Below are 57,671 nucleotides of genomic sequence, written 5' to 3'. Positions count from 1 at the left end.
TTCTTCTCGCTAAGACTATTTCGATCTGCAATCATTCGTCACCATGGGCCTTGTTCGTATCGGTCGTTCTGGTGGTCCTTGCACCTCTGACCTTTTCCATATTCCCTCTCATAAAGTATACGTACCCGTTTTTCTGCCTGGGGTTCTCATTTGCAATGTCGAGAGAACGGTGGACGAGCATGATGCGCTCTCACAGGCCGTTCTTGGCTATGTCCGTCACAATTGCGGCTATGATGTGCTTTGCGATCTGGAGCAAGGACACTTATGTCTACAACAATCTCGCTTTGGTCCAGGATTTGCGGTCGGCAAAAAATGTGCTTCTGATGTTTCTTGGCTCCGCAGCTGTCTCAGCGGTGATGATTAAGGTCCTGCTTCGATCCTGGAATATTGGTCGTTCAAATCGGGTGGTCCGCTTTATCGCCGCGAAACTGGGACCCAGCACGCTGGTGCTGTACTTGGTCCAGGGTACGGTATTCCGTCTCATGGATTCGATGCAGTATGGAGAATCTTGGGACGCCACGATGAGGTCGGCCGCTGCTGCATTTCTCGGGACAATGATTGTTGCTGTCGCGCTAACGGTTCGGTGGGCCGTGCGCGACATTCCTTATCTCTCCCAGCTCGTGCTCGGAGTGCCACCCCGCTCCTTGTCGGGCAGCCAAATCAATCAAGAGGCTCTCGCAAACCATCGTAGCTTGCGGGACTTGTGAACCTGCTGTCCATTCATGGCGCCCCAATCTGGGTGCCTCGCCGAAAAATGTTCCAGAAGATTGCGTCTTTGCTCCACGTAATTTGCTTCCCCCGAAAGGGACGGAGTAGGGACAGCGATGAGGCGGCTTTGGATGTCGACGCACGAGATGCTGACAAAGAGTTGTTGGCGAGCCTTACAGATCGTCAGACCTCGCGGAGAATATGCGAATTCTGGAAGGCTTCGCCACCGTCACGGGGCTTCCATCGCAAGTACGCCATGAAGTCTTTTGTCGATCGGCTTCCAACCATTGCACGCGTAATGACAGCCGTAATGGTGACTTCGCGCGGCAGTAGTGTGCAGGTCAATAATGCCGGCTCCGCAAGCGACCGTCCAAAGCTATCATTATCATCGACACGATCAGCTCGAAGCTCTCATCTCGCCGACTTCATCGCCTACAACTATGCACGGAGGCTAAAGACCCTGAAGGCCCTCACGCCTTACGAGCACATCTGCAAATGCTGGACTTCCGAGCAGAACGATTCAAATCCAATCCGCTCCAGCAAATGCCGGGACCAAACACCTAACAAGGCAGTTATAATCATTCAGATTCCTCGTCAGCTTCTCGAAAGCTAAGCCTTGTAGCAAGAACGTGTTTATCTAGGTTCGACGTTAGCTGCTCAGATTTGTCAGGAGAATCGGATGGATGCGTTCAACCACCTCCACCCCGTCCCAGATGTCGAGCGGGCGTACGACGACGAGCTGGGACAGCAGCAGGATTACCCAGCGGGGTTTCAGCAGCACCTGAACCAGTTGCATCCGCACGAGCGCCCGCCCCAGAATTCAAATAACCTCAGCGACCGCGACGTTGTGTCGAACAGAGATGTGGATTTTTTGAGAATGCCGCACGGGGATCGCGTCGGACAAGGCACCTCGCGGTTGCCCTCGGATTCGCCCGCCTTCTCTGGACAAGGCGTCAATCAAGATCTGCTTTTTCCAGGCGCGGATCGGAGTGGCCAGTTGCCAGCCGGCAGTTTCAGTCTGACGGATAGTTGGCACGGTGTGGATGCAGCCGATTGGCCGACGCAAAGTTTCGATCAGGAGGAGCATTGGTGGGCGGAGCCCGGTGATGTGGTGCCTGAGTGGCCAACGACCGCGGCAATTCCTTGGCAGCAAGATCTCGGAGTATCAATCCTCGGCCGACAGCCCCGGCCGGGCGATGGCAGTACGACGGACCTTGAAGACCCCGTCCTCAGGCAATCGCGGCTCGACCACATCTTGGACACCTGGGCCGGCGAGGAGGGGCAGACGCAAGACGAAGACCGCCAAGAGGCCGTAAGACGAATAAGAGCCTGGGCAGAGGCCGGCGACGTCTATGCAGGGCTGGAGCTGTATGATCTGGGCCTGACGACACTGCCTGCCGCCCTCCCGCCCGGGCTCCAGTCGCTCAACGTCAGCGACAACGAGCTGGTGCGCCTGCCTGACACCCTTCCGTCCGGCCTCCGGACGCTTGGCGCCAGCAACAACCGGTTAACCGACCTGCCCGACACTCTCCCGACCGGACTCCAGTCTCTGGTGGTCGGCAGCAACCAGCTGACCGGGCTGCCTGAAACGCTTCCGGAGAGCCTTTCGACACTCGCCGTCTGCAGCAATCGGTTGACCAGCCTGCCAGACAATCTGCCGGCCGGGCTCCAGGACCTCGATGTCCGCGGCAACCTGTTGACCCGCCTACCCGACACCTTACCGACCGGACTTCAGTCGCTTGCCCTCGGTAGCAATCGGTTGGCTAGTCTACCCGACACTCTCCCGCCCGAACTCAAAGAGCTCGAAGCCGACGGCAACCGACTGACCAGCCTGCCTGACACTCTCCCGGCCGAGCTCCTGTTGCTCTTCGCTCGCGATAACCGGCTGAACAGCCTGCCCGAGACCCTCCCGACTGAGCTCCAGAGACTCCACGTCAGCGGCAACAGCCTGTCGAGCTTGCCCGAGAACCTCCCGACCGAGCTCCAGGTGCTCGAGGCACGCAACAATCGGCTCACCAGCCTGCCAGAGACCCTGCTGACCCGGCTAGGGTCTGGGTGCATGGTTTATGTGGAGGATAATGCGCTGCCCGAGCAGGAGCGGACGAATTTGGCGGCAGCCCTGAATGCGCCGAGCTATGCCGGCCCGCGGGTCTTCTTTTCAATGGGTGGAGGAACGATGGTGGACCAGGAACGGCCGCTGTCCAATGCGGTCGCGGACTGGTTGAAGGGCGAGCCGGAGGCGATCGCCGTCTGGCAGAACTTCGCCCACGAGGAGGGGGCCGCGGAATACGCGCTCTTCCTCGACAAGCTGCAGAAGACAGTGAATTATGACAATCCCGAATTCCGAGAGGCGGTGGCCGAGGATCTACGGCAGGCGGCGATCAGGCCGGAATTGCGGCGGCAGTTTTTTGAGCTGGCCTACGGGGCGAGCGAGACCTGCCAGGATCGCGTCACCTTGACCTGGAACGGCATGCAGACCGCACGTCTGAACGCTGATGTCGATGACGGAGCCTATGACGATCGGCTCGGCGAACTCATCCAGCAGGCGCGGGTCCTGTTCCGCCTGAACGCGCTCGAGCCGATCGCTCGTCAGAAGGTCGACTCGCTCGGGTTCGTCGACGAGGTCGAGGTCTATCTCGCCTATCAGGTCAAGCTACGTGAGCGGCTGGACCTACAGCTCATCGCTCCGGATATGCGATTCTTTGATGTTGCCCACGTCACTGAAGACGACCTCGCCGCAGCCGAGATCCAGGTGCGCAACGAGGAGGCGACGGGGTTCGCCGACTATCTGGCAACTCGCTGGCAACCCTGGGAGATGGTGGTGAGTCGGATTGCCCCACAAGCTCATGCACAGATGGAGGGCCGGCTCAGGGAGGCGATGGACGAGGAGTTTCCGAGCCGCCTTGAGCAACGGCTCGCCGACCATCAGCTAACCGGAGATAGCGATGCCGAGTTGCAATTCGGAGCCCAGATTAGCGAGGAGATCGCCCGCGAGATCAAGGGCCCTTTGATGCGCCAGGTGCTTGGGGACCGCGGGCTTGAGCTGTGAAATGGCCATCCTTGCGAGGAGCGTCAATTTTACAGGAACCCATATCTCAGTGACACAGCGTAACTGGCGGCTCAGTCTTGCAAATATCGATTCGTGCCGAGCCTCTGCTAGAGCAGATGGGGTTAGTTTGAATCGATTTGGGATTGAACGAAGCCGCTGTCGCGGCATGTAGGCAGGCATAGCAAGGATTGCCTTTTGTCTGAGAGGATTGCGGGTTTTCGAAGCCCAACCCTTCAGACAGGAGGTTTTCCGATGGCTGAGATCAGCCCACTTCGCCGCCGCATGATCGAGGACTTGACGGTCCGCAATCTGTCACCGGCGACACAGCAATCCTACCTCAACGCCGCAGCGAAGTTGAGCCGGTATTTCGGTCGCTCTCCCGACCGCCTTGTCCAGGAGGATATCCGCGCCTTCCAGGTTCATCTGGTGGCGACGGGATGTCCTGGCCGGCGCTGAACTAGATCGTAAGCGCTTAGCCGGGACCCTTATTGGGGCTGGCTTGACGATTCGCGGAATCGCCGCGGCATGAGGATCTTCGATCCTGCTATGAGGATGGCCGTCGATGATCGCCTCGAATGTTTCGGCGATGTAGGCAGCCGGGTTGACGTCGTTGAGCTTGCAGGTGGCGACGATCGACGCGAGCAAGGCCTAGTTTTCTGCCCCCATTTCACGACCGGCGAAGAGCGCATTTTTCCTGGTCAGGCAAACTGGCCGGATGGCGTTTTCGACCGGGTTGGTGTCGAGCTCGAGGCGCCCGTCTTCGAGGAAGCGGGTCAGCCCCTGCCAGTGATTCAGCGCATAGCGGATGTCTTCGGCAAGTGTCGAGCCGCTGGAGATCATCGACAGCTGGTTCTCGAACCACATTTTCAAAGCGGCGACGAGAGCCAACGAATGCTCCTTTCGCGCGGCGAGCCGGATGTCCGGCGATACACCGCGCACCATGGCTTCGATGGCATAAAGCTGCGCGATGTGCCGAACGGCGGCTTCGGCAATCGGCGACTTGCTGTTGCGTACCAATTTGACGAAGCGCCGGCGCAAATGCTCCAGCAATGCACGAGCGTCCATGGCCCTTGCGGTCGAACGACTTCGTTCAACCGATCATACCCGTCATAGGCGTCGCATTGCAGGTAGCGTCCGCCAAAGCCGTTCAGGAACTGCTCAGCAAAGGCACCGCTGCGACCGGGGGCATATCGGAACAGCACGATCGGCGGACTTGGACCGCTGTGGCCGCGGTCGTCTGAGGCGATCGCCCGGAAGTAGCCTTTCTTCGTTTGGCCGCGCCCGGATCGAGTACCGGCGCCTTGGTCTCGTCCATGAACAGCCGATCCGCCATGGCCAGGTGATGGCGCATGTGTTCCGCAATGGGCTGAAGATGGAAGCAGGCGCGGCCCGACCAGTTGCCCAGTGTCGCCCGATCAAGCCGGATGCCCTGGCGCGCATAGATCTGGGCCTGACGGTAAAAAGGCGTATGGTTGGAGACGATCACGTGCGCGACGGCCGCTTCGGTCGGCAGCCCGCCGGGCACGACTTGCTCCGGTGCGTGCGCCTGCACGACGGGGCCCGCGCAGCGGCGACAGATGTATTTCGGGCGGCGCGTGACCAACTCCCGCCATTGCGCCGGGATCACGTCGAGGCGTTTGCTGACGTCTTCGCCGATCTTCGTCATGGCGCCGCAACCGCACGGGCAGAGCGTGCTCGCAGGCTCGATGACCCGCTCCACCCGCGGCAAATGGGCAGGCAAGCAGCCGCAATTGCGATGAGAGCTTTGATCCGTCGCGTTCCGTGACCGGCCCTGGATCACCACCTCGGCTCTCTCCTGCGCGGCATCCAGGATGCCTTGCGCGATCTCCACGTCTTCGAGCGGCAAATGATACTGATCTGGTCGCAGCTTCTCGGATTTCGCGCCGAACCTGTCGCGTCGTAATTCGCCGAGAATGACCTCCAGCCGGCGTCGGGCTTCTTCCGGCGCCGCCAGTGCCCCCTGATGCTCGCTCAAGGCCACCTGCGTTTGCGCCAATAGCGCCTTAAGGTGTTCGTTTTCGTCGCGCAGCGCCGCGATGCTCATGCGCTATTTCGAGCACATCGCCGCCGCGTGTGCCACGTTCAAAATAGCTGCCGAGTCATTCTGCCGCAGTTATCCCGCCGTCTGCGGGCGCCGTGCTTCTTCCGGGCGGACCAATCTCCAATCCAGCCCTTCGAACAAGGCCGCAAACATCGCCGGCGACATGCGCATCACACCGTCCGCGATCGTTGGCCAAACAAACTTGCAACCTTCGAGGCGCTTGTGCACCAACACCAGGCTCGTTCGATCCCAGACCAAAATCTTGATCAGGTCCGCTCGCTTCGAGCGGAACACGAAGGCTGCGCCGCTGAACGGGTCGAGATCAAGCATCTCCTGCACCTTCGTCGCAAGCCCATCGTGTCCACAGCGGAAGTCAATCGGCCGCGTGGCAACGTAAATCTTCAGATCAGAACCGGCCGCGATCATCGTGACGCTCGCACTGCACGGATCACCCGGGATAGCCGGTCAGCATCTATGGCCGTATCCGTCCGCAGCACGACATCACCGATCGCGATCTCAAGCTTGATCGCCGGAGCCTGACGCTCCTCCAACGCATGGTCTACGACCAGCGGCGCAAATGTCGGCGGGGACGCCTCCCACGGCGGCAACATACCTCGCCGTCAAATCCGCCGTCGCCAATCGTAGATCTGCCGGCGCGTCGCTCCGTGCTTGCGCGCCACCTCGAACACCTGAGCACCGGGTAACAGACTCTCGGCAGCGATCCGAGCTCTCTCAGCTTCCGAACGCACACGACGTCCTGACGGCCCTTCAAGGATCTCCAGCCGGCTCACCGACCCCGCCGATGAGCCGTCTAAATGGACGTCAAACCTCCGTCCAACCCGGAGGCTTCTTCGCACGGCTATCCAGATCCCGAAGCAAGGGTTCTGGCTTAGCGCTTACTCCTGAGCGGACAGCGGCACAACATCAGGCCTTGTTACATCTTGTCGGTCAAGGCGACTGGTCGGATCAGCAAGCGTTGGGCAAGATCCGTGAGTTAGCGCTACCGGGCATCGAATGTCACGGAGAGATCGAAGCTTGGATCATCGATGATACGGGCTTTGGTAAGAAGGGGCGGCATTCGGTCGGCGTTGCACGGCAATTGCGGTCAGTTGGGCAAGCAAGACAATTGACAGGTTGCCGTGACGCTTCGCTCGCGAACCATCATGCGGCTTGCCGGTGGCCTATCGACTCTATCTACCAAGGGAATGGGCGACGGACCGTACGTCGGCGCAAAACCGGAGTTCCCAAGGACATCACCTTCAAGACGAAGCCGGCAATTGCACTCGATCATGTGCGCTGGGCCTGTGCGTGGGCTTGCCGCGCGGCGTGGTCCTGATGGACGCCGGCTACGGCCCGATACCGCTCTGCGTGGGAGTATACCGAACTGGGCCTGAGCTATGTGGCCGGCATCTTGCCAGAAACCCCGGTATGGGCGCTCAGAACCGGACCGCGGCCGCCGAAGAAGTGGTCGGGGAACGGACGATCTCCAAAACTGCTACGGCGTGATAGCAAACACCGACCGATTTCGGTCACGAAGCTTGCGATCGGTCCGCCAGCGCATGCTTGGCACAAGATCACGTGCCGTGAGGGCACGGCAGAACAGCTGTCTTCGCGTTTTGCTCGTGTGCGCGTCCATCCGGCGCCCGTGCTGGTAAACTCGGGCGGGCCCTCTCTCGTATTGAGGAAACAGCCGTCAGGTTCGATGCGTCGAGGTTGTTTGCCGATGAAGCGGTCCCTTCGCGCGATTAATCAAGCCCGCATCCAAGAACTGAAAGGTTACGTGTGCCTTTCTGGTCGGCAAAGTCGCGAACTCACCTCCGATAGAACAACACGCGACCCAGGGGTATCAGTTGCAGCAGGTAATCGAAATCCGCGACATTGGCGGTGAGAACAGTGAATCCGGCTTTTTGGGCTTGCAGGAATAGAACGCTGTCCTGAAGCGCACGCAACTTGTCGTCCTTCTGATAGCCCTGCAGCCGGCAAAGCATGCCCGAGAGGAGCGCGGCGCGGCCAACAATCTCCACATCCGGAGCAAAGATTCGGTGAGACGGCATGCTCGAGATTGAGGCGCCGATCTGCTCGATAGCCGCGCGCGTCCCAGGATGTTTGGGATCTAGCACCCCGACTGTGTGCATCAACTCCTGGATGGCGACAGTCGAGTGGTTGGCGTGCCGAAGGTCCAATAGGTCCGCGACGATGCTTGGTGCGCGCCCCTGAAGTCCATCGATGTAGACGCAGGTGTCGAGCAGAAGCTCCTGACCCGCCTCGGGCCTATCACCAAGGAACGGAAGTTCGTGATCGGCCCGCCTCGCCAGTGTCGCGCCAGGATCAAACCGCGCCCAACGAAGCGCCGCTGCGAAATCAAATTCCGCCACGTCAGAAGCCGAGCTTGAGGTTGGGGTCGACCGAACCCATCGTCTTCCGGAACGTCTCGCTGAAATTGTCGTCGAGCGCGAGGCTCGCGAGCGCAAATTCGATGAGATCCGTGTCCGCGGCGATACCGGTCTGCTGTTTCGCTCGCTGGATCAGCTTCCGGCTGGTCCGCCCAGCGATCCGCGCCCTCTTCTCTCCGAGCAGCCCCGAATGCTCTGCCGCGCTCATGACGGCGGTAACGCGCGAGGCCGCACCAACCCCGAGCTTACCGATCTTGGTCTTGTGGCCGAGTGTGGAACGCTTGCCGCGGGATGCGGGCTTCTTTGTGCTGATTTTCGGCATTGGTCGACCTTGTATAACAAATCTCGATTTTGTTTAACATAGCGCCTTCCCTCCTCGCCTTCAAGTCGCAAGGGCGGTATCGTCGTAGACGATTCCCATCAGGAGGCAGCTACCGCCCTTCCAGTAGATTTTGGCGCTGCGCGTGGCTTCACGGGCAGGCACCAAGCCCCCGCTGGACAGTAGCCAGCGAGATATCTTGAACGCGCTCGGATCGGCAGGGCTCCGGAAAGCTGTCGACGCCGTCTGAAGCGCACTCCCATGGAGGTGTAGCGAGACCGAACTTTGGACCACCCAAAACTAGAGTTTTGCACTTTGCTGCAGCGAGACCGAAGTTTGGACCAGCCAGAACTAGAGTTTTGCGCCTTGGTCACGTTGGCGGGCTGGTTGCGCCGACGTGGTTCTGCAGCAAAATCGGCGCTCTGTTGCCGACCCGACCAGGCTGGTGAGCCACCTGGGCTAAACCCGAGCGTACGGCAGTCTGGCGAGGCTCCGCCTACCTTGGCAGGATCACCAAGCAGGGCCGCGGCCAAGCTCACGGAATGCTTGTCGAAGCAGCATGGGCTGCAGCCCGTTCGCCGGGACCGCTGCGTGCATTCTCCAGCGTGTGGCTTCACGACGCGGCAAGCACATCGCGGCAGTCGCGACGGCGCGGAAGCTGGCGATCATATGGCATATGCTGACCAAGAGCACCGACTAGCTCTGGACGAGGCCGGCCCTGCTGGCGCGCAAGTTCCGGAGCATCGAACTGCGCGCTGGACTACCTACCAGGCATGCCAAGCGTGGATCGGCCTATGACTACAATATCCCCGCGAAGAGGGCTGAGAAACGCGCACGCGTGGAATCCGCCGAGAAGGAGTATACCAGGTTCACGTCCCGGTGGCGGGCAAAGCCGCGATCCCGACAAAGCAAGGCTTCTGCGACATAGGGCTTGTCTACAACATCCGTGTCGGTTGGCTTAGCGCGCCGCAAGAAGTCCAGGGTGACACCGCGCTGGGACCGCTGTGGACGAATGATGGGTTTCGCGCGCACATGGCCGACCGCACGTGCTTCAGCAACCCGAAGGTCCCCTCAATATCTCGGCGACATCGTCCTCGCCCCGCATGCTTGACAGCGGCCAAACCAGTTACAATCGGCAGAAGGACGGCTGGACGTTTTGCGTCGAGCTAGACACTGGCTCTGCCAAGCTGCCTAGTCTCCAACATCGTGGAGCGCCGAGCTGCAGGACAAGGCCGCCCCGTCTTGGCCGGTAAAGTGGGTCGTGGAGTCAAATCTAATCGACGAGATCCCTTAGCGAGCGTTCATTCTGCAGCGTTACGGTTTTCGACCGCGCAAACGAGCAGGTCGAAGAAGGCCGATCCTGAGAGGATGTCAGTTAGATGGCGGACCGGGTCTAAAACAGTAAACCAACATATGGCTTGAACCTCACGTAGCGTCAGATCGTAAGCTCCGAAGAGCACGCGCCATGCTCGCCGCAGCGGGTCATGACATCGGCAAGGCAGAATGTGAGCGCCATGGCGTAAACTGTGATGAGCATCGACTAAGGTGCGCGTGCCAAGAGATCTGTGGACGATGTAAACGTGAGAATGCGTGAAGCCGCACCCGCGACTCAATTGTCTTATTGGCCTCGCAATCGCAAACAGCTCGAGCCGTAAATAGAAGCAGCTCGTCCCGAATAGGATTGTACATGCACTGTTGCTGAACGTGAAAACCGGAACTCCCTCTCATAGACGCTAGGCGCCTCCGGCGGAACCCAGGAATGACAGATGTTGGCACTTGACGCGGCAATAACTGAGATTGACCGTTCTCATCAAATACGTGAATTCTCAATCACCGTGCTCAAGCACGCAAAGCAGCTTCGGCCGGCGGATCAAACAGCGTTCCTGCAAAAGGCAGCTTTGCAGTTCCAGCTTAGATTTGTCGAATGCTTCGAGGAAAACATCCTCGCTGGGAAATCCTGGGACTATGCGACCACCTGCAATGCGATAAGCCGGGTGGGCGGGGGTGAGGCTGGGGTAACAGCCTGCGAGCGTATTGCTGCTCGCGTGTCACGGCTTGATAATGCGTTGATAAAGAAGATCGGATTCAGAGCCATTTCACTTCTCGCATCATCCTTCAGTCGGCACTTCAGAGTGACCGAATGCTGTAATGGAGCGATCCGATTGGCCGAATTTTGTGGCGATCACGAGAGCGGATTCCAGGAATTGAACAGTCAAAGTCTGGCGTCGTTGGTGAATGGCTTCAGCAAGTGGCCGAAACAAGCAGCCTGCCAGCGAGCTACGGTCGTAATCGCGAAGGAAGTCATTCGCCGAGCGGGTCGTCCTGGCCGGCTCTCGGATTTTGCTCCGCAGGGACTCGCGAACTTGGTGAACGGTTTCAGCAAGTGGGCGGAGGATGCGGTCGTGCGCGAAGCCACAGGGGTGATCGCAGCTGAGATTGTCGACGGTTCCATCGAGATATCCGAATTCACCCGGCAGCATTTGGCGAACCTGGTGAATGGTTTCAGCAAGTGGTCGGAAGACAAAGGCTCTCGGCAAGCCACAATCGTAATCGCGGACGAGATCCATCGTCGAGCCGCCGGGCTCGGCGATTTCAATCAGCAGGACCTCGCGAGCTTGGTGAACAGTTTTAGCAAGTGGCCAGAAGAGGCGGCCTGTCGGAAAGCCGGGGTCGCACTCGCCTGTCAAGTCCTTCACGCTGGGGCCGCCAGACGCTCTCAATATACTCCGCAGGGACTGACCAATCTGGTGAACGGTTTCAGCAAGTGGTGGAACGAGGCAGCTTGTCGCCAAGCCGCAGTCGCACTTGCCCATGAAATCATGGCGGCTCGGCTATCCCATTATACTGAGCAGGCATTGGCGAACCTGGTGAATGGTTTTAGCAAATGGCCGCAAGAAGTGGCCGTTCGCGATGCCACAATTGCGATCGCGAGCGAAATCATTCGCCGTCCGCGACTCTCTCAATTTACTCAACAGGGACTGACAGACCTGGTGAACGGCTTCAGCAAGTGGCCCGAGGAGGTCGAGCTTCGGAAAGCTACGGTCGCGATCGCGAGCGATCTCGTTCACCACGACGCATGGCCTTCCAATTTTAATCAGAAGGAGCTCGCCAAGTTGGTCAACGGCTTCAGCAAGTGGCCGGAAGAGGCAGTCTTTCGTGAAGCGGTAGTTGCAATTGCGAGCAAGGTGCTCTGCCGCATCGGCTGGCTGTCCAATTTAGGGCCGCAGGACCTCTCGAACCTGGTCAACGGTTTGAGCAAATGGCCCAACGAGGTGGCTTCTCGCCGAGGGACGATTGCGATCGCTGAGGAGGTCCTTCGCCGCTCCGCCAAATTATCCGATTGTACCCAGCAAGGATTGGTAAATCTGGTAAACGGCTTCAGCAAGTGGCCGGAAGATCAAGCCTGTCGCAAAGCGACGGTCGAACTGGCGCACGTCGTCCTTCGCTCTGATGTCGCTCAGTTCTCCGACTACACTCAGCAGGCGCTGGCTAATCTGGTAAACGGGTTCAGCAAGTGGCCTGAAGTAGCCACCTTATGCCAAGTGGCAGTCGAACTCGCTCGCGAGGTCCTTCGTCGCGCCGATCGTCTCGCTGATTTCACCCCGCAGGATATTGCCAATCTGGTGAACGGTTTCAGCAACTGGCCTGAGGAGGCGACCATTGACCAAGCCGCGCTCGCACTTGCCGGTGAGGTCTATCATCGTGCCGCTCGTCTCTCGGGTTTTACTGAGCAGGGATTGGAGAATTTGATAACCGGCTTCTGCAAGTGGTCGAGAGAGCCGGCATGTCGCCAAGCTACAGTCGCGATTGCGACAGAAGTCGTTCGCCGCGCCCATCGCAAATAGAGGCTCTGCGACTTTGCTTCTCCGGGTCTGATGACATGGTGGCTGGTCTTCTGAGCGTGTACGAGAAGCTAGCTCTGCGATGCGATAACGCGATCGTTCGAATCTACGCGCTGGGGCTCGTTGGACACGCAGGTCTCGCTCATTAGTGAACCTTGCAAGATTGTTCCTGTCTATCGTCATCGCGGCTCGTCCGCCCGAAAATAGCGCGTCCTCCCCATCGCCACTAAGCCAGTTTCGCTACGCCTTATCCGTGCGACGACTATCGCGACGCTGCCCAAGGCTTCCAAGAAATGCGAACCTGGCGATGACGCCCGGACACCGCAGTGCTCTTGGCTGACCGATGCCGAAACCATGGCCAATGTTGCAAAACGCGAATTGCGCGACGCCATCGTCTGGATTCGGTCAGTGTCGAAATCGTCGTCGCTAGACGCGCCCGTTCCCTACGATCGCCGTGGATCAAATTTGTTGCGAGCTGCCCTCGGTTCGCCGTGCTGTCCGAGATCGCTAGGCTGAAGCGCGTCAGTATTTGCTGGGTTCGAGGCCGAGGCTCGTTGACAATCGCGTGCCGTTAGCTGGCAATCGAAGTTGATCGGGGTTGCCGGAGCGTGCCTTCTCTCCTGCTTTTGGCGCTTACGTCACCCTCAAGACCAGTTCGGGCTGCAGAGATGTCGTTCGCTCGGGCAAACTGGAAGACGGCCACTGATATCGTTGAAATAGCCTTGAATCGAATGCTACGTCAGGATGTAGGCTTGGGCGCGACACCAGCCTTCTTCATGTCAGGCAGGTGAAGAAAGGATAAGTTGATGAAGGTGACGATTCTCGCTGCTCTGCTGGTTTCCGCCGGAATTGGGCAGGCGAATGCTCAGATAGCGACGCGCGGACAATCGCAGTTCAATACCTGCAAGCCTTGCCACCAGGTGGGTGACAACGCCAGGAACGCCATCGGCCCAACCCTCAACGGGCTGATTGGACGTAAGGCGGGATCGGTTGAGGGCTATCCCTATTCAGAGGCCATGAAGAACTCTGGGATCACCTGGACCGACCACAACCTCTCCGACTACATCCACGATCCAAAGGCGACGGTTCCCGGCAATAAGATGGCTTTTGGTGGAATGAAGGACGATCAGACGATCTCAGACATCATCGACTACTTGCACACCTTCGATAAGGCGCCTGTTAAGCTTCGTCAGTGAATGGACGGGTCGGTCATGAGAACGTGAGAAAAGCTTCGAGCCGGCGGTAAGTCGTGAAGTTCGCGCTTCTCGGAGCGAGGCAGCCATGATCAAGCTTGCACTGGTGCCAATATTTCCATCGGCATGGTCATCCGTAAGCCGTCGAATACGCGGCGGCTTAGCGGGTGATCGCCCGTATGTCGTGTTCTAGCGATCGAGCACAATGGCGCCGATCGCGACAAGATAGCCCCTAATATCACCGGGCGATTAGGTGATGCTCTCTAGAAGGAAGTAAGCGTTGTACTGAATCAAGGCTGCGGCGACTGTAAGCTAACCATGATAGGTGGCTTGAAGGGGCTGAAGCTCACGCAGCTTCAGATCGTACATCCTCAAGCTTAGCGTTCTAGCAAGTGAATAGAAGGGGCAGAGAAGTGCGTTAGTGCAGGTATTGGACAAAAGAGATCCGTTGATCGTCCTCCATGTTGTGAACCTCGAGTTCCAGACTTTTGCAGCGACCGCCCCATTCATGGTCATGACTGTCTTGGCATGGATCGCATCCCTCGTGGCTAAGGGTCACGTGCCGAGCATAGCCACTGTACAACGTCAGCCCGCACTCGTAATCGTAAAATCGTAAATGCGATTGTGCGACGGCTGACAAAGCAAGTTCTCAGTCGAGATCCGCCGGCGTGATATCGCGAGCACCGTGCAGCAGTCGCACCATCTCAACGCCGTTAGGGAAAGGCTTCGTAAAAGAGTACGTAGTTGCCGACCGGGAAGCTCCAAATGCTCATACCCAACTCGGGCCGCTGTCGGCCCGCCAGTGGATTCTCGCCAAGCATCTGAAGGACGTTGCCGATTCGATCGAGCACGCGGTCCGCAGCGGCGATATTGTCTGATGCGATGAAAAGCCAAATCTCGTCCAGGTCGGTCTCGGCCTGGGGCCGCCTGGTGAGATTACCCGCCATGCCTCCCGGCTCTCAGCCGTTCACGTCCTCGGGCCTTAATTTGTTCGACCAGTTCGCCGGGCTCAAACGGCTCGGCCGGACCGCTTTCAAGGCCTTCCTGTATGGCAGCACGCAATGCTTCAAGCTTCGCCTTGCGACGCTCCTCGCGTTCTTCAACAAGGCGCAGTCCCTCCCGCATCACTTCGCTAGCGGTTGCATAGCGACCGCTGTCGACGAGATCCTTGATGAAGCTCTCGTAGTGCTTGCCGACAGTATAACTCGTGGCCATACGCACCTCCTTGCCTCATAATATATTACTTTATGCTATGCTATATCCCACAAGGGGTTTCTAAATACCGCGCCTCGGTTCTCCGGCCACGTGGGGCTATAGAAGGACGGGGGCAAACGGTTGGTAAGTGACGAAATCACTTGGTTCAGCCGGTCCGAGGCGCCTCTGCTAGCGCCACACCACCTTCCTGTGGGAGGCATGAACAACGACCAAGGAGGTCAGCCCGCAATGCCCTGAGCACGGGCCCACTATTCTGCGGCGGAGGCCAGTGCCTCCACGACGAGCCGCCGGACTTGTCGCGCCGGCGCCTTGAGATTGGCGGTAGCTGCGAGAATCGGCACAAGCGCACCACCGAGAAAGATCCCGGCCCGATGACTCGTAGCGCCATCTCTCAATTTTAGGGCGGGAGAATGGGTGACCTTAGTGCCGGCTGGTCAGCGTGATCTCGAGCTGATTTCTCTGGCTGACCAACGCGCCGTTCGTAATTGGCGGCCAGCTGCAACAAGCGCACCTTGATGAACGGGTCAGCTTGCTCGGCAAGTTCCCGCACGGTCCGCGCCCTCTCTCTACAAAACTCGTCGTCCATGACATCCTACCAGAAATTGTCTGCCTGATAATGCCAGTTGAGAAGCGGGACTGCATATGACCGAGGTTACACTGCAAGATATTTCCCCCAGTCCCAGCCCTTGGAAGCAAGATGTTCGCCTCATTTAGCAACAAGGGTCGGCGTGTCCTTGCCCTTTCCGCCAGGCGACTTTGCACGGGCAGGTCCTGTTCGGCGGAACGACCACTGTGAACCGCTCAGAAAGCGGCGAGGAGATCGCCCTTCAATGCCCCGCTCCTCTCCTCTGAGGCCTCCAGGTCCAGCACAGTGACAGGAGCCAAATCTGTCATGACATTATTGAGCAACAGATCACGCGCAGGGCTTTCTCCATCCGGATGGCATTTTTGCCAAGTTAAGCGCCGCGCGCCTCGCCCCCGGTGCGGGTGACAGTTAAGTTAAGACAACCCTGCTTCATGCTGTTCGTCGACTGGATCGACCTTTCCTGCGGCGTCGCCGCGAACTCCGATGGCGACTGCGGGGAGCAATAAGTGAATTTGTTGGATCGGTGACCGCTTGCACAGGGACTTCGCTGGATGAGGGATCGATGGTCGATCGAAGCGGCTCTCTTCGAGCGGCGACCGCCCTTTCGAGTGCAGACAGGAATTGCCGCCCCTCTTGTGTAATTTCCCAGCCGAGAGCATCGCGAAAGACAAACTTTGCCGAAAAGATATTCAGATCCGGAGCATGTTCGGCCAACCGCTTCATGCGATCGGTCCAGTCGCGGCCGCTGTTCATCAGGATCTCCACGGCGCGTCGGACTTCGGCAACAGAGGCCCGCCCGGTGGGCTGACCGGCCAGCACTTTCAGGACGGTCAGTTGGAAGGACACTTGCCGTGTCTCCGATGGGCTGTGTGTGCAGTTCCCGTCCAATGGTTCAAGATCAGGGAAACGTCGTCAACAACGTGCCGCCGTTAACCTCAACTATATTGGCTAACTACGAGCGCCGGCGTCCTGGGATTGCTCGCCGGCTGATGCGCGAGGAGTCCTCGAGCGGGCACGCTATCAGCACGCCGCAGGCTCGTATCGTCCATAACGGACGAACTCGCCTCGGTGCGCTCGTTTGAGAATCGACAGCACAAGCTTTGCGTCGGCCGGTGCAGCAAGTTGCTACAAGGTCATGCGCGGCGTACACTCCTGGCCCGCTGGGCAGGAGTGTACGGTTCGGACCATTCATGGCACCGAGGATATTGTGTCAGGTCCATACTGCTCCAAGGTGGGCAGAATCCGGAACTGCTGTGGCACCGGCGAGCAATGCCTTGAGTGAAGCCGCCACGGGGCTTGCGGCAAAGCCTCAGTCGGAAGCGACGGTCGTAAAGGACCGCCCGGCGCACCAGATACAAGGCATCGCCAGACAGGCGCGAGATCACAAGTTGCCGAGGGCAGCCCGGAGTTGCACGTCAGTCAGCCAACCCGAAGATCCTCGGCTGACGTCTTACCCGAGCGCCCGGCCTTGAGCTCGTAACTGACCCGAGCCCCCTCTTCGAGGGTGCTGTAACCGGCCTTTTCCACGGCACTGATGTGCACGAACACATCGGCACTTCCGTCCTCCGGCCGAATAAAGCCATAACCTTTGCTGGAATTGAACCACTTCACAATACCCATTGCCACGGCAGCATCTCCATCAGTTGAACCTTCGTGATCTAGCTAAGAGTCTCGCAGCCATCAAGATGGGCGGCAAAACGACGCTCGTCCGCCGCGACAGTCACGTCCGCAACTTTCTTGCCCGATGACTGAGATGTTGAGTCTTTTGTGCAGCGGCCGACAGCAACACCCTGACGTCGCAGATCCTCGCTTCAGGGGAGCGGGATTCGGATGGCCGTTCAGCCTGCGGCTCAATCATCGCGCGCCACCTTCTTACAGGAGTGCTGCAGGGCCGACGACGTAGCATCCGCATCCGGAGCCGAGCTGGAGTGAATGCTGCGATCTCCCTTGCAGAACCAGGCGACGGCAAACTCCTTTGCGCAATCCGGAGCAGGATCAGAAATCCGCACGGCATCTGCACGAGACGTACACTCGCTCTTACCATTACACGCTTCTGCAAGTGCATCCGTGGTGTTGCCGCGCGCCGACATCCAGCGGCAATTGCCGCCATACGTGCCGGAAACGACCGAAATGCCCGATTCCGTGATGACATTCCCGGCCGCACCCCGCAGTGCATACGCGGCCGCCGCACCAACAAGTGCGGCAAAGCCGACACTTCCCAATCGCACCAGGAGCCTGCGCTGTTCCGCCGAGGCCGCCTGATAGGCACCGCGAATTCGCCTGCGGGCCGGTACCTCGAAGCCGAAATGCAACAGGATCGCGGCGCAAGTTGCCAGGGCGAAAGCGAGAGCGAACGCACCGAGATGTCCAAGGAGTTGGATCGACGTTTCCCAACGCACCACCGGAAAACGCCGGAAGATGATGATGTGTATAAGATAAAGGGCAAAGCTGGCCTCGCCCAGAAAGACAAGCCACCTTGCTGACAACAGCCGTCCTACAGTGCTAACGGGATGTGCCGCCGCGACAAGGATGAGCGCCACCGGCGCCGCCAGGGCGATATTGTTGCGTGCAATATCGAACAGGTTCATGGAAGCCCCAAATGGCGACTTGTGGGCGGTAAACCAGAACACCCAACTAATCGCGCCGACGCCAACAAATGCCGCGATGTCGAGCAGAGCACGAGACGGCCTGAAATCCTGCTCCGACCACACTTCATGGAGCCTTGCCAGGCAACAGCCGAGAACGAACTCCCACACCCTGCAAAACGGCGAAAAGTAGACGATCCAGAGGATCAGCGTGTTCTTCCAGTTCGGTAGAGCCGCCTCTGTTCCATAGGCATGAAGCGCAAACAGGTTGATGCGGCCCTGCAACATGAGCACCGCAAGGTCGATGCCAAGCTCGATTGAGACGGCTCCGACGGCGCAAACAACCGCGGCGGGCACAGTTCTGATCCGCGCAAGCAGAGGGCAAACGAGTGGAAAAACGAGATAGAAAAACCACTCGGTGCTCACCGACCAGGAGACGATGCCGACCTCCTCGTACTGCCAGACGGGAGCTACACCGGCGATATTTGCGAAAAACCAGGTTTGAACCAGCCCGAGTTGAAACGGGACAAGGTGCGTTGAGAATCCTTCGGCCGGCGCCTCGGTTCCGAGGAGCCACGGCCAGACAAACGGTCCAGTCAGCAATTCGACGAGAAAGAGAACAACAAACAGAGGATAGATTCGCGCTATGCGCGCCACGAGAAAGTCCGGGATCGCTTTCCGCGGGCTCCTCACAATCGAGCTGCCATAGTTATATTGAATGACAAAGCCACTCAGCGTGAAGAAGACCGACATTCCGAGCAGGCCGAGTGTCCCGACGCTGATATCGAGTCCGAGGCTCGGTCCTTGCAAGAACACGCTGCCGCCGTGAGACAATGCGACCGCTGCCGCCGCGACAAACCGGATACCGGTCAGTGCGGGTATCTGCTTAACCATCGATGTCGCTCGTCATTTGCGAGTGGGTACAAATCCTGGGCGATCGATGGCGCCAAAGGCACGCAGCTGGACACGCGCTAAAGGCAGGGAAGACTGATCGCATCACGCGAGCGTGCGATGCGATCATTCAAATTCCACGGAAGCTCAATTCGGTTATCAGAGCGCTCTCGCACCTTATTGGTAGGCAGGCCAGCGCTGAAACTCTGACTTCTGGTAGGGCGGCTCAGATTTTAGATCCATATTCCGACCGGTTCTGGCCAAGCTATGTCCCCAGACTGTCATACTTGAACCGCGCCATTGTCTCACCGGAAGCCTTCCTGAATAAGTTGGCGCCAGCTGCTCCCTCTGCGAAGGGAGCTTGGGGCACCAGGTACCCGATGAGAGCCCAGGTCAAAGCAACATGCTCTCGTCTCGGGCAGTCTCACAACGGATACATGCACCAGTTCACGTCCTGTGTGGGGACCGCGAGGCTATCATCAGCCAGCCACACTAGGAGATTCACGTGCAGCAGCGGAGCTGCACAAGGTGCCTATTCTCGTGACACTCCTATTCTAGCGGCGAGGCGCATCCGGCCACCAGCCGGCCCAAGGCAGCCCGGATTGAGATTGCTAACTGAACGCATCGCAAACGGAATGGGCAGCCAATCCGAGCCGCGCGTTCAATCTTTTTGACAGCGACTGCCAAGGAATCTCGCTGCGGATTGGTGCAAAACTTTACTATTCTTGTCCGGCACGGCTGGCCGCACTTTCGCTTGGGCCTGGCGTGCGAGAGAAGGAAAGGAACACGTGATGAAAAAGAAGATCGCTGAGATCAAGACCACGATCCGCACCACCACTCCGTACACGGGTACGCTCTAGGTTGGTGCGGCAGATGCCTTGGATGCATCTACCTGATGAGAGTATAGCGGCATCGGAGGGTGGTCGTTTCGGCCACCCTCTTTTGCGACAGTTCGGGAGAGTAAAATGGTTGATCTGATCCAACAGCGCGTGGTTTCAGCCATATCAGCATCCGTCGAGCTCAGTGCGATCACTATTTTAAAGGCAGAAGCGGGCATGGCGCCGCTGCCGACGATCAAATCGGCACTCACAAGCTCCAATTCTAATTTCTCTATCACTGACGGCGACTGGCGGACCGGCGGCTATCTTGCCGGACTGCAAGCGCTCATTGACGCCGAACTAAGGTGGGCCAAGGAAAACAGGCCCAAACTGGTTGAGGCGGCACAACAATCCTTGAAGCGGCTATTCCCCCTCCTAAACAGCGACGCCTTTACCGTGCCGAAGGATCTCACCAATACCTCGAGCAAGGAGGAACGCACCCGATTCTATCATCATGAATATCAAAACAAGCTCCTGGTCGGACTAGCCGAATTCCTGATCAACTGCGCCCGACAGCTCAACGAGCGTCACATCATCGTCATCGATCGGGCGGCGGCCCTGTCCGGTTCGGCCAAGAACCTGATCAAGCTGCTCGTCAGGCTGGACGACGACGCGCGGCTGTTTCGGTTCGTTCTGATCGATTATGAACAACGGCTCTATTTCCCGGACGCCAGCGAGGTTCATTTCGGTAGATATAGCTCGCAAGAGCTGGGGCCAACCTTTGATCCGGATCTTCCCACGGAGAAGCACCGGCAGATCTATGAGGCAAGTGGCGGCAACCCGTTGATTGCAGAGGCTTTGAGCAAATGCACAGCGGCAGGGCTACCAGTCGTCGGCTATCTCGACCCGACCGCGACCGTGGACCTCTATCTGGCCAGTCTCAATACCGGGGAACGCCACAGCCTTCTCAAATCATACATCGAATCCAACTGCACCACGCCCGATCTGATCGCGCAGCGAAACTATGCAACCTTCGAGCCGGCGACCGCAGATCATCTGCACGAGCAACTGCACGAAGCGTGCCTGGAGCGCTATCTGGCAGGCAAGGCGCCTCTCGTGATGCTTCATGCGCTATCGGTACGGGACAAGTACAAGCGTCTAGAGCTGCTTGCAGAACCAAGTCAGATCCTCCAGAGCATTGGCCTGTACGATCTCTGGTTTGGCTACTTCGGGGAAATCTTCGCAGACCCTGCGCTTCGCACCTACGGCTCCGGGGATGCCAGCGTGAATGCTGCCTTCATCAACGCGGCTTTTGTGCTGTACTCACTCGGCTGCGGGCGGGTGTCGGTTCCCTATTTGGACGAATTCTACAAAACGTTCCCAAAGAGCCGATACACGCCAACGGTTCTGTATGCCCAGTCAATGACGTATGGACGCTACCAGCAGCCGGTCAACCTCACGGTGGCCGAAGAGTACGCGTTAAGGAACCTGGAGACCATCGAGCGGGATTTCAGGGAGCACGACAAGTACGACTACATCAAGGTGTTTGCAGAGAACGCCTATGCTTACATCAAGGCCAAACAGCAGAAGTACGACGAAGCCCTCGCGCTTTGCGCCGAAGGCCTTGGCAAGATGCTCAAGGCGTATGGCGACGAGCGATTCAAGCTTCACCAATCGATTTTGATCTACAACACCAGCCAGGTCTATGAACTCATCGACGAACTTCCTCGGGCTGAGAAGCAGTTGCGTGAGGCCATTGCGTATGATCCCTACTATGGAGAGTATCATAATGACCTGGGCAACCTGCTTTCGAAAGTGGCTGGAAGGGAAGCTGAAGCTCTGGAGGCCTATGGGCGCGCCATTGAACTTTGCCCACCCTATTATGAGGCTCACCTGAACAGGGCCGCACTTCACAGCAGAATGGGGGATGCCGCTGGTGCGCTGGCCGATCTCGACAGGACACTTGTCATCAAGCCAAACGAATGGCGAGCTCATTTCGAGAAGGGCAACATCTTGATGCGGCAGGACAGGCCTAAAGCTGCTCTGGAGTCTTATCTAGCGGCGGCCGAGATCAGTCCCAAAAACCCCGACCTACAGAGCAATCTCGGCCTCGCCTATTCCGAGCTTGGCAAGGCGCACGAGAGCATCGCACACTATGTTCGAGCCCTTGAACTCAACCCTCGGCATGCGCTCACCCACAACAATCTCGCCATCGAGTATTTCAACGAGGGCCGGCCGGATATTTCATTGAACCATGCGACGGTCGCTGTCGAGATCGGGGGAGATCCGGACTACCTCCTCACCCGCGAGCACATCGAGAAAAGCCTGCAGGCTGACCTTGCCTCGCGCCGGGACCGAGCCACTGCATCTTCCGCGAAGCCTATGTGAGCTTGCGGCTCACGGCACTCTTGCCATTCGAGCAGCGTGAGACAGGATCGCTCAGGAATTGATGGCTGCATCTCAGAGCTTCGGCTCGGTCTAGCGAATGCTTTCGCGGCGGCCGCCGCAACACAGACTGATCGGCAAGCGACGCGCCTTGGCCGGTCTTATCGCGAGTGACCGAACGCCACAAGAGGTACAGGGAGGTAGATAGGTAATAAGATGCCTTTTGCCAAGCCGTCTATTGCCAGAGCGTTCATCGTTGGCTTGCGGGCTCATCGCACCGATGTCGCATCCCGAAGCCAGTGCCATCTACCTGTCCCTCCGCGTCAAGCGATCCGAAATCCTCGATGAGCTAAGTCAACAATGAGCGGATGGAGCACACGGCAGTTCATCTATCTCTCGCATTTGATCATCCAGATCGGCGGCTGGGCGTTCCGTATCGGCATCCTGATCGGCCTTCTGCAATCCGGCATGAGCGCCGCGGGTCTCGGCATCGCGGTCACTTTTGCGCCGATCATGCTTGGTAGCCTCTTCCTGTCGCCGTTGGTCGACAGGGGCGATCCGATCTCAGCCATGATGATCGTCAATGCCGTTCGCATCTGCGCGCTGCTCGCCATCTTCGGCAGCGACGGAGCCGATTCGTTTCTGAGCTATGCTGCAATGGCCGTCCTGAGCCTGGTCCAGCCGGTCTATTTGTCCGCAGAGATTGCTTTCTTTCGTCGTATCACATCGGAAGACGGCATGATCTCGGTGCTGCGCAATATCGCCAATATCGACTGGCTGACCTATCTCTTGGGAATGTTTGCAGGTGCCATGTTGTCCGACCAATTGCACTTGCCTGGCGTTTTGGCCTTCAATGTATCAGCGATCATGCTGTCATTGGTCGTGCTCCTTGGCATCAAGCAGCAGTTCAGAAGGACGCCAGCCGTGCTTGAGGCGCGCCCCTCCGGAACGGTGCTGGACTTGGCACCCCTCTATCCCGCATTCTTGGCTGTCTTTCTGCTCAACCTCGGCGCCGGCATCATCAACGTCTATCCTGCGATACATGCCACAGCTGACGGGGTTCTCGACAAAAGCGTACTACTGACGATCGTCATGGCTAATGGCGTATTGGCCTTGCTGGGCGCGCTGGCCGTCAAGCCGATTTACGACCTGCTGGGCGCTTTGCCAACTATTGCCGGAGCCGCGATGCTGCTTGCGGCATGCCTTGCAATGATGTCACTCGATGCCGGCCTGACTTTGGTCATCGTGTCCAGCAGCGCAATGCTTGGTTTCGGCCAGATATTTGCGGCTGCCGCTCACGCGCACATGGTTTCTTCAGTGGCTCCGGACCGTGCCGGTCGCCTCTCCGGGCTATTTCAATGTTGCACCTATAGCGGCGTTGCGGGAAATGGCATTGCCTTGTCGCTTCTAGGTGATCGGATTGCTTTCGGCACGATCGTTCTCCTATGTGCGGCGAGCGCATTTGTTGCCTTCGCCGTTGCGACCTTCGCGGTGGTCAGATCAATGGATTCTCAAACATCACGTCCTGCCGATCGCTAGATCAGGGATCCACACCATGCCATGGGATCAGCTGCTCCTTTTAGAACGCCCTTTTTCGGATCCGGCCTTGCCGGGACGACAATTCTACTGCTGGCAATGTTTGCTATTGGACGGGCTGCTATCCGCGTTTCCAAGCCACGCTGCGAGGCTGGACGTTCGTCGGATTTCCTGGGCGAGACCACGAGCCGCGCTCATCGAGAGGCTCGGGCAGGATCATCAATCCGCGCCGGTTCTGATTTTGGAAAAGGAAGGCCCTTTACCAGAGCATGCGAAGTACGCGAATGGGCTCGCCTATGTCGACGATGTGTTTGCAATCCTTAATCTTCTGGCTGCGCGCCACGGATTTCCGGCGCCTTACGCTCGAACGGTCGGCACCTTGTAGGCCATGGTGGTCATCAACGACTCGATGCCAGCAGGAACCGATCGGGAATCTTCAATCGAGCGGCTTGCTTGATCTGCCGGGTTGGAGCTCCGAAAGCCGATGGCTGATGATCCCGGCCCAGTAGTTCTGACAGCGCCCAGCGCTCAAACTGTTTGACAGCCGCGCTATTGCGGGCTTGCCCGTTGACAAACATGTAGATTGAGCGATTGACCGGCACGAAGCCGAATGGAGCCACCAGCTCTCCTTTCTCAAGGTTGCTTCTGACCAGAATCTGCGAGGATATTGCGGCTCCCAGCCCACTTTTTGCCGCCTCCAGAGTCAAAGAAAATGTATCGAAGACGACCTTGCGCGATGCTTGTAAGCATATTGCAGCTGCGCTGGCCCATTCGCTCCAGGCGTCCAGCCTGTCGGCCTCGTGCAACAGAGAGTGCGACAGAATATCTTCCGGGCTTTTGATCGCCTCGAGCATAGCTGGCGCACAGACCGGGCCAATCATCTCATTTGAAGCGTGCACCTCGCGGACGGGAAGCGGCCGCTTCAGTGGGCCGGCGACAAACAATACGTCCAACGCACCAACAGCGAGCGCGTCAAGATCGGCTTCGGTCTCAAAGACAAGGTCAATGTCCAGATAGAGTTTGCGGAATCGACCGATACGGGGCAACAGGCCGTGCGACAAAAACGTGGTCGAGCACCCGACCACGACGGAGGGCCCTCCATGGCGCCTTCGTAGCTCGTAGCATCCCTTCTCGAGCATGGTGAACGCGCTCGCGCAGCTGCGCTTGAGCTGTTCGCCGTCGGATGTCAACCGCACGCCCGAACTATGGCGCACGAATAGTTTCCTGCCGAACCAATCCTCAAGCAGGCGCATTTGGTAGCTTACCGCGCCGGTCGTCATGTTCAGTCGCTCGGCTGCCCGTGAGAAGCTTGGAAACTCGCTGACAGCCTCAAACAGATGGAGGCTTTTCAGGATCGGTAGCTTGCGCATTTTTCTTTCCTGCCTCCCACTGGGATAGCTGTTGTGGGGCTCTGCAGTGTGCGCCGATTTTCTCAGGCATCGACGACCGCCGTCGTTCGCCGCCGGAAACGCCCACGGAAGAGCCCTCCTAGGTATTGGCCCTGTCACGGCGAATTCAAAACGACCTAGCTCGCTGCCCAGCCGGTCGACGAGCCGTCGATCTAGGCACATACCCCTTCAGATCCGGTGCCGGTGAGACACAGTCAGATTCCATATTCGGTGCAGCGTTCATCGCTGCGCGATCTCTCAAGCAAAGCCAAAACCGGGCTTGAGATTTAGAACGCCAACTCATCGCCATCTGGCCCAGCAAAAGGTCGATCCTTCATGAGAAGGCGCCTTACTAGTCATATTGCATGACTGCTCGACATTGCGGGCTTGCGTTCGAGCACCTCCAGCGTTGTAGGAATTCGTCCAGTCCCGTTAAACTCTGCAACATCAGGTCCGTCGATTGGCTGGATCTGGGCATCGCTTCGCATCTCGGCTCGATGATTCAGCCGGCGGGCGCGGTAACCAGGGATCGTGAATGGTCTGGAGCCTGGTTCGATTGGTCCGTCCGCCGGTTTATTCAGAACAAAGCCGCCTCGAGGCATAGGTGTATTCAAGGGCTAGTCGACGCGCCGTTTCGATGAGGTTGGCCGCCGCGCTGTGCCCCCCATCGATGTTCTCGTAATAGAAGTAAGGCTGGCCCAGGGCGGCGAGCCTTGCTGCAGCCTTGCGACCGTGCGCGGGATGCACACGATCGTCCTTGGTGGAGGTCAGAATTAAAGGCGCGGGGTATGGCTTGCCCGGCACCAGTTTCTGATAGGGCGAGTAGCCTTCGATCCACGCGCGTTGCTCGGGGAAATCGGGATCGCCGTATTCGCCGATCCAGGAGGCGCCGGCGCCCAATTTGGTGTATCGAAGCATGTCGAACAGCGGCACCTGAATGATCGCCGCGTTGAAGAGCTCGGGACGTTGGGTGATTGCGGTGCCAACGAGTAGCCCGCCCTGGCTGCCGCCAATGACGCCGAGCCGGCGCGGACTTGTGATCTTGCGGCGGATCAGGTCCTCGCCAACGGCGATGAAATCATCCCACGTCGTCTGCTTCGCCGCCCGCTGGGCTGCTTGATGCCATTGCGGGCCAAACTCGCCGCCCCCGCGCAGATTTGCAACGACATAGGCATTGCCCTGTTCGAGCCAGAGCCGTCCCACAGGTCCTAGATAAGAGGGCAGCAGCGAAGCTTGGAACCCGCCATAGCCATAAAGAAGGGTCGGAATGGCGCCGTCAAACCTTCCGTTTTTCGGCCGCACCAGGGAATATGGAATTGCCGTGCCATCACGCGAAATCGCTTCGAACTGCTCTACGACATGCTCGGCGGCATCGAAAGCAGTCGGTGTCGTCTTCAATTCCTCGAGTTTTTGAGTTTCGGCATCAAAATACCAGAGCGACGTTGGCCTGAGATAGCTTGAGACGGCGAACATGGCCTGGTCCGCCTCGTCGGAAGCGGCTGTCACGCTGACATTGGTATGTTCGGGCAGCTGGATCGGCGTCGCCGACCAGGCTCCCTGATCGTACTTGTAAACGAACGCTTTGCTTTGAACGTTATCCAGGATCGTCAGGATCAACAGGTTCTTTGTGAAGCTTAGCCCGCTCAGGGCCTGACGAGGCCTAGGTTTGAAGACAAGCGAGGCTTTGGCGTTCAGTAATTCCTGTTTCCATTCAGTCAGGTCATACGAAATCACCGAGCCGGCACTGAAGCTGACATCACCCGACGGCGTCCACTCCTCGTCAAGTTTCACAAGCAGGCGATGATTCACGAGGCCTACGATCTCCGCTTTCTTCGGCAGATTGAGTTTGACGACCCCATCGGGGCGGAAGAGCACGTACTCATGCTCGAAAAACCCGATCGCTCGGATGACCCCGGTCGCATGAACATGACCTTCATTGTCTCGAAGCACCAAGGGCACCGCCTGAACATCGTTCGGTTCGCCGCGAAAGACCTCGCGCGCCTCGCTGAGCGGCTGAGCGCGTTTGAGCTCCTTGACCACAAAGGGGTAGCCGGCCTGCGTCAAGGAGCCCTCGCCCCAGTCCCGTGCAACAAGGAGCGTGTCCCGATCGACCCAGCTGACGCTTTGTTTGCCCTCTGGAAGATAAAAGCCGTCCGCAACGAAGCGCTTTGCCTCACGGTCGAACTCGCGTAGGAACGCGGCATCCTTGCCCCCGTCTGAAAGGCTGATCAGGCAGAGGCGCTCTTCAGGCGGAAGACAGCTGGCGCCTTGAAAGATCCAGTTCTTGTTCTCGGCCACCGCCAAGGCGTCCACGTCAAGGATGGTTTCCCAACGAGGGTCCTGGCGACGATAGCTTTCAAGCGTGGTGCGCCGCCAGATGCCGCGCACATGATCCTCATCTTTCCAAAAATTCTCCAACCCGTGACGTCCCAGGGAGACATATGGAATTCGATCCTTGGCCTGCAAGATTGAGAGCGCCTGTTCGTAGAAACGGTGATAGCGAGGATCTGATTGGAGCACGCCGAGTGTTTTCTCATTCTCGGCACGGGCCCATGCCAATGCGCCCTGCCCTTCGATCTCCTCGAGCCAGAGGAATGGATCCTCAGTGACCGCTGCAGCCTTTCGCTCCTCTGAAAGTGAACGCTCCTGTGAAAGCGCAGCGGAGGTGAAGCAGGCAATCGAAAGCAGCGCTGCGGAGAGGACTAACGTGTTCATGGACTTGCTCCGGCTGAGGTCGTGCGGCCACACGGGCCTGGCGCGTCAAGCAGAAGCTGCGGAAAGTACGCAACGCATGACATGGCTCGGCTCGCGCTATCTCGCGGTCCGTCCACTGCAAGCTGCATGCCGACCAAAGCGTCGCAATTTTCAGCCGCTTAGGGCTGCACGACGGTGTCCGCTTGTCGACATTGGTTGCCAAGCAGACAGGCGATGTCGACAAGACCGAGTGTCAGATAGCACCGTCGGATCTTTTGCGGCCAAGTTCCGGAACAGAGGACCGCTCGCCGTTGGAACGCTTACCTCCAAATGCGAGGTACAATCTTCCGAGCTATTTCATCGGGCAAACTTGTCGACGCGCGTCAGCATGACATAGAGCAGTACGTTGATCAGCAACCAGATCGCGATCAAGCTGAGGGCAGTGCGCATGGCGATCTCCAATTCGGGACTGTAAGGATCCGCTGAGACGTTCCGTTCATCATGCGGGCCAGCGCGGGCCGAAAGCACCGCGCCAGCCGCCAGACCTGTATTGTGCCGCTCGCCTGCACCGGCAGCGCAATCCGCCATGTGCTGTTCGCCCCGTCAGACCTCCTCGGCATCGGACTGTTAGGCGAGCAGAACTAGGCGAAGCTGTCCGGTGCAGGCAGGACCCAGAGTCTGTTCTGCGTATGCATCAGTGGAGCCGCCAGCGCCTCACTGCTTGACTCAACATTTGCATAGGCAGCCTCCGGTTGACAGCGGCCCTCAGGTAATCGACTTCGTGCGAAGCTCTTATCTAGGCCTCGACAATCATCCGGTGATCGTCGCTGGGGCGATCGAGGCCATCGAGGCGCAGCGGTCATTGGATTGGTCCTGGGCCCGAACACGGCTCAATTGCGATCTTCTGCGAGAACTTGAAGAATGTCTTTCCGAGATGTTCCGCGCGCGCGTGCTTGCCTTTTCCAGTGTTACGCTAGCCAATCTGGCAACGATGCCCATCCTTGCCTCGGGCCAATTGACGGGCGGAGCGAAGCCCGTCCTGGTGTTTGATAGCCTTGCACACACCTCGCTCACCTGCCGGCCGATGGCGGATGAAACGAGCGTGGAAACGATAGTCCACAATGATATCGACGCTCTCGAACGCATCTGCCGTGAAAACCCTGTGGTCGCTTATGTATGCGACGGTGTTTATTCAATGGGAGACTATTCGCCCATCAAGGAACTGCGTCACCTCCAGGAACGCTATGGGCTCTATCTCTATATCGACGATGCTCACGGCTTATCGATCTTCGGACGGCATGGTGAAGGATTTGCGCGCTCTCAATTGCCGCAAGAGCTCGGTGGGCGGACGATCATAGCGGCCTCGCTGGCCAAGGGCTTCGGTGCATCGGGCGGAGTGTTGATGCTTGGAACCGCCGACGACGAGTCGTTGTTTCGACGTTACTCCATTCCCGGCGTGCGTTCGGTGGCACCCAACCCAGCGGCGATTGGCGCGGCGCTTGGGTCGTGCAAAATTCACCGCTCGGCAGAACTTGGTCAGCGGCAAGCGCGACTAGCGCAACGCATCGAGCACTTTGACCATCGTGTGGCAACCGCCGGGCAAGGCAATTCACTGCCGATCAGAACAATCGCCATCGGATCCGAGGCCAATGCGATCGCAATCGCAAGAGGACTCCTCGACGGCGGCTTCTATACCTTGGGGACGTTCTCCCCAACGGTCGGGCAGGTGGGGATTCGGGTGTGCATTACAGTGGCGCACGAGGCCCGCCATATAGAGCGGCTATGCAAGTGCATCTTGGAGAAAATCGCAGAAACAACCGGGAAGCCCTACCCTTTGAGGTGATGTGACGATTTGCGGACGAATTCATTGGGCTGCTTGGTAAAGCTCAGTGTTTCGGCTGATGCGGAAAGCAGGATGGACGCCTGCAATTCGGGCTGTTACAGTGGATGACCTAACTCCAACCGGGATATGCGCTGAATCTTTCAGTCCAGTTTTCCGCAAAGAGAATACTCTTCACTCGGGACGACCGTTGGCACCCGCCTCTCGGAACGGGATAATTTCTCTGCGCTGACGATGATGAATGTAAGATCTTGCGCGCGAACCCGGACGATTAATCTAAGAAGACCCGGCGTTTAGTCGTATAGGCGTTGTCGGGTACCCCGCACGAGCGGCTGACGCACATCGACTGGCCGCTGATAGGCGCGAGTATTCCGCCTGCGGCGGCACGAAGCAATAGACTCGCCCTCTCAAGCAAAGCTCGCACGTCTCTTTGCGGCATGCGGATTGCTAGCACTGGCGACGCATCTGTTATGGCCATGACACCCCCGCAATCAACGCCCCAGCAGTTCAGATGAGACCTGCTCGATTGATCCGGACCAACGCGATAGACGCTGCACAGTTGTGTGCGGATTTGGCAGTTGAACCTTTCCGCGCCTGTCGCGCGCGTCAGTGTCCTTCGCTCAGCAGCGGGTCGGCGCGGCGTGCGCAAGTTCCGATCGATTTCCCGGGTTGATGGAGCGGAAATAAAACAATGAGGTCCAAAACGACCTGTCCTGAACCCCACATCCCAAAACCTTTTCATCAGCTCCACAACCGGCTGTCTGACGCGGCAATTGCACGGTCAAGATCTGCCCGAGGCTCCTGCAGCAGGGTTCGCATTAATGCTTGGTAGTCGCCTGCAGAAGTCCCTCGAGTTCCTGGTAGCCGGACAACGGAGCATCTCAACCGCTGAGAGCCGGATGAGCGGGATTATTCAGTTCATCTGCTGCAACATCGACAGAGAGGGACTTCGTCCTCTGCATGCGGCGAACGAGTTCAAGTGCTCCTCGCGCACGATCCACAGAACCTGCGCTGACAATGGAACGACCTTCAGTAAACTGCTTATGGAGATCCGCCTGTCTGTTGCCGCCTGGCGGTTGTGCATGGAAGAGGAACGCATCTCCGAGGTCGCTTACTCGTCTGGATTCGCAAGCCTGCCTCACTTCTGCAGACTGTTCAAAGCGCGCTTTGGCCTCGCCCCAAGCGAATACCGAAGGAATCTTAGACGTGATCTCGCAGGCGCAATCGTTCTCCGTCGTCGCGTCTCTGACAATGATACCGCTCGTCCCAGTTTGGGCGGAGCGGGTCCGGAAAACGTTCAGCCTAGAACTGTCTGCCCGTTCTTCACGACGGTAACCTGGCGCTCTCGAACATGACCTTCGAATGAAATCGAATCTCCGTCCTTCCATAAATTGATCGTGATGGTCTCACCCGGGAACACCGGGGCCGAAAAGCGTGCACGATGACGGCGGAAAGCAGAGGGATCGTAGCCGGCATACGTCGCCAACACGGCCCTGCAGGTCAGGCCATACGTGCACATACCATGGAGAATGGGCCGGGGAAAACCACCCCGGCGGGCAAATTCCGGATCGCTATGCAAAGGGTTCCGATCACCCGACAGACGATAGATAAGCGATTGGTCGGGCCGGATCGGGATATCGATTGATCCGTCCGGCGCTCGGCGGGGTACCCGATGCGGCTCGCCTTCTCCCTTCGATGGTCCACCAAAGCCACCATCGCCCCTCGCAAAAGTCGACGAAACGATCGTGACGATCTTCTCTCCAGTGCCATCCCTGACAACGATTTCGTTTTGAATGATCGCGCCTTTCTCTTTGCCCTTGTCGTATACCCCGCGCACGCGAGCATCCGCGGTAACGCTGGCCATGACAGGAATCGGCTTGTGAAACGTGATGTCGCGTTCGGCATCAACGATCATGACGCGGTTGAGGTCGATGATGCCGGGTCGAGCCCCCCAGACGCAGACCGAAGCAAACGTCGGAATCACCTTCAGCGGCTTGGGTGTTGCGAATGCCTCGTTGACGAATTGCAGCTCCTTTTCATTCAGAGGATCTGAGCCCATGCCGATACCAAGCGCATAAAGCATAACCTCACGATCGCTCCACGAATAGGGAGCGGAGTTCGTTTTGAGATTGAGTACCGCGGGATAGTTGATCGGCATCGGCCCTTCCTTGGTCAAATTGCCCTTGTCGTCAGACCAGCTCAAAGGTGGCAAGTTGGTTCTGCTTCCTTCGCATCACCGGATTGAAGGCATTTCAGTCGCGAGGTGCGACAACAAATGATTTCGCGGACTGATTCACAAATATAGCTGTTGCCGGGCTGATTGTTTGTCTGAGAAGGACAAGGATTGCAATTTCTTCGTCATTCTGATCGGCAATCCGCGCTCGATCATCCAAGGCCGGGCCCGTGCCTGCATCACTGTCCTTCAAGCACGGCAGGCAGATTTTTGGACGTCGGGCAACGAGCATTCCGAACTCCGCCGGGAACGTGTGCAGCTCGCTTCGATCCTCGCCAACTTCGATCCTCGCCAGCCCGGTCTGACTCGCTTTGCAGAAAGGGACAAGTCCTGTCCTTGTGTCTAGGTCGGTGATGGCCTCGGATCCGCCATGCGGTACATGGACGCTCGGCAAAATAGACCCCCGTTTGACCCAGTGCTCGGAAAATCGCCATCGACTTGCCGCTTTGAAGGTGGCATCCAAAGGATTCCAAGGGCGCCCCTTGCCTAAGGGCCACTATGCGGAAATATTCGTCTGTCACCTGCTGCCTGCACCACTCAGCCGAACCGCTTTCGCAAATTGCCCGTGGCGGAAGAACGCACGAACAAACGTAAAATAGTGTCGCCGAGTGCTACTCAACTGCCTTGAAACGTTCACCGATGCATCTGGACCGCCAAGATTGATCTCCGTGCAGGTGATATTGCACTGGCACTGTGTCTCCAAAGGAGGACAGCGCCTGGAGCGACGTTTTTTAGTAAATTATCCGTTGCGCTGAACTCACGCATTCAGAACAGGCATAAGCATCTGAAATAAGCTTGTAACAGCCACATGCTCTTTGCTCGAGTCCTTTGCGTTCATCAATCTGCAAGACGCCGCGTCGCTTGCGAATCAACCCTTGCTCTTCGAATCTGTTCAAGGTCTCCGTAACCCCGGCCCGGCGCAATCCGAGGACGGCGGAAAGGTATTCATGGGTAACTGGAAGCACCTGAGCATCAACAGCGTCACTTGCCAGACACAGCCAGCTGGCGAGCCGCTTTTCGCGACCGTGGCGGACCCCGCACAAACCTGCCTGAGCGCGATGCAAGGCCAGCGCTTCATCGTACCGGGAAAGCTGTTCTCCGATTTCAGGACGCTCGTTCATCACCTGACGTAAATCCTCTACACGGATCCTGTGCGCGCTGCCGGAAAAGAGCACAACAGATTGATGCGTCGAAAGATGCCCTCCCACTAAAAGCGAAGCGCCAATAGCACCGCGATATCCTATTACCGCCGTTTCAAGAATGCTTCCCGCCGCGACAATCCTCAGCGAGACGAGGCCAGACTCGATAAAATAGATGTGTTCAAGATGCCGTTTCGGCTCCTGCAGCACCATTCGTTCCCTGAGAATGATCGGTTCGAGGAACTCCCCTATCGCCGCGAGGTCTTGAAGAGAAACTCTCGCCAGAATCGCGTTTTTGACAAAGGACTGCGTATTGGGACGGCGAAGCATTTGCTGTGTGCCGGACACTCGCTTGAGGGCAGCATCTTTGGAGCTGTCAAGCGCCTCAAGAGGGGCGGTGACGTGGTCGGTCATAGTTCGGTCCGCCTCCCGGGATCTGGATTTCTCCGGCCAAAACGCCACTTAATCTAACAACGGCTTCCATCTTGATTGATGCACTGACTACCGCGTCGACGCTCAAATCCCGCGTTCGAGAGGCGCTATTCGACGGACTCCAACCGCCCAGTGGCAATGAGTTCGTCGAGTTTAGCAATCGGTCAGCCCTGCGCATCCGCCCGCGAGTTTGTGAGCAAGGCGTCGATTGGCGTATCAAATTCTGTTCGTGATCACGTCAGGAACAGTAGCAGGCTCTCGCAGCGTGGTTTACCGGTAAACTCCGGACGTCCAAAATTCCACAAACGTTGCGAGTGGTTGCCATCCTCAGAGTCCGACTCAAAAAGAGCTCAAGATTTTGAGGGCATTGCGAGGCGTCGGGTCAAGAGCCTGATATGGGCGACGAGAAGCCAGGCGACTTCAGTTGAGGCGGAAGCTTCGAAGTCCTTCGCGAGGCGTCGGCATCTGCCGAACCAGGCGAAGGTTCGCTCGACGACCCAGCGCCGTGGCAGAAGCTGGAAGCCTTTAACCCCCGGCGGGCGCTGGACGATCTCGATGGTCCACAGCCCGCAATGGGAGAGCGCGTTAACGAGCTGCTTTCCGCGATAAACGCGATCAGCAAAGACATGTCGTAACTTGGGAAGGCGATCTCGCAGGCGCTCGAGCAAGGGGACTGCACCATGGACATCCTGAACGTTGGCGGGATGGACGTGAACGGCCAGCAGAAGCCCGTTGGTATCGGTAACGATGTGCCGCTTGCGCCCATGCACCCGTTTGCCCGGATCGAAGCCGCGTGGGCCGCCGGCTTGTGTTGTCGGGGCACTCTGGCTGTCGATGACGGCCGCCGTCGGTGTCGGCTTGCGACCGAGCTTGCGCCGCGCCTGTCGGACAAGAGCCCTGACGATCCTGTGCCATCGGCGAGTGTCGCGCCAAGCATAAAAATAGCCCTGCACGGTCGAATATGGCGGGAACTCGCGCGGCAAAGCCCGCCATTGGCAGCCGGTGGACAGAATGAACAAGACTGCCTCGACCACCTTGCGCAGATCAACTTTGCGCGGCCGGCCCAATCGACGCCGAGGCGGCAGCTTCCGAGCGATCAGCCGCCACTCCGCATCGGTCATGTCGCTTGCGTAGCGTAGTCCATTCCGCAGATACTGAGCACGAGTGATTTTGGTCCATGGCATGGTGCTCTCCCTCGAATCTTCGCAAATCCGAAGGAATCACAGCCCACCGAAATCACTCACTCCTTTTTCGGTCAGGCTCTCAGATGGTCCTCGACTCGACGATGCCTTTGGCCGCTTCGTTTCCGTGCCGGACGGGCTGGCTGACTGCGCCGGGCCAGTTCTCAGATTGTCGCAACTCACGCCCGAACCGCATCAGGCTGCCCTACAGCCGGATTTTTTACTACTTCTCGCGCCTGCTGCGCTGAAGCAGCAACCCGGCATAACTTCGCATTCGGAAGCGATACAGGACCTTGGAAATATTGGCGGCCTGCTCCTGTCGTGCAGGCGATGGAATGCATTTGGTTGCACATCATCTTCACCAAACCGCGGCTATAATGCAATTAGCGCCCGAATAACGCATAAATCAAACGATCCGATGCTGTTTTCTTAAGGATTTCACCACGCAGAGTGGTGTCCAGGACTTATTCCGTGGTTTCATATTTCCTCCATTCGCGGGAGGCGATGACGCAAGCTCGCACGGGCCGTGCAGTAGCATGGCTTTTCATTCGTGAGGTCGAAGGGCTCGTGGAGCGGCACGGCGGATACTTCTTTACCGTCACTCGCAGTTCCCTATTTCCGGGATATGGTGAAGCGGGCGAAAATACGCTGCTGACTTACGACGCGCGCACCGCGATCGGCTCCGTCAGGCTGTTCAGGACGCAGGGCGCGATCGATGATGAATCGTTTTATCCTTCGCAACATCGTCAGGCGCGATCTTCTCGCCTTCGAGTCTCCCGGCACGCTTCCGTACTATCTTAATGGGCCAGAATAGACATGCTTGCAATTGAGTTGGTCGTCGTCCCTGCTCACCAAGCCGTCCGCGCTCGGCTGCTTGCTCAGTTACGAATGCCACTGTGGTCCCGCTCCATGAGTCCCGCACTTGGTCCTTAAGTGATTCCGTTACGACCACCCAGGCCATCTCGCGCAAGCCCAGCCACTTCGGATCCGCTTCCACGAAGGCGCACTCCCCGAATGCTTTCACGTCGCGGACGCTTTGCTGGTACATCCGAACCAACGGGCTTAATCCTTTTTGGTAGGGCCGACAGGTTCGCCGGATTCGCTCGCCTCGGATGAATGGCGACTAGAGCCTTGCTCGGGCCACATCGACGGGTCGCCGGCCAAGGCCTTCCGCCCAATTTGCTTGAGAACTTCAACGGAAGTCTCGCCTCGCGATGCGGCTTCTAGAATTTTGGAAGCGACGTGCGCTCGGGTACCAGTCTCGTGACGGGACACACCCTTGCAAACTTCATCCAGTACTCGACGAAGGCAGGCAATGGTTTCGGAGTCGAGCATAGCAAGTCCCCTCCATTCGAGGCGGTGCAATGAAGTACACCGCAAACGCAAACTTCCCGACGAAAATATTCTCAATTCGATGACATGAATGGCATGAGGCGATTTTTACACCATGTTACTTATGGTTGTATTATCATACAGTAAGCAGCTCGCGTGTCATCAAGTCTGACTCCTTTGGCGAGCCGACACACTTAGGCGGATCGTTCGATAAGCCTGACCATCTTGACGCCAAACCAAGGCTTCGCCAGTGAATATATCCGCTCGTGGCACCTCATCAACGATCGCCGAACTATTCTTCTGACCAAGCTCGGTTCATGCGCAGTGATCGGCGTACGCACCCCAGTTCACAGTTCCGAGTAGATGTCTGCGCATCTGTATGAAGCTCGATCGCGGGAGCACCTCCCGAGTTAGTGGCCCGAAAGAACATCGGACTTCTACTCTCGGCAGCCAGAGCCCCGCCCTGCTGCTTCAATTAATCAGCGAAGCATGGCGGCGCCCTGACATGAACGCTTATCAAACCAAGGACCGCCGCCGTCATTCAATGACCGGACCACATTGGACAACTCTTTGTACGGCACCGAATGAGATGTCTCGACAAGTACACAGTCCTTGCGTCGACAGTATGCTTCCCGCAGATCGGCTTGCTCTGTATCCCTGTGAAGAGCTCTGAGCTTTCAAGCTAACGGCTCTCCCTACAGCGTCTTCAAATATTCAAGAAGCGCTCGCCTTTCTGCTTCAGTCAGTTCCGGACCGATGACCCCAGGCGGCAGCTTCGTAATATCAGTTTCCTTGCCCTCGAATGAATGCCCACGATTGCTGTTCCCAAGCAGCGATACGTTGAAGTCCGTCAGGCCGGCCGCGCAGGCATCATTCGCGCGCACTTTCGCAACAAGCCCAACGTTAACAGGATCGAATTTGCGGCTACCAACGCAGAAAGAGCTTGGCCGCCGGCCCTGCGGCAATAACATGTCCTTGAGCGTCGGCACCGATCCGTTGTGCAGATACGGGGCTGTTGCCCAAACACCGTCCAGCGGACGCGCGCGGTACTGAGGTTCGAGGGCAAGGACTTCTTCGTCTTTGCCGTTACGGCTCACCCGCGCTCCAATGTATGCTCGTGGGTTTTGGCAATTCTTCCTCGGCCCCCACATCTGCTGCTTGGTATTTTCGGAAGAGTTGTTCGCGACGTTCCATTGATCGATGGTCTTGCCCACCACGTCCATCAGGGCTAGCACAAACAAAGGATCTGCCGCTCGATCGGTTGGAAGGCCGCAGCCCCAGGCCTTGTTCAGGTCGTCGACTGGACTGAGACCGATCTTTTCGGGTAAGTGAACGCGCCGCGTTGTCAGGACATTGGATTGTTGACGGTCAGTGCCGATCACGTTCACCGGCAGTTGAACGACATTGAAATAATGGCGTCCGCCGATCTCCACCCAATTCTTCTCGCCCTTGGCAGAGCGATCCGGGTTCTCCGGCTTCCAGAAGGAGTCTTCCGGCCACTTTGCGTCGAACTCGGAATCATTTACGGGTCCTCGGTGGCATTCAAAGCAATGCGAGCGATAGAGATCCCGACCTTTCTCAACGAGTTTTTCGTCGATGGCCCAGGTCGGGTCGCCTGGGAACCTGTCCTGCGCGTCCTTCCATCGTGGCGCGACAAGCCCGTTGAATTTCCTGCCGCTTGCCTCCGCAGATGAGAAAGGATCCGTACCGCGCAAAAGCTCCTCGAAGCGCGCAATGTCCGACAGATGGATGGATGATTCAAAAAGCGGCCGGCCCGGCGCGGGTGCCCTCATATTGATTTTCGCGCTGACGCCGAGCGCTTCGCCAGAATTGCGAACAAGTTCGTTGAGGACGGAGGCGTCATACTGCGCCCACAGGAAGTATGGCGTGTCCCAGATTGGCGGAAAGCTCACAGGAGCATCGTTGCGTGCGAAGTTGCCCTTGAGAAGCGGATCGGAAAGTACTCCGGTCACAGGATCCAGGAAATTGGTGTAGAAGACTTGGTTGCCGATCCTGTTCAAGGCATCCAGTCGGCCGAACCCCTCATCGAGATCCGCAACACCTTGCCCGGCCAAAAGGCCATCGCTTGCAGCCTTTTGAGCCTTAATCTTCTGGAGTGCCAGCTCCAGATCACTTCGCAGCTTCTTGCGGTCGATGCTACGACCTTCAATGCTTTCCAGCCGGTTGGCGAAGCGCTCGAACCGCCACGGCAGGATCAGCGTGTAGCCGATCGATAGTCCAATGACCCGTTCCACCTCACCGAGGTTGACCATCGCTGGTCCACCATCGAAGCGAATGCTGACATTCTTGTACTCGAGATGACCGGTATGACAGGCGGCACAGGTTAATCCGATCTGATCTTCGTAGAAGGCCCCCGTTGCCGGATCGATGCCCCCTTTCAGAATTGCGAAACCTACCGGCAAGCCCGTTGGATTGTCGGGTGTGCTCGCCGTCCAAGTCGAGCCTGTCCCCTTCGCCTCCTCGCGGTAGCCGTATGCAGGTGAGCTCGCATCAAAGTCCTTTGAGCTTGGACTTGGAATGAAACCAAGGCGTCGCAGATATTCACTGTCGGTCAAGCTCGTGTAATGGATCGATAGCTCGGGACGCTCGAGAGCCAGAAACCATCGATAGGGCACGGGAATGGTCGCCGTGCCCTGGGAGGTATGGTGGAACCAGTAACGCTGCCGCGAACTCCAGTTCTGGGGCAGCCAATACGCGCTATCGATCTTCGACGGCGCCGGCAGCGTCGCCGGTAGCAGCTGGGCAACCAGATTTGCGCTATTCTTGATCTTGAGCGCCGTATCGCGAAGCTTTTCCGGTACAAAGTACGCCATGCCCGCGACCAATGCTGCCACCACGAATACGATCGCGACAAAGAGACCGATGGCGTGCGGCAACCGCCTCAGCCGGCCACCGACCCAAGACCTGAACGAACGTGCCTCCATGGCAATCCTCCCTCATTTCAAATAGCGCACGTCGCCGCACGAGCGAGCCGGGCGACGATGGCGCTCCTTACTGGTTCAGCAATTGGCTATTGATGAAGGAGACGACGTCGGCAGTCTCGGCTGCTGCGCGTCGGGTGATGGTCGCGGCCGCAGGACCACCATGCAAGAACGAGGGAAACCAACCAAAATTACGAACATTCCAGTCTTCTTTCGGGAGAACCGCTCGGTTTACACCGGGCACCGTGAAGCCTTGCACTTTCCTTTTGAGCGGCTGCGCCGTCTCGGTGTGACAGCTCACGCAATCCGTATTGAAGAAATGGCTCTTCTTCGTATCCGCAACGATGTTGACGATCTCGAGCACGCGGCTATTGGGAACGTTGCCATCGATGAAATCGGCCGTGGAGACTCCCTTACGGTTCGAGATCGGCAAGGGAGGATTCTGCAGCGCCGCGTGGCGGCAGGTCACAGGATTTTGGTTATTCGTGACCGGCCGCGGGACCACATGCGTGTCGCCGACGATGCTGAACATCTGCGCGGCATGGAGGCCATCGAGGGTCGGGCCCGGCACTGGTATCAGCCCGGCTTGCGGCACCCTTAGCATCGAAACGAACACCCACGGTTCGGGCGGTGAAATGCCCATGACAGCCATGGTGTTGAGGCGCTGCGGCGAGAGATGCTTCTCCAGCATGGCTTTCACCGCATCACGAAACGGCTTGGCGGATGAACCGACCAGCCCGGGGTGCACGTTCATGTCGCCTGCAGTCGAGATCTTGACATTGCCGAACTTTCCCGCCGCAAGTTGATCGCGCAGAGCCGCAATGTCGCGAATGATCGCCTTGAAAGTTGCGTCGTCAGGCTTGAAGCGCGGGAATGGCGCGCACCCTTCGAGCGGCGGATCGGGGTCGAGGTTGAAGCTGAAGATCAGGTGGCCGGCAGTGTCATGGACCTTGAACCCGTCCGGGCCATTGGTCACGGGTTGAATGATCAGCCGGATTTGCGGCTGCCGTCCAAACTGGGCGATGACGTCAGGAGATAGGCCTGGCGCTCCCGGATCGATCCGGATGCCCGCAACAAACCAGGCATCGATCTTTTTGACGGCGTCCGGCAGATGGATGTGGCGCGCGCCGGAGTCCGGCACGCCTTCGCGCTCGGGATTCTCGGCGTTTGCGACAAAGCGCGCGAAATCATCATCTGACAACAGCCGGTGGGCGTCCCCAAAGGGTCCGGCAAGATCGGAAACCGCAATCAAATTGACGAGGTCTGCAGGCGCCTTGGGGGGAGGAAACAGGATGGACACGTCGTTGGCCGAAAGCGGCTTCGATGACGTCTGGGCCTCTGCTGTTGCTGGTCCCAAAGCACCGGCGAAGATCAGTCCCGCTGCAAGCAGATTTGTAAGGCCCCACCCAAGCATCGAGCGGCGGATTTCACCTTTCGCCATCGTCGGCAATTCCTCATGTAAGATTGAAAACTCGAACGCCTGATCGAGATACAACCGTCTTCAGCGATATATCCTGCATATTTCGGCACGCAGCCGCGGATAAAGGACGTTCACTCGCTACCGTAAAACTTGCTTTGCAGGGTCTTGAGTTGAGTGGGATGCAAAGCCTCATCTATGCAGTTGAAAAACATCTCACTTCTTGCATTGACACGCTCTCGATCAAGGCGGCCATGGTCCATGTCTGTTTGCAGGGCGCGCACGGCGATCCAGTCCTTCGATGGATCCTTGAGCAGCTCAAACAATGTTCCATTCTGATAGGGATGAAGCCGAAAATGGGCAAAAGCCACCTTGGCTGAGATCTTGGCATCACGCAGTGCATCGGGGAGCGCGAGGAGATCAAGCCCTTCCAGATCGCCGATATCTTGTATCTGGCTCTGTGCTTCCTGATATTGCTCCCGCCCCACCAGTTGATACATGCCTCGTGGGCGAAACAGCCAACCATCGTCCGTCCCCGCCTGGTTTCCGAACGGGTTGCCCTCGTAACCAAGAGCGAAATTGGCCAGTTCCTTGGGGTGATTGAGCAATGTCTCGATCGCGATCGGCGGTTTGTTCGCCGCCACCAGATCAGCGTTGTTTTTGGCGATCCGGTCGCGCCATTTGCGCGGCAATTGCGAGACCGCGCTGTAAGAGAAATTCTCACTGCTGCGGGTAAAATCAGCGCTGTCGTAGGAGATTGCTCCTAGTATATAGGCAAGGATCCGTGGATCGGTTTCTGCGACGCGATCCCATTCCTGCAACAACGCCTTGACCTGCTCGGCCTGAAAATACGCCATATAACTCTTCCGATATGGTGGCAGGGGCGCCGGAGCCGGCGAATGGTCTTTGATCGATACCGCGAGCTGGTGCTCGTAGGCGACAACTTGGTCGCGGTACTTCTGATAGCCGCGCTCCTGCAACCACTTCCTCTCGTAACAGGCGAGTAGCGGCTGCGGCTTGATCTTTGGAGCGGGCCGGTACTCTTTGCTCAATTCATCGGCGTAAGCCGCTTGGGCGAGCTTCGCATCTCGGAGCGTTTCAAAGGCGGATGCGACAGATCCGTTCAAGAGATGAAACAATTTTACCTGCAGGCAATCAGCGTTGCTCTGCTTGGTCCGGGATTGATCGAAATCATCCTTTGGCACGCAATCCCAAAAACGACCGCTGCTCAGCGAGATGATATCGTCGGTTTGCTGAGATAGGGTCCAACCAAGCGGCAGGCTGTAAAACAAGCCGGTTATTTCGGTGCGGCCGAATGTCGGAAAGCGCTGTACACTGGCAGCTAGGTCATTTTCCGGCGCGCGATCGATCGTGGTTGCGTGATTGAGTGCGACATAGGTCCGCGAGGTACGCGTGCTCAGAAGCGCGCGTACCGGCTCCATGAGCTCACCGAACATGAAGGATCCATGATCTTCGAACTGGCCGCTCACCAGCGACAAAAGATAGATTCGGAACTTTGGCGCATCAGAGGTGCCCTTGATGTTGTTGAGCCGCTCGATCAGATCGAGAGCAGTCTCTATGCCGGAGTTCTCGACATATCCGCCGTCTACCAGGCGCGCCTGTCGATTGGCGGTCATGCAGTCGTTCTTTATAGGAACCGTCGCCGCCGGCGTCACCCATGGAAAGCGCGCGCTGGTAAACGCCGCCGCGCTGAGCGGAATATGGAGGGAATGGCTTGTGACGGTTTGATCGGGTCCAATGCCGGTGCGATCAAGCGTTGCGAGAACGCACAGGTCTTTGTCTTTCGTGTGCAGCGGATCGATATCGAAGGGAGAGATCACAACCCGTTTGCCGCTCCCGGCGTCTGTCGTATTCAACAGCAGCGCGGGCATATTGTTGTCAGGCGCCCAATGTGACTGAAAATCGGCTTTCAGCAGGTTGGACTGTGCGCCGGCCCCCTTCTGGTTCCTGAGCATTCGGTCTGTCGCATTTTCCAGCGTGTATTCCAGAAAGCGCGCGCGGTCGAAACTTGGAACCGCGAACGGAGAGAACAGCTGGGTGAAGTCGGTAAAAAGAAAGCCGGCAACCAACGGCGAGAGAAAATCCGTTTCCAACACGCTTGCGACGCGCTGTTCTACCGGCCCGGAAGCATCGATGTCCTCGGCTCGACCGACGCCGGCGAGAAAGTCTGCGATCTTTGGGCATGTCTTGGCGTCGGGAGCAATCGCATCAAGTGGCGCATTATCGGCATGAAGCGCAGCCGCGAAAATTGCCGAGCCGACGCTTCCGCCGGAGACACCGCTTATCGCAAACAGATGCTGCCGAAACGCCGGACAGAGATCCTGCATTCTGGCAAGAAAGCGGGCCGCGTTGTTGGCCGCATAGATGCCACCGCCCTGGGCCGCCACAATGAACACGGGATATTCGCCAAGTCTCTTGGCCTCGGCGACCCGCGGTTTTTGCACAATCCACTCGCGAAATGCCTCGACGGCAGAGATGCGGGGTTTGTCTTCCGGCTGGCCGGCTGCAATATCGACTGTGCGCAGGCCGTGATCGTCACTTCCAAATAAGGACGCAACCAGGAACAGGCCACCGAACACAACCGGTATAAACGGGAAATTGAGCCTGATTGTCAGCAGCGCAAAGTGGGTCGAAAGAGCGACCACGCACATCGTAAAAAGAGCGATCACGCCAAACGAGCCAACGAATTGCGCAAGCCTATCGGGAAGCAGAAGGAAGCCAGCCGTCAATAGCGCGATGCCGGCGATCGTGAGCGCAAGAAATCTATAGCGGATGAAATAGGCATTGTTCGCCGTGCTTGCGAGCTCGGTGGCGCGATCTCTTGCTCCCATTCGCCAGGCAAATACGACAAATGCGGCGAGCAGAATTAACATGGCGAAGGCCAGGATGAGTAGCATGTTGCGCTCGAAGGCAAGCGCCTGAGCCTGGATGCGGAAGATGCTTCCGACTTCCTCGACCTCACCGATCTTTTGAGCGGGCCGCGAGCCGAGTTGACCTGCGGTTGCAGCGAGTATGGGCAATGCGCCGAGGATAACGGGCGCAAGTCTTATATACAGGGCCAACCGGCCTGTCGCGCGCGGCATGCGAGCTATCGTTGCAGCGGTGAGCTGAAACGCAGCCGCCCAAATCGTTATCGCGATCACGCCAATGGCGATGAACTCTTTGACAGTTGTCCAGCCAATGTCGTCGGCGCCTATTCGGTAGAGCTCCTGAATTTGATCCGGCAGGTAGAGTAGAACGGAAATGGCGACCGAGAGAATGATGATCCATCGCAGGTTGCGCAATAATGTGAACAATTGCTCGCGCACAGTCATCGCTCGTTCCCTAATACTGTCTACAGAAGATAGTCCTGAGCAAATATTGGCTTTAATCCCAAACACACGGCCGAACTCTCACCGAACGCGAACGCTTAAAGAGAGCTCGCCGCGCGCAATGCAAACATAGATCCGCTATCGGACAGCGGGTTTAAAGCAATAAACTTAACCTGCAGTAGTGGAGCGATTTATCGAATATTCCGCTAGACGGTCAAGAGATTTTCGAGCGGATGAGGCGAAATGGATCGCTCGATGTTTTTCATCTCGCTCCAGCCCACTTGCGCACTTTTTCCCCACTCATTCGACTGAGACGCAAAGAAGGCGCACGGCGCCGCCGCACTTCTTCCTGCTATCGCCGGTCGCATTCATCGATCGGTTCATTGATCGATGCGGCTTGACGTTGACGAGGGCTCGGACGCTTTAAGACCTAGCCTTTTGAAGCCGACTTTGAGCAGGAGGAGAAGAGCTTGCCCGCGGCGAGACCGCAGACGCGCTCAAACCGGTCCTAGCATGAATGATCGTGCGCTGACGCCAGGCGTTCGCGCGGATATAGGCCGATCAGTTCGCCATACCCAGCGATTGAGCCCACTCCATGGATGCACACGTGATGGCCTCGCCCTGGTCCACACCACCTCGCTCTTGAACAGAAAGGTGACCCGTCAGCACCGGCGTGCTTGATCGGTACAAGTCGAGGATTCCGCGAACCGACAACGCAAGCCCCGCCCCGGCAACTGTCATTTGCCACCAGAAACAGCCGGACGTTAACAAAGCAGCAGCGCTTCAAATCGCCCTTTTGTAGGGCACGGTCGCGCAAAGAGCCGCGCCAGCTAGATGCCTCGTCCAGGATAAGTTCGGTTTGGTGTGATCAGACATGCCCCCTTCATTCCGGTGGGAACCATGGACCTAGGTGCCCGGCCGTAGCTGCATAAGCACGCGGGCAATTGACCAGCGAGACAACGATCAAGGCTTTTCGTTTTCGCGCACAAAGATCCCGCACTTCATACCCTCGCTGGTTGGACCTCTCTGTGCGTGCCCCGCGTATCGCCGCACGCTAACATCGCTGACGATCGGCGGCAGCATTGTTCTGTCCGATTCGGACAATCATCTGGACATCAGACCAACGATCAATAAGTAAGAGTCGCATCAGTCACTTGCGTCTTTGAACAAACCTTGCATCGATCATCATCGATGCCTTGTGAGAGTATACTCAAAAGTCTAGCGAGACGCTTGCGCGTCGGCTATCAACCCGGCGAATTTCAGAACGCGGAATCATATTCGGGCAGTCACGGCTTTGGACATCACCGACGAGCAGTGGCGGGAGAACGCTTTCAGCATTCCCGCCAATCTGAGAGCAGTGCCTCGCAGCGAGGACGACGATGGTTTGCGACACGCCATGCTCATCGTCTGGGCCGCGCTCGCCAAGGCGTCGGCCACGATCAAACATTTATACTCGCTTGTCCCGGAATCGATGATCCTCGAGTTCGCTGCGACGCTCGACATGCAAGCGCCGGACTATGGTCTCTCATTCGACGGCACGGAGACCTACGAGGAAATCGTGATGCGGCTCGGCGGTTGTCTTCGCGCCATGGAGCGTGAATACACCGAACAGGATCTGGGCTCGAGGCCGACTGATCCAGCCGGGTGGCTTGTCGAACAGGCCGGACATTGCGCCTATCTCATCCCCATGGGGCGCTTAGCGTGGAAGGACACAAAGAACCCTGCCCAGGATATGCGCAACTTCGACCAACGCGGGCTCCTGCGTCTCCGGTTCGTCCCAGCTGTCGTCGACGGCGCGACGGTTCAGATCGTGAAAGTCGACCGGATGGCCAGGAAGTCGTCGACATTCGGCGCCGTATTGTTTCCTGATCCCACCTTCGACTGCGATGAAACATCGACGAGGTTCTTCGTCAGAGCGGTCAACATCCCTCATGGCGAAACCATTATTTCCCATGCGTGCAAGGCGGCTCACACCGAACGCTGCCTGACCACCGTGTTTCCGGAACTCATGATTGACCCGCAATCGCGTTCTCTCATCAAAGCTCAACTTGTGGAGAAGCCTTGGCTTGCAGAGGGTGAAATGCCGGACGCACCTGGCATCGTGGTCGCAGGCTCCTGGCATGAAGTGGAGGACGGCCAGCGATACAACATCGCTACGATCTACGATGGTCACGGCGTGCAAATTGCTCGGCACAAGAAGCGCATGGCCTACAAGGACGCTGAAGGCCGCGTGGAAGACATTCGGCACGGGACCGAGCTTGTGGTCGTGGTGCTGGAGGAAGCCCTTTTCGGCTTCGGCATCTGTCTCGATTTCTGTAATAGGTGCTATCATACCCCTTATGGTTGGCTCGATGTTGACTTCGCAATCGTCCCGTCATGCGGCAACGAGGTCACCATGGATGGGCACATCCGGACCGCAAAGGATTTGGACAATGAGCGAAAAACCCGCAGTTTTGTGGTCCAACAGGCCTATCCGCCACTGGGTCAGGCTGCCGGGTTTGTCCTGAACCCGGACGGGAACTCATCGCGCTGGGCGGCAAAAGAGCTTCTGACAGATGCTCCCTGGAGCGTTTTCCGCGGCAAAACGTTACATGACCGTTGACTTGGTGTTAAAGCAGGCCGATGTAAAGCATAGTAAAACGAGTTCCGTAGTCCCACAGCAGCGGGTCCAATGTCCGCCACCGACCGCAAGGCCTTCGAAATATCGCTTGATCGGATCGGGCGCGGCGATGCGACGCCTGCCGAAGCGGCCGCCGCGATCCGAAAAGCGCTGACCAGCGAACCGTCTCTGACAGAGCGGGTCTATGATGTGCTCCGCGACGTTACGTGGCGCACGCTGACGTCGCGCTCCTTCGGCGGCGAGCTTTCGCAATGGTTTGAGGTGGTGCGACACGCGTCGGCACTTACCGCCAGCAGAAATGCCGGCGGAATGTCGGAGAGAATGCGCGCCTTTGCGGACCTGATCTCGCAGTCAGCCAGGTTTGCTGAGCTCCAACCATTGGAAGAGGTCCTCAGTCGAAAGCACACCAAGTCGCTTCTGAGCGCAATCGCAGGCGCCGGCAAGGCCGTCAGCAATATTGCACTGATGAGCATTCTCGGCCTTCGAGAGTCCAACCTTTCGAGGGTGACCGGTGCCCTGCAGGGAACAGGGCTGATTGAGCGATCCTCGTCGGGAAAGGAAGCAAGCTTCGCGCTGACTGACCTCGGTCGCCGCGTGGCGCAGAAACTCGACATCGCCGTTAATGATCCAGCGACAGATCACGAATGGTGGCATCAAGCGCCCTATCCGTTGGCGATCTGGACGGCAAGCGGCGTGCCTGTCGGTGCGAATGCCGCGTTCTATCGGCTGACCCGTTCAAAGGAGCCTCATGTCCTTCCATCGCTTGCTGACTGGAAAATGACAATCGCGAAGATGTCGCGCGATGAGCTAATGACATCCAACGATACTTGGCGGCTTCAAATCGACGACACGACGTGGATCCAATTCACCGAAGCGGTTATGCCGGATGGCGGCCTGTGCCTCCTTGGATCAGACGTGTCTATGGCGATGAAAGCGCGGAGCGAAGCCGAACTCGCGCTCAAGATCGCGAAGGAAGCGGAGGCGCGGGCTCGACGGGAGCTCGCAGATGCGCAAGACCGCCTGGTCGCCTACCAGTCCGCAAACTCGCATGTCAGAGAGGAGATCATGAGCGTTGCCGCGCGATCGAACCGACGCGTGCGCGACACGATAGACGTTTGGGCGCACACCGCGGAGAATCAAATCGTGCCACGCGAACTGCAGGCGGTGGAGAAGGATCTCGGTGCAATGCAGGTCGCAGTGCGCAACCTCATGGGGCCCATTGATGTCGTCGCAGCAGGAAGGTCCGCTTCCGGCTGGATCGATCCAAACAGGGTCGTGATGGAAGCTATGAACACGGCAAGACACCTCGACCCGAGTATCCATGCGACCGCATCGTTCGGCAGAGTTCCAAAAATTCGTGTTGCGGAGTCCTTGCGCATGGTCCTCAGTCACATGGTCATCATAGGCACTCGTCATGGCGCATACGATTTTCATGGCGCGTTGAAAGGATCCAACCTGGTTACAACGGTGCGCGTCAAAAGCCCGGAGGAGCACGCGCAGCTCACGCCGTTCGAGGCGGTGTCGAGTTCCGGTCTTGGCTATTGTCGTTCAATTGTAGAAACCAACGGCGGAGCTTTCGAAGTACGGGAGACCGGTTCGGGATCTGACACTATGATCGTCTTTTCTTGGCCGGTAGAGGGGACGATGACTCATCACGGAGGCAAGATAAAGTTCGGAGCAACGGCCAAGACGATTAAATTGCGCAAGCGCTCTGTTCGCGGAGTCATCGATTAGCCGCTGAGGCTGCGGCTCGATGATTGGCTTGAGCCTGCAATTTACCGGACCACGCCTACAATCGTGTTGTTGGCGGAGAACCACGGTGGTCTACGATAGTCGCTGCATGTTGTAGATGCGCTCGCCGCACGCATGCTAGGCCAATGTCTTGGTTCTCCGCGCACCAGGAGCAGTCGTGCCGAACCGGCTGCTGAGGCGGACTTGGTGGCATCGGTCCCCTCTTCCGCGCATCATTGATGGCCGCTGCGCGCTCGTCATCCACGCTTAAACTGCCGAAGCCGCGCTGGCTCCACGAGGTCGACTTCCAGATCTGCTCGTTCCGAGCAGCCTCATCGCTATGAGACCAGCACGGCCAACTTGAATTAATTCCATCAGCCTGCGTTACTGGTCCGGCTGACGCTGGTATCCATCGCTTAGCCATGCTCTTGCATCCTCATATCATTCGGTCCGCAGCATTGCTGCCGCTCTGCTGGCTACGTCTTTAACGATAGAGGCGAGGCGCTTGGATCACCCGGCGAGATCGCCGACGTCTGAGAATGCAGCGCTTCAATGCTCCCCAAACGAGCCCGGTATCTGGTCTGCTCCGCCCATCTCCTCTTACCGGCTTATCCCAATTCCCTATGGACTTCTGGGAATTACTGTCGAAATCGGCGAGTGAGATGCCGTATAGTCGCGCGGTACGCGTAAAACGGGGCTTTTTCGGTGCACGACAATTCGGTGGAAAGAGCCAGATGGCTGCGCGATTTGCTGCGCTTTCTGCCGCTGCGCAGCCAATTCGTGCTCTCGGGCAATACCCGCGACCTTCAGATGCACGAGATCGCTCCGGGCGAGGTAACCGCAGCGCCCTTGTCCAGAGTTCTGCCGGACGTCTTGAAAGCAGCTGGTTATGCGCAGATCGCCTGGTTTGATCTTCTGAATGGCTTCCGGGATGTCGAGCCGGCGGATGGAAGCTACCTCTCTCAGTTGGGTCTGATGCCGACAAACGGCGCTGCGGCAGGCGGTATCGATCTTCTGTCGACGACGCTTGAGCGCCACGTCACAGCTGACGGACAACCCTCCGCCCTGGTTGTCGACTTTGCCTCCAGGCTCGTTGCGCGAAACGACGCGTTGTCACCTGCCGAGCACCAGCTTTTCTCCCGCGCGCTGATCCTCTCCCATGCGGCGCGTGCCCGTCCGGCGGGCGAGAAAAGGCTGCCTTTCTTCAATACAATTGTCTGGATCGTCGACAAGGAGGGGGATCTGCCGGACTGGTTCCTGATTGGAAACCCAAAGGTCAGGCACATCCCGATCGGACGACCGGATCATCCTGCCCGAAGGAGCATGATCCGCTCTCTGGTCCGGGGTCTGCCGGGCGCGCAGAACGCACAAGAGCCGGCATTGGAGAAGTGTGCGCAAGAGTTCGTGGACGAGACCGAAGGCCTTTTGCTGCTGGACGTGAGCGCGGTCGCGCAGCTCGCCCGCAGCGAGGCCGTCCCATTCGATCGCATCGCCGATGCGGTCCGACGCTTCAAAGTGGGCGTGACTGAGGATCCCTGGCGCAAAATCGGCCGCGAGAAGATCACTTCGGGTGAAGAGTTCGTCAGACGCCGCGTCAAGGGACAGTCTCACGCGGTCACGCATATGCTCGATATCGTCAAGCGCGCGATGACGGGGATCGGACAATCGCCACGGGGTGGCCGGCCAAGAGGTGTCGTCTTTCTTGCCGGGCCGACCGGCGTCGGCAAGACGGAGCTTGCCAAAACCATCACCAGCCTGCTGTTCGGCGATGAATCTGCCTATATCCGCTTCGACATGTCCGAGTTCAGTGCCGAGCATTCCGACCAACGGCTGATCGGGGCGCCGCCTGGCTATATCGGATATGACGTCGGCGGCGAGCTCACCAACGCCATCCGTGAAAAACCCTTTAGCGTTGTCTTGTTCGACGAGATCGAAAAGGCTCATCCCAGAATTCTCGATAAATTTTTGCAGGTTCTCGACGACGGCGTCCTCACCTCCGGCCGGGGCGATCGGGTCTATTTCTCGGAAGCCTTCATTGTCTTCACCTCGAATTTAGGCATCTACATACCGGGGCCGTCCGGCGAGAGAATTGCCAATGTCACGCCCGAGGAGAACTTCGAGGCGGTACGCAGCAAGGTGCGCGGCGAGATCGAAAGGCACTTCAAGCAGGTCCTCAATCGGCCCGAAATATTGAACCGGATCGGAGAGAACGTCATCGTTTTCGACTTTATCCGCCCCGAGGTCGCAAACGAGATATTCGATTCAATGGTCGACAACCTGCTCAAGGACGTCAGCTCGCTGGGCCATGACGTAACCATGAGCGGAAGTGCCCGCGAGGCGCTTCGCGGCCTGTGCCTTTCTGAACTTTCCAATGGCGGCCGAGGCATCCGCAACCAGGTCGAAGCTCACCTCATCAACCCGCTATCGCGGGCTCTGTTTGATCGTGGAGTGGAAACGGGCCGCAGATACAGGATCGAAGCGGTCCGTCCGGGGCCATCGACCTCGATTGATCTCGTGAGCGAGCAGTCCTCATGAGTGGGACGATCAACATTTCCCGCATTCATTTCCCGATCACGACGCTGGGGCCCGGCCGCAGGATCGGGATCTGGTTCCAAGGCTGCTCGATCCGTTGCCCAGGATGCATCTCCATGGACACATGGGCTCAGGGACGGGGAACCACCACCATAGGAGACGTTGTCGAGGCTGTTTCACCATGGCTGTCGGGGGCCGACGGGATCACGATTTCGGGTGGCGAGCCTTTTGACCAAGGTGAGGCGTTGTTCGATCTTCTGGTCCAGCTTCGCGCGCGAACGAATGCGGACATCCTCGTGTTTTCCGGCTACCCGTGGACCGCGATCTGCGGTGCGCTCGCGGCATCGCCATCTCTCATCGACGCGATCGTGTCCGGGCCATTCAAAGTCAATGAGGCGCAAACTCTCGCGCTTCGTGGCAGCGACAATCAGGAACTGCACCTGCTGACGCCTTTGGGCCGCGCTCGATTCGCAAGCTTCGAGCGCCGCATCGACGAAACAGACCGCGCCTTCGATATCATGTTCGACGAGGATGGCGACCTCTGGCTTGCCGGCATTCCTGCGCGCGGCGACTTCCGGCGGCTACGACATATTCTCGAAGATGGCGGATCAACGCTTGGAACTTCGGAAGATCCCCGTTTCCTTTCTGTTTAGAATTTCATGATGATCAGACTTTGCCCGAACTGCACGACCGAACGACCTGTCACCGAAATCTTCTGTGAAGGCGTGGTGAATGGACAAACCTGCGGCTGGGACCTGTCGGCGGTCGATATAACGGCTCCCGGCACAACAAAACTAAAGCCTAGTCCGCCGCTGACATCGCAGTCGAAAGACCCGACCTGCCGAAATGGTCATCAGGGCTCTCCCGGCGACCTGGTTTGCGGCGTCTGCGGCGAGCCGATCGTCGAAAGTGCTGAGCAGCCCTCACCAGCCGAACCTCCTCCCACGCCGGAGCTTCCACCAGAGACCGAGACGGTCGTCGACGGTTGGCGTCTGCAGGATCGGATCGCCTCGTCCAGCGCGGTTCGCGAGCGATTCGTCGCAACCCGCGCCTCAGATGGACAACGTGGAATACTCACACTTTACGCTGTAGGTTCGGAGCCGGATCAAGCGATTTACGATCTGCTCGTAAAGCTTCCTCGAGATCATGTCCCCGAATTCTTCGCGACCGGCCGTTGGCAGGAGCGCGCCTACGAGGTCGCGGAGGAATTCAAGGGCGGCACTCTGGCGGATTTTGCCGTCGATCCTGCCGATCCGGCGACCATTGCGACGTTGGTTGGCGAGCTCGGCAAGGCAGTTCATGCGCTCACCGAAGCCGGATTGCGGCACAGGGATCTGCGCCCTTCCGTCGTCTTCGTGCGGTCAAAAGAGCCGCTTGACCTTGTCATCGGCGGCTTCGGATCGGCACGGCTGTCCGAATTCGATCTCGATATCGTGTCTCCGCTCGAAACCACCCGTTATATGGCGCCCGAGGCGATCGCCGGCGGCGTAGCCCCAGCTTCCGACTGGTGGAGCATGGGGATGATCTTGCTGGAGAAGATCACCCAAGGCGCCTGCTTCGAAGGCATCAATGAGCAGGCCTTTCTGATCCACGTTCTCACCAACGGCGTACAGCTGCCCGAAAACCTGGACGAGCGGATCAGCACCTTGCTGCGGGGCCTGCTGGCCCGTGACAGGCGCCAGCGCTGGCAGTGGAAGGAAGTTCAGGCATGGCCGCGCGGAGAGAACGTATCAGCACCGGCAGCTGAGGCAGCAGGCGAGAAGGAGGGGCAAAGCTCGATCTCTCTGGGTGGCAAGCAATATCGCTCCGCAAACATGTTCGCATTGGCGGCGGCGGAAGCTGGGAATTGGGACCAAGCCAAGGCCCTTGTCCTCAGAGGCGCTGTTGCAAGCTGGGCGTCCGAAGCCGGCTTCGAAGCGTCGGTTGCGGCAGGTCTTCGGCAAATCGTGCGGACCGAACATCTTCAGGAGGATTTGAAGCTCTCCATCTCTTTGAAGACGCTCAATCCTTCGATGCCGCTGATCGTCAGGGGCAACATCGTCACACCGGGTTGGCTCCTCGATCACCCGAGCGACGGTTACACTCTGATCACCGGGCCGGCCCCCGACCTGCTTCGAAAAATCGATGCGGACGATTGGCTTTGGCGCCTGAAGGTCCGCTCAGATGCGGTTCGAAAGCGACTAGCGCAACTGGAAATCGCGGTCGAGGAGGATGCTTTGCGCGTCCACCTGCTGTCGACCTCGATGGCCCGCTTGGCCGCTCTCTGGGAGGAACGGCGAAAGCTCTTGCCCGATAGCGACCATGCCGGCGTCGCCACCCTCACCGAGCGCCGCATCTCGGCGGAAGAAGACCTCATCATCCTGCTCAGCGCGACGTCGAACCAGTTCCGCTCCGCCTCCGAGGTCATCGAAGAAGCAGAAAAGGAAGCGTCCACAGCAGGGCTTGGCAACTTTTCGGCCGAGGAAGCGATGCAACTGCTTGGCCGACCGCGTCGCGAGATCTACCAGGCAATTGACGAGCGCATTCAGAACTTTGCCAGATGCGGCATCCAGCAGGTCGATGAATGGGCGGATCAGTTTCGTCTCGACAGACGCATGCCGCTTGGGCGCGCGCTCGCCCTTCTTTGTGTGGAACTGGGCGCCTGGAGACCGCTTCCAAAGCAAGGCTATGTGTCCACTATCCTCGACTTCTTTGCCAAGCGGATTTCGGGCGGGGTCTTGCGCGGGCCGCTGACGCGCATGCTGATCGGCAAGTCGACCAGGATCGACCTCACCGAGCTCGATACATCCAGAGTGCCGGCGGCTGAGATTCTCGATCAACTGATTGGTCGAACGAGCCGGACCGTGAACCTCGATCCGGCAGCTTTCGCCGATGATGATGGCCTTGAGCGAAGGTTGCGATCGCTGCATTCCCACGCGCTGCTCTACAAGCGTGACACCGGCATCGATGGCCTGTTCATGGGATTTCCGTTCCTGATCATGCGCGATCATCGGCCAAACGCCAGGCCTCGGATCGCCCCGGTCCTGCTATGGCCGATCCGCATCAATCCCGAGGTCGGAAACCGCGGTCATGTCACCTTAAGCTACGGACGCGAGAAAAACCCGGACACAGAGATCGAGCACGTTCTCGTCAACCCGGCGCTCGAAGCCATGCTCGGCATTCCAGAGGCGAGGCGTTGGCAAGAGGCTGCCAATGAGCTTCTGACCCATGCAAGCCTGTCGGTCCAGGCGGCAATGGACGCATTCAGCCGATTGGCCGAGCCGGCCGGCAACGAATTGACGGCCCTTCCCGGAAAAGACGTCCAGGTCGGCGCCCAAGAGCGTCAGCTGGTACCGGCAGCCGTGCTGTTCCACCTGGCCTTCATGGGCCAAGCGGTGATGAAGGATCTCGAGACCCTCCGCGGCTTGCCGCCGACGGCCACGGCACTCGAGGCCGCTCTGCGCTTGAATGAACAGCAGGCGGCATCTTCGGCATTCCCTCCAGTGAAAGAGGCCGACCGCTACTTTACTGCGGACAGCGATCCCTCACAGGAGGCGGCGGTGCTCGAAGCACGTCAGGCTCCCGGACTCGTGATCGAAGGTCCTCCCGGAACCGGCAAGAGCCAGACCATCGTCAACATGGTCGCGGACGCGATCGGCACCGGAAAGTCGCTTCTCGTGATCTGCCAGAAGCAAGCCGCCCTCGAAGTGGTCCGCAAGCGCTTGGAAAAGGAACGTCTGACGGACCGCTTCGTCATGATAACCGACGCCAACCGCGACCGCGAGCCGATCGTCGGCGCAATCCGTTCGCAGGTGGAGGCTTTGCACAACCGGTCTGCTGGCGGGTCTCCGGCCTGGAAGCGCGAGCGCGATCGCATAGCCGCGCGCATCGAGACCCTCGAGATGGAGCTCGACCGCCGTCAGATCGCGCTTCATTCCGTGGACGATCGGACCGGACTGTCCTATCGAGCACTGCTCGGCGAACTGCTCGAGATCGAAGAAGGCAGGACCAAGCCGATCGATGCCCCTGAACTCCGCTCTCTATTGGCTGATCTACACCCAGCGGACGTGGCGACGATCGAGGAAAATTGCGGGCCGCTCGCGAGATCCTGGCTGGCGTCAAAATTCGAAGACAATCCCTTATCCGCCCTCAAGCCATTCAGTGCCGACCGAGGAACCTCCACGGCCCTCGCCTCGCATCTGCAAGCCTTTTTGCAAGCCGACGCCCGGCGGGAGCAAACCGACGCTGAGACATCGAATTGCCTGAAAATATCGGATGCCGTGGAATTTCGTTCCTGGCTTGCCGAAGCGGATGAGCTCCGCTCGATCAGCGCTTCAGTCTGCGCAAATCTCGCTCGATTGCGGCCGCTGTTTCGGAGCGTCGAGGACGGGACATCGGAAGCTCGACGCATTCTCGAGGGCCTATCGGCGATCAAAGAAATCTTCTCATCGCTCGACGGTCCGTCCTACAAGCCGAATTTTTGCTCCAAACTCATCGCCTTCGATGAGGAAGAGCTCTGCTCCGCTGGAGAGCTGGCCGGCCAGGTCCGCTTGCCGGCAGGCGCCGTACAATGGATCAACCCGCTCCATTGGCTACGAACGCGCCGTGTACGTCAGCTCCTTGCCTCATTGCAGCTCCCGCAAGATAACGACGCCATCAGCTCGTTGTATTATGCGGTCGAGCTCGAATTGGCCATTCGCCAGCCACGGCGCGAACTCGAGCAATATTTCACGATCCTGTTCGGCCGCGCGCCTAATCTGGATCTGTCGCCGGGCAAGCTCGCCGACTTCGCCGAGCGCCTTGGCTCGTTCCTCAATGGTCTGGGCGGCCACAATTCGCTCATCGAGCGGTGCCCCAGCCGGCTTGAGCTCGATAGAGCGTTGTCCGCCGGCACCACCGAGGAGCTCGGCACGTTCTTTGAGCGGGCTGATCTTGCGCTCACAAGGCATGACACCCGAGAGGACAGCCGCGCCGCCTTGGAGCGGCTCAACACCTATTTTGACGAACTGTGGCTCGGATCGAGACGCTCAGCGATCGAGAATGGCCGCTCCAATGCGAGCGCCATTGACCAGATCGTGCAGGCGCTGCCGATGCTCAATAACTACCAGGAATATCGCCTTCGATCTTCTCGACTGGATGCCAAAGAGCGCGCCATCTTCGCAACGCTCAGGTCCAGAGAGAGCGAACTTGCGGAAGTGGCTTCCGAGGACCTCGACGCCTGCATTCGCGCCACCATAGGGCGCGAGGCCCGTTTGGCATGGAAGGCAGACATGGAGGGTGCAAATCCCGACGTCTTGTTCGACGCCGACGAGCTAGATGCGAAGGTGAAATCGCTGGCGGAAGCTGACGCGCAGATCAGGCAATACAACCGGGATCTTCTCGTCCAAGGGATCGATGCAGCAAAAGTGCGTCCGACCGGCGAGTGGGACGCGATCACAAGGCTGCGTGGCCCAAGAGCGCTAAGATTGCGCGAATTCATCGATCGCGCCGCTCCGCTTGGTCTGTTTGCGCTCCGACCGGTCTGGCTCATGACACCAGATGTCGCAAGCCGGGTCCTGCAACCGCGCGCCGGACTATTTGATACCGTCATCTTTGATGAGGCTTCGCAGATGCCCGTTGAATATGCCCTGCCCTCCTTATTCCGAAGCAGGCTCGTTGTCGTCAGCGGCGACGAAAAGCAGATGCCGCCGACCTCCTTCTTCGCAAGCAGGGTCGAGAACGACGAAGCGGCGATATTCGATGGTGAAGAACCAGAAGAGGGAGCCAGCGAGGAGGAGCGCGAGGCCTTCGCGGAGACGTGGAATCGCAGAGAGATCAAGGATTGTCCCGACCTGCTCCAACTCGCCCGCTCCGTCCTAAGGACCCGTACGCTGCAGGTGCACTATCGCTCAAAGTATCGAGAGCTGATTTCATTCTCGAACGCATCGTTCTACGGCAACACGCTCAGCGTCCCCGTTCGCCATCCTCAAGAAATAATCCGCAGGCTGAAGCCGATCGAAGTGGTGCGCACCGACGGCACTTACAAGGCCCAGACGAATCAAAAAGAAGCAAGCGATGTCGTGCAATATCTAGCCAAGCTTTGGGAGGATTCATCGCCGCCGTCCGTCGGTGTCGTCACGTTCAATCGCAAACAGGCCGACGCCATAGAAGATGCTTTGGAAGAGCGGGCCGAAGACGATGCAGCGTTCCGAGAAGCATTGATGCGCGAGCGCGAACGTGTCGAGCATGGCGAGGACATGGGCTTTTTCGTCAAGAATGTGGAGAATGTGCAAGGCGATGAACGTGACATCATCGTTTTCTCCACGACCTTTGGTCGCAACGAGCACGGCGTCTTCCGTAAGACTTTCGGCGCGCTGGGGCACGCTGGCGGCGAGCGCCGCCTGAACGTCGCCGTGACGCGCGCAAGGGAGAAGGTGGTCATAGCCACATCCATGCCGATATCGGAGATATCGGATCTATTGACCAGGCGGAGCGGACCCAGGGTCCCGCGCGACTATCTGCAAGGCTATCTCGAATATGCCAGGACTATCTCCGACGGTCTTACAGATTCCGGAAAGACGCTTCTGGACCGCATGGTCAGCGAACAGCGCCCTCACAACGATTCTGGAAGTTATGAGGACGACGGCTTCACAAGATCGGTTGAAGCCTTCCTGGAGGCCAACGGCTACAAGCCCAGTCGAGCCCGCGATGGCGGCGCATTCAGCCTTGATTTTGCCGTAACCGATCCCCGGACCGGCCTTTACGCGATCGGCGTGGAATGCGACGCGCCACGACATCGGTTGCTGGAAAAAGCGCGTGCCCGCGAAATCTGGCGTCCCAACGTGTTGGGAAGAGCTGTCCCTTATGTCCACAGGGTTTCGTCGTATGCTTGGGCTCATGCTCCAGACGCCGAACGCCTTCGACTCAAGAAAGCTGTCGAACACGCACTCGGTGGAGGAGCATTGCAATGAGTGGACCCAAGGCATTCAGGATCGTTACCCGAGCCGAAATCCTCGCCATCTGTCGCCGCAATCTGGCGCGGCTTGACGCAGCGATCGAAAGCTGGACGTCCGCAGGGAGCCGCAACGGGACGATTGAGCAGAAGGATATCGACAAGGTAGTAGCCCGGAGAGACGAACTTCGTCGCCTGCTCGAGGCCGATCGTTTCATTGAACTTCAGAAGCAGGTTGCCGCCGAGATCGGCTTCCTTCAGGTAGACTCCGAGCGGCGGATCGAACGGGCTGCCGAAATGGCAACCCGTTCGAACCGTGATTTGAGGCGTTCCAAAGCCGCAGCCGAGGCGCTGCTACAGACGCTG

The 57,671-nt window shown here is 58.3% G+C and carries 33 protein-coding genes and 5 pseudogenes (1 of these 38 running past the window's edge); 20 read left to right on the top strand and 18 right to left on the bottom strand.

Annotated features, from left to right (window positions below; genetic code table 11):
* The 4 genes and pseudogenes from nolL to CK489_RS12620 form a co-directional block, all read left to right on the top strand.
* On the top strand, positions 1–707 hold the 3' portion of the coding sequence (nolL, locus tag CK489_RS12635; RefSeq protein ID WP_095732552.1) for a nodulation factor fucose acetyltransferase NolL. Its footprint begins 400 nt before the window's first position; 707 of the gene's 1,107 nt are visible here — the last part of the coding sequence; its start codon lies off the left edge, out of view; it ends in the stop codon at positions 705–707.
* A 363-nt stretch (positions 708–1,070) separates the two neighbouring features.
* Positions 1,071–1,272 (top strand): annotated as a pseudogene (locus CK489_RS12630) (IS481 family transposase); the annotation flags it as partial.
* A 115-nt stretch (positions 1,273–1,387) separates the two neighbouring features.
* Positions 1,388–3,757 carry an NEL-type E3 ubiquitin ligase domain-containing protein gene (locus CK489_RS12625; protein WP_244522135.1) on the top strand — a complete coding sequence of 790 codons (2,370 nt, stop codon included), beginning with the start codon at positions 1,388–1,390 and terminating at the stop codon, positions 3,755–3,757.
* Positions 3,758–4,009: 252 nt separating this feature from the next.
* Positions 4,010–4,215, top strand: a pseudogene (locus CK489_RS12620) (phage integrase N-terminal SAM-like domain-containing protein); the annotation flags it as partial.
* Positions 4,216–4,288: 73 nt separating this feature from the next.
* Here CK489_RS12620 and tnpC read toward each other — a convergent pair.
* The 3 genes and pseudogenes from tnpC to CK489_RS42600 all read right to left on the bottom strand — a co-directional run.
* Positions 4,289–5,822: pseudogene (gene tnpC / locus CK489_RS12615) on the bottom strand (IS66 family transposase); the annotation flags it as partial.
* 69 nt (positions 5,823–5,891) lie between these two features.
* The gene (tnpB, locus tag CK489_RS12610) at positions 5,892–6,245 is read right to left on the bottom strand and encodes an IS66 family insertion sequence element accessory protein TnpB (protein WP_050399869.1); all 354 of its coding nucleotides are present in this window, start codon (positions 6,243–6,245) and stop codon (positions 5,892–5,894) included.
* A 194-nt stretch (positions 6,246–6,439) separates the two neighbouring features.
* Positions 6,440–6,568 carry a transposase gene (locus CK489_RS42600; RefSeq protein ID WP_283807268.1) on the bottom strand — a complete coding sequence of 43 codons (129 nt, stop codon included), beginning with the start codon at positions 6,566–6,568 and terminating at the stop codon, positions 6,440–6,442.
* Between the two features lie 53 nt (positions 6,569–6,621).
* Here CK489_RS42600 and CK489_RS42875 point away from each other — a divergent pair.
* A pseudogene (locus CK489_RS42875) lies at positions 6,622–7,707 on the top strand (transposase).
* On the opposite strand, the gene CK489_RS12590 reads toward CK489_RS42875, so the two are convergent.
* Both CK489_RS12590 and CK489_RS12585 read right to left on the bottom strand, forming a co-directional pair.
* Entirely contained in the window at positions 7,631–8,194 is a 564-nt protein-coding gene (locus CK489_RS12590; protein WP_050399871.1) for a type II toxin-antitoxin system VapC family toxin, read from the bottom strand. The pseudogene CK489_RS42875 and the gene CK489_RS12590 sit on opposite strands and share 77 nt — an antisense overlap.
* A 1-nt stretch (position 8,195) precedes the next feature.
* Positions 8,196–8,534: a hypothetical protein gene (locus CK489_RS12585; protein ID WP_244485968.1), complete on the bottom strand. Its 339-nt coding sequence runs from the start codon at positions 8,532–8,534 to the stop codon at positions 8,196–8,198.
* Between the two features lie 1,763 nt (positions 8,535–10,297).
* On the opposite strand from CK489_RS12585, the gene CK489_RS12575 reads away from it, so the two are divergent.
* Both CK489_RS12575 and CK489_RS12570 read left to right on the top strand, forming a co-directional pair.
* Positions 10,298–12,376, top strand: coding sequence for a hypothetical protein (locus tag CK489_RS12575; RefSeq protein WP_095732549.1), 2,079 nt, complete (start codon positions 10,298–10,300; stop codon positions 12,374–12,376).
* A gap of 803 nt (positions 12,377–13,179) precedes the next feature.
* Positions 13,180–13,569 (top strand): c-type cytochrome, encoded by a 390-nt coding sequence (locus tag CK489_RS12570; RefSeq protein ID WP_050626597.1) that lies wholly within the window; start codon positions 13,180–13,182, stop codon positions 13,567–13,569.
* 710 nt (positions 13,570–14,279) lie between these two features.
* Here the strand turns inward: CK489_RS12570 and CK489_RS12560 are convergent.
* From CK489_RS12560 to CK489_RS12540, 5 genes are all read right to left on the bottom strand, one after another.
* Entirely contained in the window at positions 14,280–14,513 is a 234-nt protein-coding gene (locus tag CK489_RS12560) for a type II toxin-antitoxin system RelE/ParE family toxin (RefSeq protein ID WP_095732547.1), read from the bottom strand.
* Positions 14,503–14,781 carry a type II toxin-antitoxin system ParD family antitoxin gene (locus CK489_RS12555; protein ID WP_094193724.1) on the bottom strand — a complete coding sequence of 93 codons (279 nt, stop codon included), beginning with the start codon at positions 14,779–14,781 and terminating at the stop codon, positions 14,503–14,505. Before CK489_RS12555 ends, CK489_RS12560 begins: the two co-directional genes overlap by 11 nt.
* 1,015 nt (positions 14,782–15,796) lie before the next feature.
* Positions 15,797–16,213 (bottom strand): hypothetical protein, encoded by a 417-nt coding sequence (locus CK489_RS40685; protein WP_143278131.1) that lies wholly within the window; start codon positions 16,211–16,213, stop codon positions 15,797–15,799.
* Positions 16,214–16,786: 573 nt separating this feature from the next.
* The gene (locus tag CK489_RS12545) at positions 16,787–16,993 is read right to left on the bottom strand and encodes a cold-shock protein (protein ID WP_050399875.1); all 207 of its coding nucleotides are present in this window, start codon (positions 16,991–16,993) and stop codon (positions 16,787–16,789) included.
* Positions 16,994–17,217: 224 nt separating this feature from the next.
* The gene (locus tag CK489_RS12540; protein ID WP_095732545.1) at positions 17,218–18,846 is read right to left on the bottom strand and encodes an acyltransferase family protein; all 1,629 of its coding nucleotides are present in this window, start codon (positions 18,844–18,846) and stop codon (positions 17,218–17,220) included.
* Positions 18,847–19,808: 962 nt separating this feature from the next.
* Here CK489_RS12540 and CK489_RS12530 point away from each other — a divergent pair.
* The 3 genes from CK489_RS12530 (at position 19,809) to CK489_RS12520 (ending at position 23,967) form a co-directional block, all read left to right on the top strand.
* A complete protein-coding gene (locus CK489_RS12530; RefSeq protein WP_095732544.1) occupies positions 19,809–22,049 on the top strand; it encodes a tetratricopeptide repeat protein in 2,241 nt (746 codons plus the stop codon).
* A 357-nt stretch (positions 22,050–22,406) separates the two neighbouring features.
* Positions 22,407–23,585 carry an MFS transporter gene (locus CK489_RS12525; protein WP_095732543.1) on the top strand — a complete coding sequence of 393 codons (1,179 nt, stop codon included), beginning with the start codon at positions 22,407–22,409 and terminating at the stop codon, positions 23,583–23,585.
* Positions 23,586–23,601: 16 nt separating this feature from the next.
* Positions 23,602–23,967, top strand: a complete 366-nt coding sequence (locus tag CK489_RS12520; RefSeq protein ID WP_095732542.1) for a DUF3088 domain-containing protein — start codon at positions 23,602–23,604, stop codon at positions 23,965–23,967.
* Between the two features lie 13 nt (positions 23,968–23,980).
* On the opposite strand, the gene CK489_RS12515 is transcribed toward CK489_RS12520, so the two are convergent.
* Together CK489_RS12515 and CK489_RS12510 are read right to left on the bottom strand one after the other, a co-directional pair.
* The gene (locus CK489_RS12515) at positions 23,981–24,952 is read right to left on the bottom strand and encodes a LysR substrate-binding domain-containing protein (protein WP_158226435.1); all 972 of its coding nucleotides are present in this window, start codon (positions 24,950–24,952) and stop codon (positions 23,981–23,983) included.
* Positions 24,953–25,543: 591 nt separating this feature from the next.
* Entirely contained in the window at positions 25,544–27,685 is a 2,142-nt protein-coding gene (locus CK489_RS12510) for a prolyl oligopeptidase family serine peptidase (RefSeq protein WP_095732627.1), read from the bottom strand.
* Positions 27,686–28,322: 637 nt separating this feature from the next.
* On the opposite strand from CK489_RS12510, the gene CK489_RS12505 reads away from it, so the two are divergent.
* On the top strand, positions 28,323–29,507 hold the full coding sequence (locus CK489_RS12505; RefSeq protein WP_095732540.1) for an aminotransferase class I/II-fold pyridoxal phosphate-dependent enzyme: 1,185 nt from the start codon (positions 28,323–28,325) through the stop codon (positions 29,505–29,507).
* Positions 29,508–30,325: 818 nt separating this feature from the next.
* Positions 30,326–30,859 carry a helix-turn-helix transcriptional regulator gene (locus CK489_RS12500; protein WP_095732539.1) on the top strand — a complete coding sequence of 178 codons (534 nt, stop codon included), beginning with the start codon at positions 30,326–30,328 and terminating at the stop codon, positions 30,857–30,859.
* On the opposite strand, the gene CK489_RS12495 is transcribed toward CK489_RS12500, so the two are convergent.
* Positions 30,802–31,662: a MaoC/PaaZ C-terminal domain-containing protein gene (locus CK489_RS12495; protein WP_095732538.1), complete on the bottom strand. Its 861-nt coding sequence runs from the start codon at positions 31,660–31,662 to the stop codon at positions 30,802–30,804. The genes CK489_RS12500 and CK489_RS12495 overlap by 58 nt on opposite strands.
* 166 nt (positions 31,663–31,828) lie before the next feature.
* Here CK489_RS12495 and CK489_RS12490 point away from each other — a divergent pair, with 166 nt between their 5' ends.
* Positions 31,829–32,083 carry a hypothetical protein gene (locus tag CK489_RS12490; protein ID WP_095732537.1) on the top strand — a complete coding sequence of 85 codons (255 nt, stop codon included), beginning with the start codon at positions 31,829–31,831 and terminating at the stop codon, positions 32,081–32,083.
* Positions 32,084–32,468: 385 nt separating this feature from the next.
* Here the strand turns inward: CK489_RS12490 and CK489_RS12485 are convergent, their stop codons facing one another.
* Both CK489_RS12485 and CK489_RS12480 read right to left on the bottom strand, forming a co-directional pair.
* Positions 32,469–33,290 (bottom strand): Crp/Fnr family transcriptional regulator, encoded by an 822-nt coding sequence (locus CK489_RS12485; RefSeq protein WP_095732536.1) that lies wholly within the window; start codon positions 33,288–33,290, stop codon positions 32,469–32,471.
* A gap of 368 nt (positions 33,291–33,658) precedes the next feature.
* A complete protein-coding gene (locus CK489_RS12480; protein ID WP_095732535.1) occupies positions 33,659–34,492 on the bottom strand; it encodes an IS5 family transposase in 834 nt (277 codons plus the stop codon).
* 501 nt (positions 34,493–34,993) lie between these two features.
* On the opposite strand from CK489_RS12480, the gene CK489_RS40680 reads away from it, so the two are divergent.
* On the top strand, positions 34,994–35,290 hold the full coding sequence (locus CK489_RS40680) for a hypothetical protein (protein ID WP_143278130.1): 297 nt from the start codon (positions 34,994–34,996) through the stop codon (positions 35,288–35,290).
* A gap of 1,226 nt (positions 35,291–36,516) precedes the next feature.
* Here the strand turns inward: CK489_RS40680 and CK489_RS12465 are convergent.
* From CK489_RS12465 to CK489_RS12455, 3 genes are all read right to left on the bottom strand, one after another.
* On the bottom strand, positions 36,517–38,766 hold the full coding sequence (locus CK489_RS12465; protein WP_245350342.1) for a di-heme-cytochrome C peroxidase: 2,250 nt from the start codon (positions 38,764–38,766) through the stop codon (positions 36,517–36,519).
* Between the two features lie 67 nt (positions 38,767–38,833).
* Entirely contained in the window at positions 38,834–40,258 is a 1,425-nt protein-coding gene (locus CK489_RS12460) for a hypothetical protein (protein WP_245350341.1), read from the bottom strand.
* 56 nt (positions 40,259–40,314) lie between these two features.
* On the bottom strand, positions 40,315–43,515 hold the full coding sequence (locus CK489_RS12455; RefSeq protein ID WP_095732533.1) for a hypothetical protein: 3,201 nt from the start codon (positions 43,513–43,515) through the stop codon (positions 40,315–40,317).
* Positions 43,516–44,806: 1,291 nt separating this feature from the next.
* Between CK489_RS12455 and CK489_RS12450 the strand changes: the two genes are divergently transcribed.
* The 6 genes and pseudogenes from CK489_RS12450 to CK489_RS12425 form a co-directional block, all read left to right on the top strand.
* The gene (locus tag CK489_RS12450; protein WP_095732532.1) at positions 44,807–46,114 is read left to right on the top strand and encodes a carbon-nitrogen hydrolase family protein; all 1,308 of its coding nucleotides are present in this window, start codon (positions 44,807–44,809) and stop codon (positions 46,112–46,114) included.
* A gap of 69 nt (positions 46,115–46,183) precedes the next feature.
* On the top strand, positions 46,184–47,866 hold the full coding sequence (locus CK489_RS12445; protein ID WP_095732531.1) for a hypothetical protein: 1,683 nt from the start codon (positions 46,184–46,186) through the stop codon (positions 47,864–47,866).
* Positions 47,867–48,568: 702 nt separating this feature from the next.
* Positions 48,569–50,398: an AAA family ATPase gene (locus CK489_RS12440; protein ID WP_245350340.1), complete on the top strand. Its 1,830-nt coding sequence runs from the start codon at positions 48,569–48,571 to the stop codon at positions 50,396–50,398.
* Complete coding sequence (locus CK489_RS12435; RefSeq protein ID WP_095732530.1) at positions 50,395–51,048, top strand: 4Fe-4S cluster-binding domain-containing protein; 654 nt, start codon at positions 50,395–50,397, stop codon at positions 51,046–51,048. The genes CK489_RS12440 and CK489_RS12435 overlap by 4 nt, the downstream gene beginning before the upstream one ends.
* A 6-nt stretch (positions 51,049–51,054) precedes the next feature.
* The gene (locus CK489_RS12430; protein ID WP_095732529.1) at positions 51,055–57,324 is read left to right on the top strand and encodes an AAA domain-containing protein; all 6,270 of its coding nucleotides are present in this window, start codon (positions 51,055–51,057) and stop codon (positions 57,322–57,324) included.
* Positions 57,321–57,671: pseudogene (locus tag CK489_RS12425) on the top strand (hypothetical protein); the annotation flags it as partial. The gene CK489_RS12430 and the pseudogene CK489_RS12425, both read left to right, overlap by 4 nt.

This window comes from Bradyrhizobium sp. UFLA03-84 (assembly GCF_002289535.1).
GTDB classification, from domain to species: Bacteria; Pseudomonadota; Alphaproteobacteria; order Rhizobiales; family Xanthobacteraceae; genus Bradyrhizobium; species Bradyrhizobium viridifuturi.
Note: the sequence above shows the minus strand (reverse complement) of the source record. Positions and strands in the feature narration are given on the sequence as shown.

Excerpts from the sequence above, each read along its gene's own strand:
- CK489_RS12625 (WP_244522135.1), top strand. The coding sequence starts at position 1,388 with ATGGATGCGTTCAACCACCTCCACCCCGTCCCAGATGTCGAGCGGGCG.
- tnpB (WP_050399869.1), bottom strand. The coding sequence starts at position 6,245 with ATGATCGCGGCCGGTTCTGATCTGAAGATTTACGTTGCCACGCGGCCG.
- CK489_RS12585 (WP_244485968.1), bottom strand. The coding sequence starts at position 8,534 with ATGCCGAAAATCAGCACAAAGAAGCCCGCATCCCGCGGCAAGCGTTCC.
- CK489_RS12575 (WP_095732549.1), top strand. The coding sequence starts at position 10,298 with ATGTTGGCACTTGACGCGGCAATAACTGAGATTGACCGTTCTCATCAA.
- CK489_RS12570 (WP_050626597.1), top strand. The coding sequence starts at position 13,180 with ATGAAGGTGACGATTCTCGCTGCTCTGCTGGTTTCCGCCGGAATTGGG.
- CK489_RS12560 (WP_095732547.1), bottom strand. The coding sequence starts at position 14,513 with ATGGCGGGTAATCTCACCAGGCGGCCCCAGGCCGAGACCGACCTGGAC.
- CK489_RS12555 (WP_094193724.1), bottom strand. The coding sequence starts at position 14,781 with ATGGCCACGAGTTATACTGTCGGCAAGCACTACGAGAGCTTCATCAAG.
- CK489_RS12540 (WP_095732545.1), bottom strand. The coding sequence starts at position 18,846 with ATGGTTAAGCAGATACCCGCACTGACCGGTATCCGGTTTGTCGCGGCG.
- CK489_RS12530 (WP_095732544.1), top strand. The coding sequence starts at position 19,809 with ATGGTTGATCTGATCCAACAGCGCGTGGTTTCAGCCATATCAGCATCC.
- CK489_RS12525 (WP_095732543.1), top strand. The coding sequence starts at position 22,407 with ATGAGCGGATGGAGCACACGGCAGTTCATCTATCTCTCGCATTTGATC.
- CK489_RS12520 (WP_095732542.1), top strand. The coding sequence starts at position 23,602 with ATGCCATGGGATCAGCTGCTCCTTTTAGAACGCCCTTTTTCGGATCCG.
- CK489_RS12515 (WP_158226435.1), bottom strand. The coding sequence starts at position 24,952 with ATGCGCAAGCTACCGATCCTGAAAAGCCTCCATCTGTTTGAGGCTGTC.
- CK489_RS12510 (WP_095732627.1), bottom strand. The coding sequence starts at position 27,685 with ATGAACACGTTAGTCCTCTCCGCAGCGCTGCTTTCGATTGCCTGCTTC.
- CK489_RS12500 (WP_095732539.1), top strand. The coding sequence starts at position 30,326 with ATGCTTGGTAGTCGCCTGCAGAAGTCCCTCGAGTTCCTGGTAGCCGGA.
- CK489_RS12495 (WP_095732538.1), bottom strand. The coding sequence starts at position 31,662 with ATGCCGATCAACTATCCCGCGGTACTCAATCTCAAAACGAACTCCGCT.
- CK489_RS12485 (WP_095732536.1), bottom strand. The coding sequence starts at position 33,290 with ATGACCGACCACGTCACCGCCCCTCTTGAGGCGCTTGACAGCTCCAAA.
- CK489_RS12480 (WP_095732535.1), bottom strand. The coding sequence starts at position 34,492 with ATGCCATGGACCAAAATCACTCGTGCTCAGTATCTGCGGAATGGACTA.
- CK489_RS40680 (WP_143278130.1), top strand. The coding sequence starts at position 34,994 with ATGACGCAAGCTCGCACGGGCCGTGCAGTAGCATGGCTTTTCATTCGT.
- CK489_RS12465 (WP_245350342.1), bottom strand. The coding sequence starts at position 38,766 with ATGGAGGCACGTTCGTTCAGGTCTTGGGTCGGTGGCCGGCTGAGGCGG.
- CK489_RS12455 (WP_095732533.1), bottom strand. The coding sequence starts at position 43,515 with ATGACTGTGCGCGAGCAATTGTTCACATTATTGCGCAACCTGCGATGG.
- CK489_RS12445 (WP_095732531.1), top strand. The coding sequence starts at position 46,184 with ATGTCCGCCACCGACCGCAAGGCCTTCGAAATATCGCTTGATCGGATC.
- CK489_RS12435 (WP_095732530.1), top strand. The coding sequence starts at position 50,395 with ATGAGTGGGACGATCAACATTTCCCGCATTCATTTCCCGATCACGACG.
- CK489_RS12430 (WP_095732529.1), top strand. The coding sequence starts at position 51,055 with ATGATGATCAGACTTTGCCCGAACTGCACGACCGAACGACCTGTCACC.